General features: G+C 71.7%; 44 protein-coding genes and 2 pseudogenes (1 of these 46 running past the window's edge). 23 read left to right on the forward strand and 23 right to left on the reverse strand.

Annotated features, from left to right (window positions below):
- The 9 genes from ACGFT2_RS33475 to ACGFT2_RS33515 form a co-directional block, all read left to right on the forward strand.
- Nucleotides 1-591 (forward strand): phosphopantetheine-binding protein (locus tag ACGFT2_RS33475; protein ID WP_393285940.1); only part of this gene is annotated, 591 nt, incomplete at its 5' end.
- Complete coding sequence (locus tag ACGFT2_RS33480; RefSeq protein ID WP_393285942.1) at nucleotides 588-8,858, forward strand: amino acid adenylation domain-containing protein; 8,271 nt, start codon at nucleotides 588-590, stop codon at nucleotides 8,856-8,858. The genes ACGFT2_RS33475 and ACGFT2_RS33480, both read left to right, overlap by 4 nt.
- Nucleotides 8,855-16,168, forward strand: coding sequence for an amino acid adenylation domain-containing protein (locus ACGFT2_RS33485; protein ID WP_393285945.1), 7,314 nt, complete (start codon nucleotides 8,855-8,857; stop codon nucleotides 16,166-16,168). Before ACGFT2_RS33480 ends, ACGFT2_RS33485 begins: the two co-directional genes overlap by 4 nt.
- Complete coding sequence (locus ACGFT2_RS33490; RefSeq protein ID WP_393285948.1) at nucleotides 16,165-17,391, forward strand: cytochrome P450; 1,227 nt, start codon at nucleotides 16,165-16,167, stop codon at nucleotides 17,389-17,391. Before ACGFT2_RS33485 ends, ACGFT2_RS33490 begins: the two co-directional genes overlap by 4 nt.
- A gap of 118 nt (nucleotides 17,392-17,509) precedes the next feature.
- Entirely contained in the window at nucleotides 17,510-17,722 is a 213-nt protein-coding gene (locus ACGFT2_RS33495; protein WP_393285951.1) for an MbtH family protein, read from the forward strand.
- Between the two features lie 365 nt (nucleotides 17,723-18,087).
- Nucleotides 18,088-19,299 (forward strand): KamA family radical SAM protein, encoded by a 1,212-nt coding sequence (locus ACGFT2_RS33500; protein WP_393285954.1) that lies wholly within the window; start codon nucleotides 18,088-18,090, stop codon nucleotides 19,297-19,299.
- A gap of 268 nt (nucleotides 19,300-19,567) precedes the next feature.
- Nucleotides 19,568-20,821: an MFS transporter gene (locus tag ACGFT2_RS33505; protein ID WP_393285957.1), complete on the forward strand. Its 1,254-nt coding sequence runs from the start codon at nucleotides 19,568-19,570 to the stop codon at nucleotides 20,819-20,821.
- Nucleotides 20,822-20,873: 52 nt separating this feature from the next.
- A complete protein-coding gene (gene ddaH, locus ACGFT2_RS33510) occupies nucleotides 20,874-21,743 on the forward strand; it encodes a dimethylargininase (protein WP_393285960.1) in 870 nt (289 codons plus the stop codon).
- 173 nt (nucleotides 21,744-21,916) lie between these two features.
- Nucleotides 21,917-22,915, forward strand: coding sequence for a CinY protein (locus tag ACGFT2_RS33515; protein ID WP_393285963.1), 999 nt, complete (start codon nucleotides 21,917-21,919; stop codon nucleotides 22,913-22,915).
- Nucleotides 22,916-23,014: 99 nt separating this feature from the next.
- Here the strand turns inward: ACGFT2_RS33515 and ACGFT2_RS33520 are convergent.
- Both ACGFT2_RS33520 and ACGFT2_RS33525 read right to left on the reverse strand, forming a co-directional pair.
- Nucleotides 23,015-23,277, reverse strand: a pseudogene (locus tag ACGFT2_RS33520) (GNAT family N-acetyltransferase).
- A 230-nt stretch (nucleotides 23,278-23,507) separates the two neighbouring features.
- A complete protein-coding gene (locus ACGFT2_RS33525; RefSeq protein WP_393285966.1) occupies nucleotides 23,508-24,308 on the reverse strand; it encodes a GNAT family N-acetyltransferase in 801 nt (266 codons plus the stop codon).
- A 621-nt stretch (nucleotides 24,309-24,929) separates the two neighbouring features.
- On the opposite strand from ACGFT2_RS33525, the gene ACGFT2_RS33530 reads away from it, so the two are divergent.
- Complete coding sequence (locus tag ACGFT2_RS33530) at nucleotides 24,930-25,475, forward strand: EF-hand domain-containing protein (protein WP_393285969.1); 546 nt, start codon at nucleotides 24,930-24,932, stop codon at nucleotides 25,473-25,475.
- A gap of 237 nt (nucleotides 25,476-25,712) precedes the next feature.
- Here the strand turns inward: ACGFT2_RS33530 and ACGFT2_RS33535 are convergent, their stop codons facing one another.
- From ACGFT2_RS33535 to ACGFT2_RS33560, 6 genes are all read right to left on the reverse strand, one after another.
- Entirely contained in the window at nucleotides 25,713-26,408 is a 696-nt protein-coding gene (locus ACGFT2_RS33535) for a glycerophosphodiester phosphodiesterase (protein ID WP_393285972.1), read from the reverse strand.
- Nucleotides 26,409-26,855: 447 nt separating this feature from the next.
- Nucleotides 26,856-29,441, reverse strand: coding sequence for an acyl-CoA reductase (locus ACGFT2_RS33540; protein WP_393285975.1), 2,586 nt, complete (start codon nucleotides 29,439-29,441; stop codon nucleotides 26,856-26,858).
- A gap of 41 nt (nucleotides 29,442-29,482) precedes the next feature.
- Nucleotides 29,483-30,649 carry an acyl-protein synthase gene (locus ACGFT2_RS33545; RefSeq protein ID WP_393285977.1) on the reverse strand — a complete coding sequence of 389 codons (1,167 nt, stop codon included), beginning with the start codon at nucleotides 30,647-30,649 and terminating at the stop codon, nucleotides 29,483-29,485.
- Nucleotides 30,646-31,935: a GNAT family N-acetyltransferase gene (locus ACGFT2_RS33550; RefSeq protein ID WP_393285979.1), complete on the reverse strand. Its 1,290-nt coding sequence runs from the start codon at nucleotides 31,933-31,935 to the stop codon at nucleotides 30,646-30,648. The genes ACGFT2_RS33545 and ACGFT2_RS33550 overlap by 4 nt, the downstream gene beginning before the upstream one ends.
- Nucleotides 31,932-33,239: an MFS transporter gene (locus ACGFT2_RS33555; RefSeq protein ID WP_393285981.1), complete on the reverse strand. Its 1,308-nt coding sequence runs from the start codon at nucleotides 33,237-33,239 to the stop codon at nucleotides 31,932-31,934. Before ACGFT2_RS33555 ends, ACGFT2_RS33550 begins: the two co-directional genes overlap by 4 nt.
- The gene (locus ACGFT2_RS33560; protein ID WP_393285984.1) at nucleotides 33,236-34,498 is read right to left on the reverse strand and encodes a phenylacetate--CoA ligase family protein; all 1,263 of its coding nucleotides are present in this window, start codon (nucleotides 34,496-34,498) and stop codon (nucleotides 33,236-33,238) included. Before ACGFT2_RS33560 ends, ACGFT2_RS33555 begins: the two co-directional genes overlap by 4 nt.
- A gap of 464 nt (nucleotides 34,499-34,962) precedes the next feature.
- Between ACGFT2_RS33560 and ACGFT2_RS33565 the strand changes: the two genes are divergently transcribed.
- Complete coding sequence (locus tag ACGFT2_RS33565; RefSeq protein ID WP_393285986.1) at nucleotides 34,963-35,322, forward strand: hypothetical protein; 360 nt, start codon at nucleotides 34,963-34,965, stop codon at nucleotides 35,320-35,322.
- On the opposite strand, the gene ACGFT2_RS33570 is transcribed toward ACGFT2_RS33565, so the two are convergent.
- Nucleotides 35,281-35,997, reverse strand: coding sequence for a hypothetical protein (locus tag ACGFT2_RS33570; protein WP_393285989.1), 717 nt, complete (start codon nucleotides 35,995-35,997; stop codon nucleotides 35,281-35,283). The two genes, ACGFT2_RS33565 and ACGFT2_RS33570, sit on opposite strands and share 42 nt — an antisense overlap.
- A 128-nt stretch (nucleotides 35,998-36,125) precedes the next feature.
- On the opposite strand from ACGFT2_RS33570, the gene ACGFT2_RS33575 reads away from it, so the two are divergent.
- Entirely contained in the window at nucleotides 36,126-36,284 is a 159-nt protein-coding gene (locus ACGFT2_RS33575; RefSeq protein WP_393285992.1) for a hypothetical protein, read from the forward strand.
- A gap of 108 nt (nucleotides 36,285-36,392) precedes the next feature.
- Here the strand turns inward: ACGFT2_RS33575 and ACGFT2_RS33580 are convergent, their stop codons facing one another.
- Complete coding sequence (locus tag ACGFT2_RS33580; protein WP_393285995.1) at nucleotides 36,393-37,235, reverse strand: hypothetical protein; 843 nt, start codon at nucleotides 37,233-37,235, stop codon at nucleotides 36,393-36,395.
- A gap of 440 nt (nucleotides 37,236-37,675) precedes the next feature.
- On the opposite strand from ACGFT2_RS33580, the gene ACGFT2_RS33585 reads away from it, so the two are divergent.
- On the forward strand, nucleotides 37,676-38,752 hold the full coding sequence (locus ACGFT2_RS33585) for a hypothetical protein (RefSeq protein WP_393285998.1): 1,077 nt from the start codon (nucleotides 37,676-37,678) through the stop codon (nucleotides 38,750-38,752).
- A 251-nt stretch (nucleotides 38,753-39,003) separates the two neighbouring features.
- Here the strand turns inward: ACGFT2_RS33585 and ACGFT2_RS33590 are convergent, their stop codons facing one another.
- From ACGFT2_RS33590 to ACGFT2_RS33605, 4 genes are all read right to left on the reverse strand, one after another.
- A complete protein-coding gene (locus ACGFT2_RS33590) occupies nucleotides 39,004-40,053 on the reverse strand; it encodes a hypothetical protein (protein ID WP_393286001.1) in 1,050 nt (349 codons plus the stop codon).
- 228 nt (nucleotides 40,054-40,281) lie between these two features.
- On the reverse strand, nucleotides 40,282-40,764 hold the full coding sequence (locus ACGFT2_RS33595; RefSeq protein ID WP_393286004.1) for a GNAT family N-acetyltransferase: 483 nt from the start codon (nucleotides 40,762-40,764) through the stop codon (nucleotides 40,282-40,284).
- A gap of 107 nt (nucleotides 40,765-40,871) precedes the next feature.
- On the reverse strand, nucleotides 40,872-41,981 hold the full coding sequence (locus ACGFT2_RS33600) for a PP2C family protein-serine/threonine phosphatase (protein WP_393286007.1): 1,110 nt from the start codon (nucleotides 41,979-41,981) through the stop codon (nucleotides 40,872-40,874).
- A gap of 157 nt (nucleotides 41,982-42,138) precedes the next feature.
- Nucleotides 42,139-42,600: a MarR family winged helix-turn-helix transcriptional regulator gene (locus tag ACGFT2_RS33605; protein ID WP_393286009.1), complete on the reverse strand. Its 462-nt coding sequence runs from the start codon at nucleotides 42,598-42,600 to the stop codon at nucleotides 42,139-42,141.
- A gap of 103 nt (nucleotides 42,601-42,703) precedes the next feature.
- Between ACGFT2_RS33605 and ACGFT2_RS33610 the strand changes: the two genes are divergently transcribed.
- Complete coding sequence (locus ACGFT2_RS33610; protein ID WP_393286012.1) at nucleotides 42,704-43,117, forward strand: DUF1398 family protein; 414 nt, start codon at nucleotides 42,704-42,706, stop codon at nucleotides 43,115-43,117.
- A gap of 125 nt (nucleotides 43,118-43,242) precedes the next feature.
- Here the strand turns inward: ACGFT2_RS33610 and ACGFT2_RS33615 are convergent, their stop codons facing one another.
- Nucleotides 43,243-43,416 (reverse strand): CsbD family protein, encoded by a 174-nt coding sequence (locus ACGFT2_RS33615; protein ID WP_393286015.1) that lies wholly within the window; start codon nucleotides 43,414-43,416, stop codon nucleotides 43,243-43,245.
- 138 nt (nucleotides 43,417-43,554) lie between these two features.
- On the opposite strand from ACGFT2_RS33615, the gene ACGFT2_RS33620 reads away from it, so the two are divergent.
- Nucleotides 43,555-43,725 (forward strand): hydrophobic protein, encoded by a 171-nt coding sequence (locus ACGFT2_RS33620; protein WP_171154443.1) that lies wholly within the window; start codon nucleotides 43,555-43,557, stop codon nucleotides 43,723-43,725.
- Between the two features lie 94 nt (nucleotides 43,726-43,819).
- On the opposite strand, the gene ACGFT2_RS33625 is transcribed toward ACGFT2_RS33620, so the two are convergent.
- From ACGFT2_RS33625 to ACGFT2_RS33640, 4 genes are all read right to left on the reverse strand, one after another.
- A complete protein-coding gene (locus ACGFT2_RS33625) occupies nucleotides 43,820-44,230 on the reverse strand; it encodes a hypothetical protein (protein WP_393286016.1) in 411 nt (136 codons plus the stop codon).
- Nucleotides 44,231-44,460: 230 nt separating this feature from the next.
- Complete coding sequence (locus ACGFT2_RS33630) at nucleotides 44,461-45,426, reverse strand: redoxin family protein (RefSeq protein ID WP_393286019.1); 966 nt, start codon at nucleotides 45,424-45,426, stop codon at nucleotides 44,461-44,463.
- A gap of 292 nt (nucleotides 45,427-45,718) precedes the next feature.
- Nucleotides 45,719-46,912: a CapA family protein gene (locus ACGFT2_RS33635; protein ID WP_393286022.1), complete on the reverse strand. Its 1,194-nt coding sequence runs from the start codon at nucleotides 46,910-46,912 to the stop codon at nucleotides 45,719-45,721.
- A 285-nt stretch (nucleotides 46,913-47,197) separates the two neighbouring features.
- Nucleotides 47,198-48,112 (reverse strand): LysR family transcriptional regulator, encoded by a 915-nt coding sequence (locus ACGFT2_RS33640; protein ID WP_393286024.1) that lies wholly within the window; start codon nucleotides 48,110-48,112, stop codon nucleotides 47,198-47,200.
- Between the two features lie 130 nt (nucleotides 48,113-48,242).
- Between ACGFT2_RS33640 and ACGFT2_RS33645 the strand changes: the two genes are divergently transcribed.
- The 3 genes from ACGFT2_RS33645 to ACGFT2_RS33655 all read left to right on the forward strand — a co-directional run bounded on the left by ACGFT2_RS33645 (nucleotide 48,243) and on the right by ACGFT2_RS33655 (nucleotide 50,396).
- Nucleotides 48,243-49,076 (forward strand): inositol monophosphatase family protein, encoded by an 834-nt coding sequence (locus tag ACGFT2_RS33645; protein WP_393286027.1) that lies wholly within the window; start codon nucleotides 48,243-48,245, stop codon nucleotides 49,074-49,076.
- 40 nt (nucleotides 49,077-49,116) lie between these two features.
- Entirely contained in the window at nucleotides 49,117-49,713 is a 597-nt protein-coding gene (locus tag ACGFT2_RS33650; RefSeq protein WP_393286030.1) for an NADPH-dependent F420 reductase, read from the forward strand.
- 248 nt (nucleotides 49,714-49,961) lie between these two features.
- The gene (locus ACGFT2_RS33655; protein ID WP_393286032.1) at nucleotides 49,962-50,396 is read left to right on the forward strand and encodes a VOC family protein; all 435 of its coding nucleotides are present in this window, start codon (nucleotides 49,962-49,964) and stop codon (nucleotides 50,394-50,396) included.
- Between the two features lie 239 nt (nucleotides 50,397-50,635).
- Here ACGFT2_RS33655 and ACGFT2_RS33660 read toward each other — a convergent pair whose 3' ends face one another.
- Nucleotides 50,636-52,258: a hypothetical protein gene (locus tag ACGFT2_RS33660; protein WP_393286035.1), complete on the reverse strand. Its 1,623-nt coding sequence runs from the start codon at nucleotides 52,256-52,258 to the stop codon at nucleotides 50,636-50,638.
- A gap of 472 nt (nucleotides 52,259-52,730) precedes the next feature.
- On the opposite strand from ACGFT2_RS33660, the gene ACGFT2_RS33665 reads away from it, so the two are divergent.
- The 3 genes from ACGFT2_RS33665 (at nucleotide 52,731) to ACGFT2_RS33675 (ending at nucleotide 54,450) form a co-directional block, all read left to right on the forward strand.
- Entirely contained in the window at nucleotides 52,731-52,934 is a 204-nt protein-coding gene (locus tag ACGFT2_RS33665; RefSeq protein ID WP_393286038.1) for a cold-shock protein, read from the forward strand.
- A 387-nt stretch (nucleotides 52,935-53,321) separates the two neighbouring features.
- Nucleotides 53,322-53,618: a hypothetical protein gene (locus ACGFT2_RS33670; protein WP_393286041.1), complete on the forward strand. Its 297-nt coding sequence runs from the start codon at nucleotides 53,322-53,324 to the stop codon at nucleotides 53,616-53,618.
- A gap of 433 nt (nucleotides 53,619-54,051) precedes the next feature.
- The gene (locus ACGFT2_RS33675; RefSeq protein ID WP_393286044.1) at nucleotides 54,052-54,450 is read left to right on the forward strand and encodes a rodlin; all 399 of its coding nucleotides are present in this window, start codon (nucleotides 54,052-54,054) and stop codon (nucleotides 54,448-54,450) included.
- A gap of 389 nt (nucleotides 54,451-54,839) precedes the next feature.
- On the opposite strand, the pseudogene ACGFT2_RS33680 reads toward ACGFT2_RS33675, so the two are convergent.
- The 3 genes and pseudogenes from ACGFT2_RS33680 to ACGFT2_RS33690 all read right to left on the reverse strand — a co-directional run.
- Nucleotides 54,840-55,061: pseudogene (locus ACGFT2_RS33680) on the reverse strand (VOC family protein); the annotation flags it as partial.
- Between the two features lie 13 nt (nucleotides 55,062-55,074).
- Nucleotides 55,075-55,365 carry a hypothetical protein gene (locus ACGFT2_RS33685; protein ID WP_393286047.1) on the reverse strand — a complete coding sequence of 97 codons (291 nt, stop codon included), beginning with the start codon at nucleotides 55,363-55,365 and terminating at the stop codon, nucleotides 55,075-55,077.
- 107 nt (nucleotides 55,366-55,472) lie between these two features.
- Nucleotides 55,473-56,435: a LacI family DNA-binding transcriptional regulator gene (locus ACGFT2_RS33690; RefSeq protein WP_393286050.1), complete on the reverse strand. Its 963-nt coding sequence runs from the start codon at nucleotides 56,433-56,435 to the stop codon at nucleotides 55,473-55,475.
- Nucleotides 56,436-56,742: 307 nt separating this feature from the next.
- Here ACGFT2_RS33690 and ACGFT2_RS33695 point away from each other — a divergent pair, with 307 nt between their 5' ends.
- Nucleotides 56,743-57,234, forward strand: coding sequence for a hypothetical protein (locus ACGFT2_RS33695; protein WP_393286053.1), 492 nt, complete (start codon nucleotides 56,743-56,745; stop codon nucleotides 57,232-57,234).
- A protein-coding gene (locus ACGFT2_RS33700; protein ID WP_393286056.1) for a hypothetical protein crosses the window boundary here: on the forward strand, nucleotides 57,231-57,671 show its 5' portion. 234 nt of this gene lie beyond the right edge of the window; the window shows 441 of its 675 coding nt (coding positions 1-441); it begins with the start codon at nucleotides 57,231-57,233; its stop codon lies beyond the right edge, outside the window. The genes ACGFT2_RS33695 and ACGFT2_RS33700 overlap by 4 nt, the downstream gene beginning before the upstream one ends.

Genomic DNA, 57,671 nt, shown 5'->3' on the forward strand with positions numbered 1-57,671 from the left:
ACCGAGGAAGCGGTCGCGCAGGTGTGGCAGGAAGTCCTGCAACTCGACCGGATCGGCGTCCACGACAACTTCTTCGACCTCGGCGGCCACTCCCTGCTCGCCACCCGAGCAGCCATCCGGCTGCACGCGGCGTTCGGCGTGGACATCGGTGTACGCACCCTCTTCGAACGTCCCACCGTGGCGAGGCTCGCCGGGGCGGTGGAGGAGCGTCTCATGCTCGAGATCGCCGCGATGAGCACCGAGGACGTCGAGCAGGCACTGAAGGAACAGATGGTGGCCGAAGAGGCCGAACAGGTGCTCAGGGAGCAGGCCGTGGCCGACGGCGTCGAAAAGGCGCTGAGGGAGCAGGCCGTGGCGGAGGGCGTCGAACAGGTGCTCAGGGAGCAGGCCGTGGCCGACGGCGTCGAACAGGCGCTGAGGGAGCAGGCCGTGGCCGAGGACGTCGAACAGGCCCTGAGGGATCACGGCATGTCCGAGGACGTCGAACCGGCACTGGCGGAGCCGGCGACCACCGAGGGAACCGGGATCGCGCCGAACGCGCAAGGGGCCGGCGGCGACGCCGAGCCGGTGACGAAGGAGCCGCAGGCATGAGCACCATCCACGCACTGGTCGAGGCACAGGTGCGCCGCACCCCGGACGCCGTCGCGCTGGAGTTCGAGGGCGAGGAGCTGACCTACCGGGACATGGACCGAAGGGCCAACCGGCTCGCCCACGCCCTGCGCCGACGTGGCGCCGGACCGGAGACCGTGGTCGCGGTGGGCGCGCAGCGTTCCGTGGACCTGGTCGTCTCGCTGCTGGGCATCCTCAAGAGCGGGGCCGCGTACCTGCCGCTGGACCTGGAGCTGCCCGACGACCGTCTGTCGTACATGGTCCGGCAGACCGGCGCGGTGGCCCTGGTCCGGGGGCCGGGCATGGACCGCGACCTCGGTGTTCCGGACCTGCCGGAGGTGTCGCCCGCCGGCACCTCCGACGAACCGGACGAGTCCTGCGGGGCGGCCGTCGACGAACGCAACACCGCCTACATCATGTACACCTCCGGCTCCACCGGCCGGCCCAAGGGCGTCGTCGTCGAACACCGGGGAGTCTGCAACCGGCTGCGCTGGGGTCAGTACGAGTACGGCATGACCTCCGACGAGCGAGTGCTGCAGAAGACGCCGTACGCCTTCGACGTGTCGGTGCACGAACTCTTCTGGCCGCTCATCGTCGGGGCCCGGCTGGTCATCGCCCGGCCCGGTGGCCACCGTGACACCGGGTACCTCGTGGAGCTGATCCAGCGCCGTGAGATCACCTCCGTGCACTTCATCCCCACCATGCTCGCCCTGTTCATCGGTGAGCGCGGCGTCGGGGACTGCCGCAGCCTGCGCCGCGTGCTGGCGAGCGGTGAGGCGCTGCCGCCGGATGTGCAGAACCGGGCACTGCGGGTGCTGCCGCACATCGAGCTGCACAATCTCTACGGCCCCACCGAGGCCTCCATCGAGGTCAGCGCCTGGCAGTGCCGGCCGGACTGGACGGAGCCGGGCGTACCGATCGGTAGCGCGGTCACCGACACTCAACTGCACATCCTCGACGACGAGTTGGCCCCCATTCCCGGTGACGGCTCGGGCGAGCTGTATCTGGCGGGCGTGCAGCTCGCCCGCGGATACCACGGGCAGCCGGGGCTCACCGCGGAGCGGTTCCTGCCCGACCCGTTCGGCGCGCCGGGAAGCCGGATGTACCGCAGCGGCGACCTGGCGGCCTGGCACCGGCCGGGCGTCGTGGACTACCTCGGCCGGGCCGACGAACAGCTGAAGCTCGCCGGCAACCGGGTCGAACTCGGCGAGATCCAGACGGTGCTCAACGACCAGCCGGGCGTGCGCACCTGTGTCGTCGTGGCGGCCGGCTCCGGTGCCGACCAACGGCTCGTCGCCTACGTCGTCGCAGCGGGCGACGGCCTCGACCCGCAAGCCCTGCGGAGCGGACTCGCCGGCCTGCTGCCCGCCTACATGGTGCCCTCCACACTCGTCGAACTGCCGGAACTTCCCCTGACCAACAGCGGGAAACTGGACCGCAAGGCCCTCCCCCCGCCCGGCCGGCCGGACCTGCCGGTGCCGTACCGGGCACCGCAGGATGCCGTGCAGGAGCGCCTGGCGGGCGTCTGGGCTTCGGTCTTCGGGGTGGGCCACGTCGGTGTGGACGACCCGTTCATCGCGCTCGGTGGTCACTCCCTGCTCGCGGTCCGCCTCGTCGCACGCCTCCGGGACGAAGCCGGGGCCCACGTGTCGGTCCGCGACCTGTTCGAGGGCCTGACCATCGCCGAACTCGCCGCCCGGGCCACCGGCGCCGACGGCCGCGACGGCACCGACGGCCGCAACGGCACCGAGGGTGCCGACGGCCGCGACCGCACCGAGGGTGCCGACGGCCGCGACCGCACCGAGGGTGCCGACGGCCGCGACCGCACCGGCGTGGGCCCCGGCCCCGGCACCGCAGACGTCACCGGCACCGACGGCACCCCCGGCACCACCGGCCACCTCCACACCGGCCACGCCAGACCTGTCGGACACGCCAGACGCCCCAGAGACACGGACGGCGCCGCGGCTCGGCCGGCGGTCGCGCCGGCGGACGGCTCCGGCGAACCGGTCGTCCCCTCGTTCGCCCAGGAGCGGCTGCTGTTCCTGCAGCACCTCCACCCGGACAGCGCGACCTATGTCATCCCCGTCGCCTGGCGGCTGGAGGGGCGGCTCGACGAGACGGTGCTGCACCGCTCCCTGGAACGCCTGGCCGCCCGGCACGACGCCCTGCGCACCCGCTTCCCGGGAGTCGACAGCCCGCCGGTGATCGAGCCGGCCCCGGCCGTGGACCTGCGCCGGGTCGACGCCCAGGAGTGGAACGACGACCTCGTGGCGGCCGAGATCGGCCGGCCGTTCGACCTGGCCGCCGGGCCCGCATGGCGGACGGTGCTGATCCGGCTGCCGCAGCACGACGTGCTGCTCCTGATGCTCCACCACCTTGTCGCGGACGGCTGGTCCCTCGGTGTCATCGCCCGCGAACTGGGCGCGCTCTACGCCGGGGACACCTCGCCCCCGCCACCGGTGCGCTACGCCGACTTCGCGCGCCGGCAGCGCGCCGCTCTGACCGAGCGGCTGCTTGCCGACCAGTCGCAGTGGTGGTGCCGGACACTGGCCGGCGCTCCCGCACTGGAACTGCCCACCGACCGGCCACGGCCGGCGGTCCTCGGCACCGATGGCGCCACTCACCGCTTCCCGCTGCCGCAGGAGGCCCTGCGCAGGCTGACGCGCCGGGCCCAGGACGAGGGCGCCACCCTGCACACCGTCCTGCTGACGGCCTACCAGGTGCTGTTGGGCCGGTGGAGCGGGCAGACCGACTTCGTCGTGGGCATCCCGGCCGCCGGCCGCACGAGCAGCGACGTGGACGACGTCGTCGGGCTCTTCGTCAACACCCTCGCCGTCCGGGCCGACCTCAGCGGCGACCCGACGCTGGCGCAACTGCTGCGCCGGGTCCGGGAAGCCGGACTCGGCGGATACGAGCACCAGGACGTCCCGTTCGAGCGCGTCGTGGAGGACCTGCGTCCTGAGCGCGACCTCAGCCGGGCCCCCGTGTTCCAGACCATGTTCGCGGTGCGGGACAGCGCCGCCACGGCTCTGCGGCTGCCCGGCATGAGGGCCGAGGAGATCCAGCTGGGCTGGCGTACGTCCAAGTTCGACCTCACGCTCTTCGTCGAACAGGCCGCCGACGGCTCGTGCACCGGGCTGATCGAGTACGCCACCGCCCTGTTCGAGCCCGCCACGGCCCAGCGGATGGCCGACGGCTACCGGCGGCTGCTGGTCGCGCTCGCCGAACACGGCGACGGCCGGCTCAGCGACTGGGACGTCCTGGACACCGCGTCCCGGGACCGGCTCGTGCGGGCGGGCAGCGCTCCCCGTCCGGCGCTTCCGGAACGCTGCCTGCACCAGCTCGTCGCCGACCAGGCGGCCTCCCACAGGAGCCGGCCGGCCGTCGTGGACGGCACCACCGTGTGGACCTACGCCGAGCTGGACCGGCGCGCCAACCGGCTGGCGTGGTGCCTGCGCGCCCTCGGCGCCGGCCCGGAACGGGCGGTCGCGGTCGCGCTCCCGCGCAGCGCGGAACTGGTCATGGCCCAGCTGGCCGTGCTCAAGGCGGGCGGCGCGTATGTGCCGCTCGACCCCGAGCAGCCGGCCGAGCGCAGCAGATACGTGATCGAGGAGACCGGCGCCGACCTCCTGGTCACCACCACCGGCTATCTGAGCCTGGACGGCCTGGACGGCCTGGACTGCCGGGTGGTCGACGTGGCTCGGGTGCCGGAAGAGACGCGGGCGCTGCCGGACACCGCTCCCGAGGTCGGCGTGCACCCGGACAACCTCGGGTTCGTCGTCCACACCTCGGGTTCCACGGGCAGGCCCAAGGGCATCGGTCTCACCCACCGCGGTCTGGTCCGCACGGTGCGCGAGGGCGGCTATGCCGACCTCCGCCCGGACGACCGGGTGGCGTTCGCGGCCAACCCGGTCTTCGACGCGGCGACCTTCGAGGTGTGGGCGCCCCTGGTGGCCGGGGCCACGATCGTGGTCACACCGCCGGAGGTCGCGCTCTCTCCCACCGCCCTCGCCGGGCATCTCGCCCACCACCGCGTCACCACCCTCTTCCTGACCACCGCCCTGTTCAACCAGGTGGTGCGCGAACGCCCCGACGCCCTGCGCGGCCTGCGCCACGTGCTGTTCGGCGGTGAGGCCGCCGATCCGCAGGCCGTCGACGCGCTGCTCGCCGACCCGCCCGGGCAGCTGCTGCACATGTACGGGCCGGCCGAGTGCACCACGTTCGCCACCTGGCACCGGGTGACCGAACCCGCCGGCGACCGTCCGGTCCCGATCGGCCGCGCGCTGCACAACACCACCGCGTTCGTCGTCGACGAACTGCTGCGACCGGTCCCGGTCGGCGTGGTCGGGGAACTGGTGCTCGGCGGGGCCGGCCTGGCCCGCTGCTACCCCGGGAAACCAGGGCTGACCGCCGAGCGGTTCGTGCCCGACCCGTTCGGCCCGCCGGGCGGCCGGCTCTACCGCACGGGCGACCTGGTGCGCTGGACGGCACGGGACCGGCTCGAGTTCGTCGGACGCGCCGACGGTCAGGTGAAGGTCCGTGGTTTCCGTGTCGAGCCGGGCGAGATCGAGACCGTGGCGCACCGGCACCCGGCCGTGCGTGAGGCCGTGGTGGTGGCACGCCCCGACCGCAGCGGCGCCCTCGCGCTGATCCTGTACGTCGTCGGGGAGGACGTCGACCCCGCCGACCTGCGGGCCCACCTCGGCGCGTGCCTGCCCGCCTATCTGGTCCCCGCCGCGGTGGTGCCGCTCGGCGAGCTTCCGCTGACACGCAACGGCAAGGTGAACCGGGCCGTGCTGCCCGAACCGGTGTACCCGTCGGGCAGCGGTCGCGGTGAACCGGCGAACGAACTGGAGCACCTCCTCGCGGACGCCTTCGCCGAGGTCCTCGGCATCGACCGCCCGGGCATGGACGACGACTTCTTCGCGCTCGGCGGGCATTCGCTGCTGGCCATCAAGCTGGCCACGGCCGTGGCCGAACGCACCGGCCGCCAGATGACGTTCCGCGACCTGTTCCGGACACGTACCGTCGCGGCCCTGGCGGATCTGCTGGGCCACGCCGACGCCACCGGCGCGCCGATCGAGCGGAGCGAGGGGACCAGCCGGCTGCCGGTGTCGTTCGGACAGGAGCGGCTGGTCTTCATGGACTTCCTCGAAGGCGCCGGACCGGCGTACACGATCCCGCTGGCCTGGCGGCTCACCGGGCCGCTGGACCGGAACAGGCTCGCGGACGCGTTCGACACCCTGGTCGCCCGGCACGAGATGCTGCGTGCCCGGTTCACCCTCGTCGACGGCGTGGCGTTCCAGGACGTCGATCCGGGCTGGGCGGGCGTCGAATGGCGTGAGGCGCACTCGGTCGAGGAGGCCGGGCGAGCGGTGGGAGAGCTGGCCCGGGAGCCGTTCGACCTCGTGACGGGCCCGCTGTTCCGGGTCGTGGTCCACAGCGTCGACACGTCCGGGAACGAGCCGGGATCCGCACGGGACCGGCAGCGGAGACAGGATCAGGATGCGGACCCGTACCAGGACCACCCGCGCGAGCACGTGCTGACCGTGGTGATGCACCATGCGATCTCGGACGGCTGGTCCACAGCCGTGCTGATCCGCGAACTCGAAGCCTGCTACGCCGGCGAACCCCTGCCCGAACCGCCGCTCCGCTACGCCGACTTCGCGGCATGGCAGCGCCGGGAACTGACCGCCGGCCGACTGGCGGGCCGACTCGCACACTGGCGGCGGCGCCTGGCGGACCTGCCGACGCTGGAACTGCCCACCGACCGGCCCCGCCCGGCCGTCCGCCACCGTGGCGGCGGTGTCGTCGAGTTCACCGTGGAACCGGAACTCGTGGCGGAACTGGAGGCGTTGGGCCAGCGGCAGGGAGCCACCCTGTTCATGACCCTGCTGGCCGCCTACCAGACGCTGCTGGGACGGTGGAGCGGACAGACCGACTTCGCCGTCGGCACCCCGGTCGCCGGGCGCGACCGGCCCGAGGTCCGCGACGTCGTCGGATTCTTCCTCAACACCCTCGTGCTGCGGGCGGATCTGTCGGCCGACCCGACCTTCGACGAGCTGCTGGCACGAGTCCGTGACGACGCCCTCGACGCCTACGAGCACCAGGAGATGCCCTTCGGCCGCCTGGTGGAGGAACTCAGCCCGGAGCGGGACCTCAGCAGGTCCCCTCTGTTCCAGGCGATGTTCAGCTACAACGACTGGAACCTGGACACCCTGCGGCTCGGCACCGCCCACGGCACCGCCCTGCCCGTGGACCGGGGCGCGGCGAAGCTGGACCTCACCCTGGAGCTGGTGCGGGGCCCCGGCGGGCTGACCGGAACGATCGACTTCACCACCGACATCTTCGACCCGCCCACGATCGCCCGCATGGCACGGGCCTACACCACCCTGCTCGGAGCCGTCGCGGCCGGCCCCGGCACCCGGATCGGCGAGCTGCCCCTGGCCGCTGCGGTCCCGGCGCCCGCCGGCGCGGTGGTCCCGGCCCGGGCCACCGCCGCGATCGCCGCCCGAGAGACGCCGTCGCTGCTCGACCGTATCGCCGAGCAGGTGCGAGCGGCCCCGGAGAAGACGGCGGTGATCAGCGGAACCGACCGGGTCACCTACGCCCGGCTGGACCGGCTCGCCAACCGGCTCGCGCACCGCCTCGTCGCCCTCGGCGTGGGCCCGGAGACCCGGGTGGGCCTCGGCCTGCCGCGTGGCATCGATGCGGTGGTCGCCGTACTGGGCATCTGGAAGGCGGGGGGTGCCTTCGTCGGCCTGGACCCCGACCAGCCCGAGCGCCGGCGCAGACTGCTGGGCCTGGACGCCGGGATCCGGCTGGTCGTCGACCGGGACCTGCTCGCCGATCCGGCACTGGACCACTGCCCCGCGCACGCGCCGGACGCGCCCCGCGCGCCGGAACAACTGGCGTACACCGTCTACACCTCCGGCTCCACCGGCACCCCCAAGGGCGTGCTGGTCGAGCAGGCCGGCATCGCCGCCCACCTCGACGCCAGCCTCGCGCACTACCGGCTGGACCGCGACGACGTCGTCCTGCAGCGGGCGTCCACCTCGTTCGACGCGTTCCTGCGCGACTGCATCGGACCGCTCACCGTCGGGGCGACCGTGCTGATGGCCGGCCAGTCGGACCTGTCCGCTCTCGGCACCGACGCCCCGGACGCTCCCGCGCCGACCGCGATCCTGAGCATGGTGCCGTCCCTCCTGCACCAACTGCTCGACGGCGGTGACCTGACGGCGCGGCGCCTGCCCGGCCTGCGGCTGCTCGTGCTCAGCGGCGAACCGTGCACACCGGCCCTGCTGGCCCGGCTGCACACCGCGCTGCCGGGACTGCGCCGGGTGGTCAACCAGTACGGCCCCACCGAGTGCACCCTCACCACCACCTTCGCGGACCTCGATCCGGCGGTGCCGTGCGAGAAGGTGACCGTAGGCCGGCCGATGCCGGGCACGGCGGTGCACGTCCTCGACCCGGCGCTGCGTCCGCAACCGGTGGGCGTGTACGGGGAGTTGTACATCAGTGGCCGAGGTGTGACCCGCGGCTACCACGATCGCCCCGGCCTGACGGCACAGGCGTTCGTGCCCGACCCCAGCGGGCCGCCCGGCGCCCGCATGTACCGCACCGGCGACGCGGGCCGGCTGCTGGCCGACGGGACGCTGGAGCTGCGCGGACGTATGGACCGCCAGGTGAAGGTCCGCGGTGTGCGGATCGAACCGGCCGAGGTGGAGCAGGCTCTCGCCGCCCAGCCGGGGGTCGGCGCGGCGGCCGTGACCGCCCGGCCCGACGGCGCGAACGGTTCGGCGCTGACCGGCTACGTCCAGCGCGCGCCCGGGGCCGCCGTGTCGGTCGCCGAGCTGAGGGCCGGCCTGGAGGCCACCCTCCCGTACGCGATGATCCCGGCCGAGCTGATGGTCCTCGACGCCCTGCCGCTGCTGGGCAACGGCAAGGTCGACCGGTCGGCGCTGCCCGAGGCCACCGCCGGCGAGGGCGGCGGACACATCGCCCCGCGCACCACCACCGAGAAGACCATCGCCGAGATCTGGGCGGAGCTGCTGGGCCGGCCGGACATCGGCGTCGAGGACGACTTCTTCGCCCTCGGCGGCCACTCGCTGACCGCGATGCGGGTCATCTCGCGCCTGCGGTCCCAGCTCGACACGACGATCAGCCTCCGCGCCTTCTTCGAGGCCCGGACCGTCGCCGGACTCGCCCGGACGCTGCTCGCCCAGGAACCGAAGGGAACCACCTCGTGAACGGCCTTTCACCCGCACAGCGGGAGCTGCTGCGCCGACGGCTCGCCGGACGCGCCGAACACCGCTCCACCGCCGACCGGATCACCCCGGTCTCCGGTACCAGCGGGCTGCCCGCGTCCTTCGGGCAGGAGCGCCTGGTCTTCCTGGACCGGCTCGAAGGGCCCGGCCCGGCCTACACCGTCGCGGTGGCCTGGCGGCTGACCGGGCCGCTGGACCGCGACCGGCTGGCCGGCGCGTTCCACACCGTGGTGGCCCGCCACGAGCCCCTGCGCACCCGGTTCACGGTCAGCGACGGCCGGGTCCACCAGGACATCGACCCCGGCTGGGCCGGCGTGCGGTGGTGCGAGGCGGACTCGCCCGAGCACCTGGCGGCAGCGGTGCGCACGGCGGCCCGCGAACCCTTCGACCTGACCGGCGGCCCGGTGTTCCGGGTCACGGGATGGCGGCTCGGCGCCGACGACCACGTGCTGCTGCTGGCCTTCCACCACATCGCCACCGACGGCTGGTCGATGGGCGTACTCGTCCGCGAACTGGAGGCCCTCTACGCCGGCCGGGAACTCCCCCCACTCCCCGTGCGGTTCGCCGACTTCGCCGCCTGGCAGCGGCGCGAGCCCGCCGCGGACCGGCCGACCGCGGGACTCGACCACTGGCGCCGGCGGCTGGCCGGCCTGCCACCGCTGGAGCTGCCGCACGACACCGCCCGCCCGGCCGAGCGCGACGGCGCCGGCGCCGTCCACGAGTTCCGGGTGGAGGCGGAACTGGTCGCCGGACTCGAACGACTGGCCCGCGACCACCACGCCACGCTGTACATGACGCTGCTCGCCGCCTACGAGGTGCTGCTGGGCCGGTGGAGCGGCCAGGCCGACTTCGGCATCGGCAGCCCGGTGGCCGGTCGCGGCCGGCCCGAGGTCGAGCAGCTGATCGGGTTCTTCGCCAACACCGTGGTACTGCGGGCCGACCTCGCCGGCGACCCGTCGTTCACCGAGCTTCTCGCCCGGGTCCGGGACGACGCCCTGGGTGCCTACGAGCACCAGGACGTGCCGTTCGAACGGGTCGTCGACGAGGTGAGCCCCGACCGGAACCTCGACCGCAGCCCGCTGTTCCAGGCCATGTTCACCCTGGACGACGACGCCGACGACCGGCCCGTCCGGCTGCCCGGTCTTACCGCCACCCGGTTCCCGCTCGACCTGGACGCGGTCAAGTTCGACCTCATCCTGCAGACCGCCCGCCGGCCCGACGGGCTGGCCGGAGCCTTCTTCCACCGGGCCGGGCTGTGGCACCCCGAGACGGTCCGGCGCTGGAGCGAGCAGTACCTGCACCTGCTGCGGCTGGCCGTCGCCCACCCCGACACGCCGATGTCACAGCTGCCGCTGCTCCCCGAGGACGAACGGCGCCGGCTCGCCCGCTGGGCCGCCCCTACGGCGTCGTACGACAGTACCGACCTCCTGCACACCCGGTTCGAACGGTACGCCGCCGCCCGGCCCCACGCGCCCGCGCTGGTCGCGGGGGAGGACCGGCTCGACTACGCCGGCCTGAACCGGCGGGCCAACCGGCTCGCCCACCGGCTGCGCGCCGCCGGGGTCGGCCCGGAGACGGTGGTCGCCCTGTGCGTGGACCGTGGAGCGGACCTGGCCGTCGGCATCCTCGGCATTCTCAAGGCGGGCGGCGCCTATCTGCCGCTGGACCCGGAGTACCCCCGGGAGCGGCTGGAGTACGTCGTCGGCGACGCCGGTGTGCGCCTGGCCGTGGTCTCACCGGGCCTGAACGACCGGGTCCCGCTCGACCTGCAGCACCAAGTGGTCCTCGACGAGACGTCGTTGGCCGGCCAGCCGACCGGCGACCCCGTACCGGCGGGCGACGCCGACACCCTCGCCTACATCATCTACACCTCCGGCTCGACCGGCCGTCCCAAGGGCGTCTGCATACCGCACCGGCAGGTCGTCCGCCTCCTGGACTCCTGCGAAGACGCCCTCGCACTGCCGCCCGCCGGGGTGTGGAGCCTGTTCCACTCCTTCGCCTTCGACTTCTCCGTCTGGGAACTGTGGGGCGCGCTGGCCCGGGGCGGCAGCGTGGTGCTGGCCGACCGGGACACCGCACGCGACCCCGAACGCTTCGCCGCGCTGCTGGCCGCCGAACGGGTGTCGGTCCTCAGCCAGACCCCTGGCGCGTTCCGCAACCTGCGCACCGCCCTCGGCTCCCGCCCCCTGGCCGAACTGGGCGTGCACACCGTGGTGTTCGGCGGCGAGAAACTCGACCTTTCCGAGTTCGACGGCTGGCTCGACGGCCCCGGGGCCGGGGTCCGGCTGGTCAACATGTACGGCATCACCGAGACCACGGTGCACGTCACCCACCACACGGTGACCGCCGCCGACCTCGCCGGCCCCGCAGCCTCCCCGATCGGCCGGGCGCTGGGCGACCTCGGCATCCACCTCCTGGACACACACATGCGGCCCGTCCCCGCCGGCGTCACCGGCGAGATGTACGTCGGCGGCGCGGGCCTCGCCCGGGGCTATCTCGGCAGACCCGGGCTGACCGCCGACCGGTTCGTGCCCGATCCGTTCGGCGGCACACCGGGCGCCCGGCTCTACCGCACCGGGGACCGGGCCCGACGGCTGCCCGACGGCGGCCTGGAGTACCGCGGGCGCACCGACGACCAGGTGAAGATCCGCGGCCACCGCATCGAGCTGGGTGAGGTCGAGGCCGCGCTGCTGCGCCACCCCGCCGTGGAGCAGGCCGCCGTACTCGCCCGCGGCGCCCGATCCGGAGAACACCGCCTGCACGCCTATCTGGTGACCGGCGACGGCACCACGTCGAACGAGCTGCGCCGGTGGCTGCTGGCCCGGCTGCCGGAACCGCTGGTGCCGGCCACCTTCACCGTCGTGCCGGCGATGCCCCTCACCGCGAACGGCAAGATCGACCGCAAGGCTTTGCCGCAGGCCGACGGCACGGCCCTGGACACCGCCGAAGTCTTCGTCCCGCCGGTGAGCACCACCGAACGCCTGCTGGCCGACGTGTGGCGCGAAGCGCTCGGCGTGGAGCGGGTCGGCGCAACGGACCGCTTCTTCGAACTGGGCGGCGACTCCATCCTGGCGCTGCGGGTGGTGGGCCTCGCCGAACGGCGCGGCACGCCCGTCGCGCTGCGCGACGTGTTCGCCCACCAGATGCTCGGGGACCTGGCACGTGCCGTCGACGCGTCCGCCGACGCCGGCGGTGACCGGCGGCAGGAGGGACCCGTCGAGCGGTTCGCCCTGCTGGCGGCCGGCGACCGCGACCGGCTCCCACCGGGCGTCGAGGACGCCTACCCGCTGACCCGGATGCAGCAGGGCATGCTCTACGAACTGCTCGCCGACGCCGGCAAGGGCGCCTACCACAACGTCACCAGCTTCCGGATCCAGGAGCCCGCGGGCTTCGACGCGACGGCGATGCGGCGCGCCGCCGACGCGGTCGTGCGCCGCTACGAGATCCTGCGCACCGGCTTCGACTGGAGCAACTACGACGAACCCCTGCAACTGGTGCACGCCGACGTCGGCCTCCCGGTCGGCGTGGACGACCTGCGGGAATCGGACGACAGCGCGCAGGCCGAACGGGTACGCGCCCACCTCGACGCCGAGGCCAAGCGCTGGTTCGAGCTGTCGGTGCCCCCGCTGATCCGGCTGCACGTACACGTCCTGAACGACACCGAGTACCGGCTGACCATCACCGACTGCCACGCCGTCCTCGACGGCTGGAGCCTCACCTCACTCATCGCCGAGCTGGTGGACCGGCACCGGCGCGCCCGCAGCGCCGAGGACGAACCACCCACCGGGCCCCCCGTGCCCCGGTTCGCGGAATACGTGGCCCTGGAGCGTGCCGCGCTCGCCGACCCGGCCGCCCGGAGCTTCTGGGACGGCATGGTCGAGTCCTTCCCGCCGGTACGGCTGCCCCCGTCCGCGGGCGGCCAGAGCGGCAGCCCGACCCGCGAGGCCCTGCGCGAGTACGGCCATCTGCGTGCCCGCATCGACGCGCTCGCCGCCCGCGTCGGAGTCCCGCGCAAGACCGTGCTGTTCACCGCCTACTACGTCCTGCTCGGACAACTCGCCGACAGCGACACCTACTCGACGGGGCTGGCCACCAACGGCCGCCCGGAACGCGACGGTTCCGACGGCATGCGCGGCGTGTTCCTCAACGTGGTGCCCTTCGGAGTGCCCCGCGCGGCGGACAGCTGGACGGAACTGCTGCAGGAGGTGTTCGCCGCCGAGCGCGCGGTGATCCCGCACCGCCGCTTCCCGCTGGCCGAGCTGCAACGCGGCCGCTGGGCCGGTGAGGTGCTCGTCGACACCGCCTTCAACTACGTGCACTTCCACGCGCTGGGCAGCGAGCACAAGCAGGAGATCGAGGAGATCGCCCACACCAACTTCGGCCTGATGGTCACCACCGGCCCGACCGGTGTGTCGTTCGAGGCCGACGCGGCCCGGATGCCACAGGCCGAGGTGGAACGCCTCGGCGACGCCTACTGCGCCCTGCTGGCCGCGATGCTGGACGACCCCGAAGGCGTCCCCGGCCTGCCGGCCCGGACGGACACCGGCGCGACGAACCCGCCCGGCGAGGCGCTCCACGACGGCGGCGCCGCCCCCGCCGGCCTGACGGGCCGCACCGGCCGTGCGGCCCCGGCCGGCGAGACGGTCCACGCCCGCGACGCGGCTCCGGCCGGTGACACGGTCGCGGACGAGCACGGCGTCGTCGACGTCTTCGAGGCCCAGGTCGCGGTCCACCCGCACCGGACCGCCCTCGCCGCCGCCGAAGGCACGCTCACCTACGCCGAACTCGACGCGCGGGCCAACCGGGTGGCCCACCGGCTGCGACGGCACGGCGCCGGCCCCGAACGGATCGTCGGGCTGTGCGCCGAGCGCTCCCTCGACCTCGTCGTCGGCCTCCTCGGCATCCTCAAGGCGGGAGCGGCCTACCTGCCCCTCGACCCACGCGACCCGGCCCACCGGCTGGGCCGGCTGATCACGGACACGGGCGCCGACACGGTGCTCGTCCAGTCGGCCCACCTGCGGACACTGCCCCAGGTGACCGGCACCGTCGTACCGCTCGCCGAGGAGACCTTCGCCGCTGAACCCACCACACGGCCCGGACCCGCGCCCGACCCGGACAACCTGGCGTGCGTGCTCTACACCTCCGGCTCCAGCGGCCGGCCCAAGGGCATCGCCGTGCCCCACCGCGCGGTCGTCGACTCCCTGCTGGACCAGGACGCCGCCTTCCACCTCGGCACCGACGAGACGGTGCTGCACCTGAGCAGCTTCAACTGGGACGCGGCCGTCTTCGAGATCCTCGGCCCCCTGCTCCACGGCGGGACCTGCGCCCTGTACCCGGCACAGCCCCTCACCCCGGCCGGGATCGCCGAGGCCGTCCGACGGTACGGCGTCACCACCGCGTTCCTCACCACCACCCTGTTCAACCTGGTGGTCGAGGAGCGGCCCGAGGACCTCGGCGCGCTGCGGCAGATCCTCTTCGGCGGCGAGACGGCCTCCGCGACCCACGTCCGCGCCCTGCGCGAACGCCGGCCGGACCTGCGCCTCGTCAACGGCTACGGCCCGGTGGAAAGCCTCTTCATCGCCACCTCCCACCAGGTCGACAGCCTCGCCCCGGACGCGGTCGCGGTGCCCATCGGCCGGCCGCTCGCCCGCGCCGGCGCACTGATCCTGGACGGCGACCTGCGGCCGGTGCCCCTCGGCACGGCCGGCGAGATCCACCTCGCGGGTCCGGCACTCGCCCGCGGCTACACCGGGCAACCAGCGCTGACCGCAGAGAAGTTCGTCCCCGACCCCCGCGGCGGTGGCCGACGGCTCTACCGCACCGGTGACCGGGGACGGCAACGGGCCGACGGCGTCCTCGAACACAGCGGCCGGCTCGACGGCCAGGTGAAGATCCGCGGCCGCCGGATCGAGCTCAGCGAGATCGAGGTGACCCTGTCCCAGCACCCCGACGTGGCCGTGGCGGCCGTCCTCGCCCGCACCGACCAGCCCGGCGACGCCCGCCTCGTCGCCTACGTCGTGCCCACGGCGGGCAGCACCGTACCCGACGCCGCCGACCTGCGGCGCCGGCTCCGCGACCGGCTGCCGTCGTACATGGTGCCGACCGCGTTCGTGCCGCTGGCCGAGATGCCCATGACGGCCAACGGCAAACTCGACCGGACCGCGCTGCCCCGGCCCGACCTGTCAGCCGACCCGCGGCGCCCGTACACGGAGCCGCGCACCGAGACCGAGGCCAGACTGGCCAAGCTGTGGGCCGAGACGCTGCGGCTGGACCGGGTGGGCGTGCACGACGACTTCTTCGAGATCGGCGGCGACTCCCTGGCCGTCGTCCGCCTCGCCGCCCGCTCCTGCGACCTCGGGTTGCCGGTCGGCGTCGCCGACATGCTCGAACACCCGACGGTGGCCTCGCTGGCCGCCGCGGTCGCCGGCCGCGAGCAGGCGGTCCGCCCGGGCGCGGCCCTGCGCCGGGCGGGCGAGGTACTCGTGGTGCTGCGCGAGGGCACCGGACGGCCCCTGTACTGCGTCCACCCCAGCGGCGGCAGCGTCGCCTGGTACCTTCCCCTGGCCAAGGCCCTGCCGCCCGGCCGGCCCGTGATCGGGCTCCAGGCCCGTGGCCTGGACGGCGGGGTGGACGCCGATACCATGGCCGCCCTCGCCGCCGACTACGTCCGGCAGCTGCGCGCAGACCAGCCGGACGGCCCGTACGCCCTGCTCGGCTGGTCCATGGGCGGCAACATCGCCCAGGAGATGGCGATCCAGCTCACCGCCCAGGGCGAACGCGTCGACACACTCCTGCTGGCCGAACCAGCCGTTCCCGACGAAGCCGGGATGTTCGCCGTCACCGAGGCACTGGACCTCCTGGACCGGGCCGTCGCGCTGCGCGAGGCGACCCTCGCGCTCTCCCCCGGCACCCCCGCCCGACTCAGCCGGGAACGCGAGCTGGCCGCAACCCTGCTGGCAGCCGGCGTCGCCGAACAGGAAGCCGCCCTGGGCGCGGACTGGCCCGTGGCCATGTGGACGGCGCTGCTGCGCGCCGCCGCGACCTACCGCCCCGAACCGTACGCGGGACCGGTGCACCTCCTGGTCAGCGCCGAGGCGTCCGGCGCCGGCCCCGGTCGCCCGTCCGTCGTCGCGGGCGAGGACCCCGCGGCCTACGAGCGGCGCTGCCGGGAGCTGTTCCCCGGCGCCCTCACCCTGCACCACCTGCCCGGAACCCACCGGAGCATGGTCACCGAACCGGAGGTGGCGGCGATCGCCGCCCTCGCCACCGAGCTGATGGAGCACACGGCATGACCACCACCGGTCAGGTCACCGACCGCTACCTGCTGGACGACGACATCGTCGCCGACCCCTTCCCCTATCTCGCCGCGCTGCGCGAGCAGGCCCCGGTGCACTGGAGCCCGATCCAGCGGTCCTGGCTCGTCACCGGCTACGACCCCGTCACCACCTGTTTCACCGAACCGGCCGTCTCCGCCGACCGGATCACGCCCGTACTGGAACGCACCCCACGGCACCTGCTCGGCCCCGAGGCGGCTCGCGCGTTCGAGATCATGGCCGGCTGGATGGTCTTCGTCGACCCGCCCGAGCATCGCCGGCTACGCAGCGCCTTCCGTGGCGCCTTCGGCCCGAAACAGGTCCGGCGCAACCGGCCCATGGTCCAGGAAGCGGTGGCCGGGCTGGCCGCCCGGGTCCGCGACGGACACGACGTGATCGACCTCGTGGCCGAACTGGCCCGGCCACTGCCCGCGACCGTGGCGGCTGCCTGGATGGGAGTACCGGCCGAGGACACCCCCCGGTTCCAGCGCTGGGCACTCCAGGTAGGCGATCTGGCGCTGGGCGCCGTGCAGTCCGCGCAGGAGCACGAGGCCTCCGAGCGAGCTCTGCTCGACCTCTTCGACTACCTGCGCGGTCTGGTCCGCCTGCGCCGCCACGCACCACAAGAGGACCTGATCAGTGCCGCGTTGGCCGGGGGAGTGGTGGACGACACCGTCACCGAGGACGAGTTCGTCGCCATGCTCACCCACATCGCCTTCGCCGGCGGCGAGACCACCAGCAACCTCATCGCCGTCGGCACCTGGAACCTGCTGCGCCATCCCGAGCAGCTGCAACGGCTGCGCGAGGACCCCGAGTCGGCCTCCCTCGCGGTGGAGGAGCTGCTGCGCTTCGACGGGCCGTCGAAGATGTCGGTGCGGCAGCTGAGGGCCGACCTCGAACTGGGCGGCACGACCCTGCGCCGGGGCGACCGGCTCTACCTGGTCACCGCCGCCGCCAACCGCGACCCCTCCCGGTTCGAGCGCCCCGACGAACTGGACGTGCGCCGTCAGCCGAACCCCCACCTCGGATTCGGCCAGGGCGAACACTTCTGCCTCGGCGCCCCGCTGGCCCGCCTGGTGGCCGGCGCCGCACTCACGGACCTGCTCGCGGCGACCCCGCGACTGGCCCTCACGGACAGCGAGCCGCAGTGGCAGGCCTCCCTGCTCAACCGAGGCCTGCGGTCACTGCCCGTACGGCTGTAGAGGGACCGCCGGTCACCGGCCGGAGAACCGCACCGAACGATCCGACGGCACCGCGGTGTGACACCACCTCGGCCAGCACACCACCTTGTTTCGACACCATCACAGAAGGAGAACGCACATGTCCGCAGAAGAGGACGGCCGCACCTACCTCGTCGTCGTCAACCACGAGGAGCAGTACTCGATCTGGGCCGCCGGACGCGAGCTGCCGGACGGCTGGAAGGCCACCGGCTTCGAGGGCCCCAAGCAGGACTGTCTGGACCACATCGACGAGGTGTGGACCGACATGCGGCCCCTGAGCCTGCGCCGGCGGATGGCGGCGGCCGGGCAGTGATCCGGAGCCGGGGCGGGCCGGGACGGGGCAGGGCGGCGTACGCGGCTCCGCACCGCCCGTCCCCGCCCCGGCAGACCCGGCCGCCCACCGAACGATGAGTCCCTGCTGCCACCGATGAGTCCCACCCTCCCGCCCGTGAGGCCCCCGCTCCCGCCCATGAGGCCCCTCCTCCCACCACCTACGAGGCCCCCGCTCCCACCACCCATGAGGCCACCGCACCCACCCGTGAGGCCCCCGCGGCCCGCGCTTCGCGACCCCCGCGCCCCCACTCGCGCGGACCGCACGAACCAAGCCCACAGAGATAGGCGGCAGTGTTGAAAGTCTTCGCACACCAGCGTCTTGAACGACTCGCCCGTGACCGTGGCATGCCGCAGGAGTACCTGCACGACCTGCGGGTGGTGTCCTCCATCCTGCCGTTCAAGGTCAACGAGTACGTCGTCGACGAACTCATCGACTGGTCCGCCGCCCCGGACGACCCGATCTTCCGCCTCACTTTCCCGCACCGCGACATGCTCCCGCCCGACATCTACGACAGCATGTCCGCCCTGCACCGGACGGCTGCTTCGCCGGAGGTGATCCGCAAGGCCGCCCGGGAGATCCACGACCGCCTCAATCCGAACCCCGGCGCACAGTTGGAGGCGAACGTCCCCCTCCACGAGGAGCACCCGCTGGACGGCGTACAGCACAAGTACGCCGAAACGGTCCTGGTGTTCCCCGCCCAGGGACAGACCTGCCACTCCTACTGCGGCTACTGCTTCCGCTGGTCCCAGTTCGTCGGCAACGCCGACCTGCGGCAGTCCGCCCCGGACGTGTCCCGCATCGTGTCGTACCTCGCCGGGCAGTCCTCGGTCACCGATGTCCTGTTCACCGGCGGCGACCCCATGATCATGAGTGCCGCGGTGCTGGACCGGTGGGTCACCCCCCTGCTCACCCCGGCGCTGGAGCACATCCGGACGATCCGGTTCGGCACCAAGGCGCTGTCCTACTGGCCGTACCGCTTCACCACCGACCGGGACGCCGACGACGTGCTCAGACTGTTCGAGCGCATCGTGGCCGGCGGCCGGCACGCGGCCGTGATGGCCCACTTCTCCCACCCCCGGGAACTGGACAACCCGGCGGTGCGGGAGGCGATCCGGCGCATCCGCGACACCGGTGCCGTGATCCGGGCCCAGGCCCCGCTCATCGCGCACGTCAACGACCGGCCCGAGGACTGGGCCGTCATGTGGCAGCGGCTGGTGGAACTCGGCGTGGTGCCGTACTACATGTTCGTCGAACGGGACACGGGCGCCCGCAGCTACTTCGGCGTTCCGCTGAGCCGCGCCCTGCGGATCTACACCGACGCCGTCCGCAGCGTCTCCGGTCTCGCCCGGTCCGCCCGTGGCCCGGTGATGTCCGCCACCCCGGGCAAGGTGCTCGTCGACGGCGTCGTGGACATCGGCGGCACCGAGGTGTTCAGCCTGCGGATGCTGCAGGCCCGTGACGCCCGTCTGGTGGGCCGGCAGTTCTTCGCCCAGCACGATCCCGACGCCGTATGGCTCGACGACCTGCGCCCGGCAGCCGGCTCGTGGTGGCCGTGACGACTCACCCGCCACCCCGCCCCTGCGGCATCCCTCCCTCCCACCACCCCGCTCGGCCGGCACCGGCGCTCCCGGCACTCCGCTCTGCCCGCAGCGCGTCCCCACCGCCATGGCGACGGGCCGCGCGGCCCGCCGTCCGTCCGCTCGGCCAAGCGCCGAACACCCCGTACGCCGAACACCCCGTACGGCGGCCCGCCGTCCGTCCGCTCGGCCAAGCGCCGAACACCCCGTACACACCGCCCGAACCACCGCTCCTGGAGGACAACCGATGTCGTCGACCACCGAGGACGCCGACGCCGACGCCGGCCCTGAAGCCGAGGGGCGGCCGAGTCTGTGGCGCAACCGCGAGTTCAACCTGCTCTGGGTCAGTCAGTCCCTGTCCGACGTGGGCACCGCCATGGCCAATCTGGCCCTGCCCCTGCTCGTGCTGCAGCTGACCCGGTCACCGGCTCAGGCCGGCGCCGTCGGCACCGTCGGTCTGCTGGTCTCCCTCGCCTGCCGGCTGCCGGCCGGTGTACTTGCCGACCGGCTCGACCGGCGCCGCGTCATGATCGTATGTGACCTGCTCCGGCTCCTCGCCTATGGCGCACTGTGCGGCGCGGTCGCGGTCGGCGCCGCGGGCATCACGCTGGTGCTCGGCGTGGTCGTCGTCGGCGCCGCGGCCAACGCCCTGTTCAGCACCGCCGAACACGCCGCCGTGCGCGCCCTGGTCGCGCCGGCCCAGCTGTCCACCGCGGTCGCCCGCAACGAGGCGCGCGCGTACGGCACGTCACTGGCCGGACCGCCGCTGGGAGGCCTGCTCTTCGCACTGGGACGGTCGTGGCCGTTCCTCGGCAACGCGGTGAGCCACCTGCTGTCGCTGGCTGCCGTCGTGTGCATCCGCACCCCCCTGCAGCGGCCGCGCGCGGTGCCGACCGAATCCGGACGGGCCGCCGGAGCCGAGGGCGTGCGGTTCGTCCTGAACAACCCCTTCCTGCGCGCCCTGCTGCTGATCGCCGCCCCGCTCAACATGGCCTTCACCGGGATGCTGTTCGCCATCGTCGTCTCCCTGCAACGCGCCGGAACACCGTCGTTCGTCGTCGGCCTGGCCAGCATGATCTTCGGCCTCGGTGGCTTCCTCGGTGCCTTCGCCGCCCCGGCGCTGCAACGCCAACTGCCCCTGCCCCGGCTTCTTCTGGTGCTGTGCTGGGCCACCACCGGGCTGATGGCGGTGAGTGCCCTGTTCGCCACCAGCGTGCTGGCCGCGGTACCGCTGGCGCTGGCGGTCTTCCTCGGGCCCACCGCCAACGCCGCCCTGTTCGGCTACCAGGCGGCCATCACCCCGGACCACCTCCAGGGACGTGTGATCAGCGTCATCCTGCTCGTCGCCACGTCGGCGGCCGCCCTCGCACCCGGACTGGCCGGCCTGCTCCTGGCACACCTCTCCGGCACGACCACGATGCTTGTCTTCGCCCTGATCGTCGCGGTGTCCGCGTGCGCGGCCACCTTCAGCACCGGCATCAGGACGATGCCCGACCACTGACCTTCACCCGGCCGCCCGCCGGCCGGCAGGCCCCGCAACCGCGCCCCGAGCCGTGCCCGAGTGCGCCCGTGCCACCGAAGAGACACCAGCAGAGAGGCCCCCTCCCATGCCCGAACGCGTTGCCCGACGGCGCCGGTACGTGATGTGCCGGCCCGAACACTTCGACGTCACCTATGCCATCAACCCGTGGATGAACACGGGCAAACCCGTGGACACGCCCCTGGCCGTGGCACAGTGGGAACGCCTGCGTACGGTGCTCCGGGAGAGCGGCCACCACGTCACGCTGATCGATCCGGTGCCCGGACTGCCCGACATGGTCTACGCCGCCAACGGCGCCCTGGTCATCGACGGCAAGGTGCTGGGCGCGAGATTCCGGCACGCCGAGCGGGCCGCCGAAGGGGACGCCTATCTGCGCTGGTTCCGCAGGCAGGGCTTTCTCGCGGCGGAGAGCCGGAACATCAACGAGGGCGAGGGCGACTTCCTCCTCACCGGCACCTATGTGCTCGGGGCCCACGGCTTCCGCAGCGAGACCGGAAGTCTCCAGGAGGTCCAGGAGTACTTCGGCCGTCCGGTGATCGGCCTCGAACTGGTCGACCCGGACTACTACCACCTGGACACCGCCCTCGCGGTACTGGACCACGACGAAGTCATGTACTACCCGGAGGCGTTCAGCCCCGGCAGCCGAGAGGTGCTGCGCCGGCTGTTCCCCGGCGCCATCGAGGCGGACGCCGCCGACGCGCAGGTCTTCGGGCTCAACGCGGTCAGCGACGGCCACCGGGTCTTCCTCCCCGAGGCGGCCGCCGGACTCGCGGCGAGGCTGCGGACCCGCGGGTTCGAACCCGTGGGGGTGGACCTGTCGGAACTGCTCAAGGGCGGCGGCAGCGTGAAGTGCTGCACGCTGGAGGTCAGGACGGAGCGATGAAGTAGCGACTACCCGTCCGGTCCTCCGGACGTGTGTGATGCTCCACCCACCAACCCATCAACCCCCCACGTGACGAAGCCGGTTCGCGCGTGAATCAGAGACGGGACTCAGACATGCGACCCCATGCAAGGCACTGGAGCGTGCGTGCCGCCGTACTTGCGTCGACTCTCACCATGGTATCCGGGACACTGGCTCCCGGCCTGGCCGTCGCTTCCGGTGAGAAGGCCGAAAGCGTACAAGCCGGCACGCGACCCCCCAACGGATTCGGCACGATCAACGGATTCGGGCAGTCCGCCGAACACGAGAAGATCACCCGCGCCGCCCTCGCCTGCCACGGGGGAGAGCCCGCGAACGCGTGCTTCCAGCCGGTCTCCCTGAACCAACTGGCAGGTGGCTCCGGGACCTTCGGGGCAGTCGGCTCCCCCGACTCCGACCAGACACTCACCGGGGCGGCCCACTGCGACGGCGCCGACTTCCTCGACGTACCCGGTTACCCCCAGACCCGGGCGCAGGCCACGGCCGCCCTCCTCTCCTGCGTCTCCCATCTGAGATCGGAGTTCGCGACCGGAGTGGACAAGGCGCAGGGGGTGCTCTCGGCCGGAAAGGTGCTCCCCGGTGAGGTCGACCTCTCCTCGAGCTGTACCTTCACCCTCGGCGTGCCCGGCCGGGCGAAGTGCAACGCGATAGAGGGATTCGGCAGGGCCCTGCACGGCATCCAGGACTTCTACGCGCACAGCAACTGGACCGACGCAGCCGACCCCGCCCGACCGGTCGGCGTCGAGAACCCTCCCGGGCTGCGGCAGTCCGGCCCGGCACCCTTCCTGCGCCTGAACGCCCCCGCTCCCACGGCATCCGACATCCCCCGGCGACTGGGCACGGAGTGCTACACCCTCGCCCCCTTCGGCTGGGGCTGCGGCGGGCGGGTGACACACGACGTCGTCAACAAGGACACCGGAACCATCGACCCGACGACCGGCGCGACCTCGGCCCCCACCACCCCCCGGGGCAAGGTCGCCGGAAACTTCGACCACGCCGTCCAGGCGGCCATCCTCGACACCCGAACTCAGTGGAAGGGATTCCAGGACGCGCTCACCGCCACCTACGGCAGCGTCCAAGGCGGCCGCCTCGCCTGCGTCATCACGCACGACGACCCGGTACACGCCTGCGCGTGAGCACCGCCGGTTCCGGATGGCGAACACCAACCGGGTCAGGGTGCGTTCGCGGAACTGAACAAGGACGGCTACGCGGACCTGATCGGCCCGTGACGGCGGTCATCTCACCGATGGACGAGGATGGGTGGCCCAGTACTCGGCGGCGGTGAGACCCACGAGTACTACGTCGTGGTAGCTGCCGGCGAAGTATTCGTGCTGTCGAAGCCGCCCCTCCTCGACGAAGCCGAGCTTGCGGAAGAGGGCGAGGGATGCGTCGTTGAAGGCACATCGACAGTGTGCCGCGCAAGATCGCGGAAGCCTTGCCAGTCCGCCGGCTCGACGCCCCGCAGTCGCAGTCTCTCACCGGTCCACAGCTCACCCATGGCGCCCTCTCGTTCCGTCGGCTGCGGAGGCCGCAGGCCTCCGAACGGCAGACGATATCGCCGGCACGCGACGGTGCCTTGATGAGTAGACGGAGAACGTCCCGGCGAATCATCCGGTCATGGCATCGACTCAGTGCGAAGACGGGCCGACTGCTTGGCCGCCGCAACAAAGCCACCGCCGCGTGCGGGGCCGGCGTGGGGACGCGGCGAAGGCCCGTCCCACGGCTCGATCAGAGTCCCGGAACGTGTTCGGAGCCGGTGAGCCGCGGGTCCAGGATGCGATGGAGTCGGTAGGCGACAGGCCGGAACCCCCGGCGGGGCCAGAAGACGGACGAGAGGGGATTCGCCGCCCGCCAGTCGGTGACGCAGACGGTGAATCCCCGGTGCGCGGCGTCCGCCAGCGCCCACGCGGCCAGCCGGCTCCCGACCCCCGTGCCGCGAGCGTGCGGTGCCGTCGAGGCCAGAAGAAGTTCGACCGATCCCTCGGGCTTGAGGATCGAGGACTCGGCGTCGGGAACGGGGCGCATGACGACGAAACCGTCGATGCCCTCCGGCCCTTCGGACACCCAGTAGGCCACGGCCGGATCGTTCAACAGCTCCAGGTGGCCGGACCGCAGGATGTCCCACATCGGCCGGTCGGTGAAAGCGAACACCGGTGGAGCCGCATGTGCCTCGTTGATCAGACCGAGCAGCGGCTCCAGGGCGTCGATATCAGCGGGACCCGCCTGACGGACATCGTGCGGTACCTCCGCCGATGTCTTCGCGGGAATGTCCATGATCGCGTGGACCTGCTCGTGCGGGAACCCGAGCGCCAGCCACACCCCGAGATCGGCGGCGGGAGCCACCGTGTAGTGATGCAGGCGTCCGTCGGCAAGCCACTGACCCGACAGGTCGGCGTACAACCGGTGCAGGACCACCGGACCCGCGTCCAGCGCATACGCGGCGTCCTGCGGCTGCGTCCAGCAATGGCGGCCTCGCTGCCCGTCCCCGGTCCGGGTCAGCAGGTAGCCGACCACCGCGCCTCCCCGCATCGCGACCGCACCACGAGCCCCGTCCTTCCATCCCTGTTCCAGCAGGGCTCCGCACTCTTCCCGGATGCTGAAACGGCTGCCGAGCGCCGGATCGAGGGCGACATCACGCTGATGCCGAGCGGCGAGAAGTTCTGCCGCGGGCCCCACATGAGCCGACCCGAACGTTTCGATCACCACGGCAGCGCCGCCGGAATCAACAGAAGAATCGGACAAATCAATTCACCTTGCAGGAGAGTCGCGATGTGCCATGCATGCTTGCACGAATCGTCCAGCGTCACTGCAGTAGGCGCTACTCTCCCTTTCGCATCGAGACTGGAAACGGCGCAGTGCTCCCAGCACGTCGACGGGCGTTGTGCCGCAGGCAGGAGAAGGCGGCTACGCGGTCGACGGGGACGGCAGCGCGCCGCCGGCGTGCGGCGCCCGGGATGCCGGCGGTACGGCGAAGGCCCGGGACGAGGTCGCGCGTCGCCCTTGTGGCCGGACCGTGGCTGCCAAACGGGGCGTGCGATGCATCGGGGGGATGCGCGGGGGGCCTGGCCTGTTCTTCCGCGTCACCGAGCGCCGTTGGGATGCCGCCTCCCGCGGGCAGGATCACCGGGACCCCGACGGAAAGGGCCGGCCGTGGCAAGTGAGTTCCAGCGCGACAAGCTCCTCAACATGTTCCGCGCGTTCGATGCCGACGACAACGGCTACCTCGACCAGCGCGACTTCCAGGCCCTGGCGGAACGCTGGAAGGGCCTGCCCCGGGTGCGTCCGGGATCCGAACTGGCCGCACAGGTGGACACGGTCATGCTGGGCTGGTGGGACCACCTGGCGGCCCAGGCGGACACGAACAAGGACGGCAAGGTCGACCTGGACGAGGTCCTCGCCATGGTGGACCGGCTGCCCACGATGCTCGAGGTCGTCGCCGCGACCGCCCGGACCATCTTCGACGCCGTCGACGAGAACGGCGACGGCCGTATCTCCCCGGACGAGCACCAGCGGCTGATCGACACCTGGCATGGCGCGAGCGTCGACGTCACCGGCCTCTTCGACCACCTCGACCAGGACGGGGACGGTTACCTCAGCCGCTCCGAGTTCACCGAGCTGTGGATCCAGTTCTGGATCAGCGACGACCCGGCCGAACCGGGCAACCAACTGTGCGGCCCGGTGCCGACCCGCACCTGAGAACCAGGCCCGGCCTTCGCGGAGGGCGCTGCGGCCGGGGGAGCTGCGGCAGGGAAGCGGTCTCGTCTCGATGCGGGGGGCGTGGCACAGGTGTACCTGCGGGAGGCCGCAGGATTGACGGTCGAGATCCGCCGCGCCCGCCGTCGAAGGCCTGACGGGCGGATCCGGGCGGGATACGGCAGCACCAATCGCCGGGGCGACCGTACGGGAGGCCGTCTTGGCCCCGTCGCTCTGCGGTCAGGCCGTGGCCTCGACCAGGCGCTTCATGCCGGGCTGGTCGGTCACGCAACCCACCAGGCCGAGCGTCCGGGCCAGCGTCAGGTCACGCTCGTCGTTGACGGTCCAGGCCATCACGTCGATGCCGGCGTCGGCGCACTTCTCCACGATGGCCCGGTTCAGCTGGCGCAGCTCCACGCTGACCAGGGTGGAACCGGCCTTCTCGGCGCGGCCGACGAAGGTGTCGCGGTGCGCGCCGGCACCGGCCACCAGCACGGTGCGCGCCTCCGGCAGCAGATGGTGGATTTCGATCAGCGCCTCGTCGTGGAACGACAGCACCGAGACCCGTCCCAGCAGATCGCGGTCGGTGAGCACGCCGGCCAGGGACCGGGCGGCGGCCACGTCCTTGATCTCGGCCTGGATCGGCAGCGTCGGCCCGACGGCGTCCAGTACCTCCCCGAACGTGGGGATCCGCTCGCCGAGGCCGGCGTCGAGCTTCTTGAGCTGCCACAACTCCTGGGCGGCGATCGGACCCGAGCCGTCCGTCGTGCGGTCCAGGTTCTCGTCGTGCATGACGACCAACTCGCCGTCCTTGCTCAGGTGCAGGTCCAGCTCGATGCCGTCCAGTCCCTCCCGCTCCGCCCTCAGGAAGGAGCGCACGGTGTTCTCCGGCTCGGCGGCCATGACACCGCGGTGGCCGATGGTGAAGAAAGACACTGGCTTGCCATCCTTGAATGTAGTGGTCCGGGGCAGCCGCACGAGCGCAGTGCCCCCGCCGGAGCGCCCAAGCGTAATGGGCCCGTCCGGCCGCGGTAGGACCGCCCGGACCGGCCGCGGACGGTGAGCGAGTCTCCAGGCCCGTCGTCGACGAGGAACGCGGTGATCGGTGGAAGTGGTGCGGGGACGATACGGCGGGTACCGTCGCCACCGGATACCGCTTGCGGCCGCTCATGCCGGTTCGCGAACCCGGACGCCGACGTCCTGCTCACCGTCGCCGATGCGGTACGGCACCGGCGACCGGTCTCGATCGGATACACCGACCGTGGAACGGCACATCCAGGGGATCACCGTTCCGCAGCCGTTGCCGCAGCCCCCGATGGGTGCCGTTCTGCGGCACGAGCGGCCTCAGCCTGGGCGGTGTCGTGCGCTGCCGGGGCGTTCCGGTCAGCGCAGGTCGATGACGGTGCGCAGTTTGCCGCTGGTCGTGGTGCGTTCGAACGCCTCCCGGGCGATTGTCTGTACGGTGAGGTTCAGCAGGTCTTCGGCCTGTGCGTCCGCGAGCTCGGTGACCGCGGAGGTCAGTGCCGTCCGCGCGGCCTCCGGGTGGGGTGCGTATTCCTCGTCGAGACGGACGGTCAGTGACTCCCGGCCGGTGCCGGGGGCGACCACCATCTGCACCTCGCCGTGGTAGGCGAGCCGGTCCTGCAACGCCCGTGCCACACGCCGGTAGTTGATGAAGTAGGTGCCGACGCGTACGACGTCTCCGTAGCGACCCAGCAGTTCCAGGCGGGGGACGTGGCTGCCGCAGGCGCAGGGGCCCTCGACGGCCCGCCCGAGGTCGCCGATCTCGTAGCGTTCCAGTCGCTGGCCGGCTCGTGTCCGTGAGGAGAACACCAGCCGCCCCGTCTCGCCCGGGGCCACCGGGGTGTCCTCGAGCGGGTCGAGGATCTCCAGGGTGTGCAGGTCGGTCAGGACGTGGTGGACCGACCCGTCCGAGGAGTCGCACTGGTAGCCCAGCGGTCCCAGATCGGTGCTGCCGTAGGCCGCGGAACGAATGACCTCCACCCCGAACTCCTCGGTCAGGATCCGGCGTTGTTCCTGCGTGAAGTGTTCGCCGCCGTAGAAGATCTTGCGCAGGCCGCCGTAGGCACGCAGCCGGCCGGCTTCGGCGTGGAGCAGCTGCCACAGGTAGGACGGCATGCCGAACAGGGTGTCCGCGCCGTGGGTCACCAGTGCCTCGGCGACCGCGGCGTGGTCGGGACCGGCGGCGATGGGCAGCTGGGTGGCGTCCAGGCGTTCCAGGATGGAGAAGAAGCTGATGAAACTTCCGTACATCCCGCCGCAGTAGAACAGGTTGGCCGCCCGGTCGTGGGCGGGGTCGAAGCCGGCGGTGAGCAGCCCGTCCGCCGAAGCGCGCATCTGGTTGTCGTAGTCGTCGCAGGTGAACACCGACAGCGCGGGTGCGCCCGTGGTGCCTCCGCTGCGGAAGTACAGATGCGCGTGACGGGGGTCGAGCGTGGTGAGCGCGCGTTGCACACCTTCCTTGCCCAGCAGGGGCCCGTCCGGCGCGGGGGGCAGCACCGGGGGCGCCACCAGGTCGTCAAGACAGGCCGTCGTTCGGAAGGCCGGGTCCGTTGCGCGTACGCTCACGCGGCGGCTGTAGCGCTGCAACGCGTAGACGCCGTCGTGGGGTTCGCCCTCGTAGCTGTCCAGCATGGAGCCGATGGGGGTGACGCGGGTGACGCCCGCGGCGAACACGGCGCGGGACAGGGCGGCCACATCGGCGCGGTCGCCGCCGATGGCCGCGGTCTGCAGGTAGCGGCGCATGGGCCGCAGGGTCGCGGTGATCGCGTGCCGGGGCAGGGGCTTGACCCAGACGCTGCGGTGCAGCGGAGAGGCGTCGAGCGCGGGGCGGATGTCGGCCAGCACTCGCCAGGAGGCGTCCTCGGCGGTGAACACGCGGGTGAGGCCGAGGTGTTGTTCGAGCCGGGCGAGCTGCTGGACGGTGCTGATCTCCGCGCGCTCGGCCGAACCGGGCGGTGGGGCCGGGCGGGCGTCCGACACCTTCGCCAGGTGCTCGGCGAAGCGTCCGGCGAACGCGAACACTTCCTGGGGGTCCTCGGTGTCGAGATAGATCACCTGGGGGCTGGAGCATGCCTGCTGCTCCAGATGACACACGTCCTCGGCGAGCGCGTCGAGCAGCGTGGCGTCCGATGCGGCTCGCTCGGTCAGGTAGGCGAAGGAGATGCGGTGGCCCCACTCGACCACCCGGCAGCCGGGCGGGGCCAGCTCGCCCGCCGTGCGCACCGCGTCCTCGCCGCCCCACACGGCGATCGCGTCCGCCGCCTCGCACAGCGCCTCCAGCCACGCCCGGCGCGAGGAGGCGAAGGGCAGTACGATGACGCGTTCGGCGATCAGCCCGGAGGGGTCGGCCGCGCCGAGCGCGGCGAGCAGGTCGACGGCGAGGGCGGCGTCGGAGCCGGCGTTCGGCTGCGGGGTGTGCGCGCTGCTGGTCTTCAGCACGTTGAGGTTGCCGGCGAGCAGGCCCTCCACGACGCTCAAGGGTGCCACGGCGGCGGCGTTGCCCGGTGCGATGTGCACCAGCAGACCGACCGGTGCCCAGGCCTCGTACACCGTCTCGCGGGCATCCGGCCGGGTCAGCCGCTCCGGACGCGGGCCGCCCAGCTCCCGGCGCACTTTGCGTTCCAGCGCCTGGCGGGAGAGCGCGGCGGCCAGTTCGGCCAGCACGGGTGCGGCGTCCGCGGCGGGCAGATGCCCGGCCAGGCGGCCGTGGAGGGCGGAGGCGGGGTCGGACAGGTCGCGGCTGACGGCGGCGCAGGCGCCGAGGACCACGTCCGTGGGCAGCGGGCGGCCCAGCACCCGGCCGGCCAGTTCGGCCAGCCCGGTGAGCCGGCGGCCCGCCTCGGCGTCGTCGACGAACTCGCCCTGCCACAGGTGTGCCCCGGAGGTGGTCGGGTCGTTCGCCGGATGCGCCAGGGAGGTGGTCAGGTCGTCTCGCGAATGAGCCATGGAGGTGGCCGGGTCTTGTCCCGGGTGAGTTGCGGAGGTGGTCACGACATTCCCTTCATCAGTTCGGCGGCGGCGACCGCGCAGCTGCGGTTGCGGCTCACCCCGGCACGGCCGAGCACGGTGAACCAGTCGGTGGACAGCGGGCAGGGGCACTCCTCGCCCGGGTGCAGCGAGGCGAGGTCGCCCATCACGACGCTCTGCGCCGGAACGGACGTGATGTACGGGCTGACCAGGTGGAGGAACCCGGGCTCGCCGTACGGCAGAGGGCGCAGCGTCCCGGTGTCCCGGACGGCCGCGCGCGACCACACCGGGACGTGCAGCCGGTGGTGGGCGCACTCGACGTACGGGACGCAGTGCTCGACCGAGCCGAAGGTGTCGCGCACCCTGTCCCCCGGGACGCCCAGGCGGTCGGTGACCTCGGCGTAGAACGCGTCCTTGCCGATCTGCCGGTCGGCGTGCCCCTTCCAGCCGCCTCCCAGCACCACCAGTGATCCTTCGGGCAGTTGCAGCGGTGGCAGGCCCATCGCCCGCATCCGCTCCAGGGTGAAGAACAGGAAGGCCGGGAACCCGAGGATGCGTACGGGAACGTCGTCCTGCGCGTATCGCTGGAGCGCCGCGATGCAGCCGTGCACGTCGAACTCGTGGCCGGTGCCGGTGTGCCGCAGCGCGTGCGTGGTGTGCCGGGCCGGGGCGAAGTCGCACAGGTAGTTGTCGGTGAACGAGGTGCCAAGGCGCAGCGACGGGGCGGGTTCGTAGCTGTACAGCAGGTAGTTCACGGGGCCGTCGACGGTGATCCAGCCGTAGTGGTCGAAGATCCGGGCGACCATGCGCTGCGCCGAACGGATCGTCCACTCGTCGAAGAACATCTGCGACTTCTGGCCCGTGGTGCCCGAGGAGGTCAGATGCAGGAAGACGTCGTCGCGGGGGACCGAGAGCACCTCGTGGCGCTTGAAGAAGGCGGCGGGTATCAGCGGGGTGCGCACGCCGTCGCCGACGCTCGGCGCGGGGCACTCGGGCGGGTCCTGCAGCAGGGCGGCGAAGAACGGGGAGCGTGCCGCGTGCCAGGCGTTGCTCTCGGCCATCGCCGCGGCGAACAACGCGTCCGCCGCGGCGCCTTGGGCGTAGGGCGCGGCGAGGTCGCACAGCTGCTGCAGGTGGCCGAGCGCCGCCGGGTCCGGAACGGTGACGGGGGCGAGATGGGGTTTCATCGTGACACCTCGGAAAGGGGCAGGTAGGTGGCGGTCCAGGCGCTCAGGTAGGCACCGAGGTACGGCTGCAGCAGTGGGCTGACGGCTGCCGAGCGGAAGTCGATCTGACGGCTGGTGCGCGAGAGCACCACGTAGTCGTGAAAACGGTCCCGGTCGAGACGCCCTCCCCGGCCGAGGTCGGGGCCGGGGCCGGGCTCGAGACACCGGTCGCGGACCCGGCCCCCGTCGACACGCAGTGCCGGGACACGGTCATGGGCCCCGGCCGGCTCGCCGCCGGTTGCGGGCACGCGACGCATCGCCGGGTAGAGCGCGCTGGGCACGAAGCCCGAGTCGAGGAAGACCTGCAGGGCCTCGGCGTCGGCCAGCGGCAACAGCGCCTCCACGTAGTCCGCGCCGGCCCGGGTGACCGTGGCGATCAGTGTCTCCAGGGCGCCCGCGACCGCGGCCGGGCGCGGGTGGACGGCGACGAGCGCGCAGCTTCCCGCCACCGGGTCGAGGTCGGCGTACGCCTCGAAGCGTCCGTCGGCGGCGACCAGCACCGCGTTCGGCGTGTGCAGCGGGAAGAAGCGGGCGTCGGCCTGCGGGAACAGCTCCAGGAAGCGGCGGCGCACGAAGGCCGGGGCCGCGATCAGCTCGATGTGAGCGCCGCCGGCCCCTTCCTCCGCGCACCCCGAGCGGCGCGGGAGCGGGCCGGGCGTGTCGGTGCGGTCGACGTCGGAGTAGTCGATGCCTACGCCGCTGCCGGCGGCGGACAACAGCGCCGACAGCCGTTCGGGTACGTGCGCCACGGGCGCCCGGTGTTCCAGCACGCCGTCGGCGTAGCGGGCGAACAGGGCGAGGGTCTCGCAGCCGTCGACCTCGACGGCGTTCGGCAGCAGGCCGAGCGGCCGGAAGCCGTTGCGGACGACGACGTGCTGAGGGCCCTCGGTGACCACGCGCACGGTGGCGTACACCGAGTCGAGGCGGCCGGTGGCGAACGCCTCGTCGCAGACCGCGCCGGTCAGCCTCGAGGCCAGGCCGCCGCCGCGGTGGCCCGGGTGTACGGCGAGCCCGACGAGTTTGCCGATGCGGCTGCCCGGTTCGGTCAGGACGACGGCGGAACCGACCAGCACGCCGCCGTCGGTGCGCGCGGTGAGCCAGTGCGCGGTGCCGTCGGCGATCAGCCGGCGCATGACCACGGGGTCGCTGCCGAGCGGCACCGGGTAGCCGTGCCCGTACACCTCGAAGTACAACTGCCGCAGCTCCGCGATGTCCTGGACGCGCGCGGGATGCAGAACGGCGGTCACCGTGCCTCTCCCGCCGGCGTCAGGGGCCGCGTCGACGCCGTGGGCGGCGGTGGCACGGCGCCGTCGGACCGGCCGCCGAGCCACCACAGTGCCAGAGCGACCGGCACCAGGCCCGCACCCTGCGCCACGCACAGCGTGCGGGCCGTCAGGTGGTCGCCCAGCACGCCGAAGACGAGGGAGGACACGGGGAAGGTCGCTCCCAGCAGGGCCTGCATGACGGCGAAGAAGCCCGGCTTGTCGGCGGCGGGCACCAGCCGCTGGAACAGCGCGACGAACCGCACACCGATCACACCGACACACCAGCCGGCGACGGCCATCGAGCCGAGCGCCGGCACGTGTCCGGCGAACAGGCCGGGCCCGGCGAGTGCCGCGGCCATCACGGCGAGACAGGCACTGCCGACCGCGATCGGACGGCCCGGCAGCCGTCCGCCGGTGAACGAGCCGATGAGCGTGCCCGCGCCGAGCGCCGCCTCCAGCGAGGCGACGGTCGAACCGCCCGCGTGCAGCGCCTGCCGGGTGTACAGCGGCATCACGACGTAGACGGCGGTGGTGAAGACGTTGGCGGCGGCGAAGCAGACGAGCACGCGGCGGATGAACGGCAGACCGGTGAGCACCTGTCGCAGCGTCCGCCGGCCCGGTGCCGCCGCTTCCTCCTGTGCCGTGCCGTACGTCGGCCCGGATGAGGGGGCGGCGCCCGGGAAGCGGGCGGAGACGACCAGCAGGGCGGCGACGAGGTACGCGGCGGCGCTGACGGCGACGACGCCGCAGAGGGCGCCCGCGTCGACCACGAGCGGTCCGAGCAGGCCACCGCAGAGCCCGGCGACGGACTGGGTGGACAGCTCGAACCCGGTGGCCGACTCGATGTCGGCGTCGTCGACGAGTTCGGGCACCGACGTGGTCAGACACGGGTCGAAGACGGCCTGGCAGGCGGCCAGGACGAGCCCCACCGCGTAGGCGGCGGCGACGGGCAGCGTCCCGGTGTAGGCGGCGCCGGCCGCCGTGGCGGCGACCGCGCCCGCCAGGGCCGCCGCGCCCGCCAGCACGGAGCGGTGGGGGTACCGAGCGACGACGCGGGCGACCACGGGTGCGAGGGCCACCGCGGGCAGTGTGCTCACCATGAGGAACAGGCCGGATGCGAGCCCGCGATGTGCGCCGCCCGCGAAGCCGACGAGCCACCAGACGACGCCGACCTGGAACATCCGGCTCGCCGCCTGGGTGAGGAGCTGGCCGGCCCAGACCCGGCCGAAGGACGGATTGCGCAGGACGAGGGGGAGACGCCGGGTGGGGGCCGGTGCCGCGCTCACGAGTGCGGCCGTTCGTCGACGACCCGGACGAGCTTGCCCGAACGGGAGTTGACGGTGAGGTCCTGGTGCCGTACCCACTCGACGGTGAGGGGGTTCACATGCCCGGCGGCGGTCGCGTCGGCGTAGAACGGCCGCTGAGCCAGGACGCCTTGGACGACGGAGTCCTCCAGGGTGCGGTGTTCGTCGCCCGGTCGGGCGACGGCGAGCCGCAGCACGAGCCCGTCCCGGCCGTCGTGGCGCCGTACGACGAGCTGCACGCCGCTCACCGTGGCGGACACGTCGGCGGCCGCGACGACTTCGTGTACGTCCTCGGTGTACAGGGAGACCGGGCCGACCCGCACGCCTTCCTCGGCGCGGCCGAGGATGCGGAAGATCCCGGCGTCCCGGTCCACCCACTCGGCCCGGTCGCCCGCCGGATAGCGCAGTACCGGCATCAGCCGTCTGCGCAGGTCGGTGACGACCAGCCGGCCGGGCGCACCGGGATCGAGAAGGGGGTCGTCGCTCTCGTCGTCGAGGATCTCGACCACGGTGTACGGGGTGAACGCGCGGTGCACGCGCGGGTCGCCGCCGGGCACCGCCTCGCCGAGCAGTCCGGCGTCCACGCTGGCATACCCCAGGGAACGCGGCTCGGCGTTCGGGAAAGCCGCCCGCAGCAAAGGGACCTGATCGCCGAACAGGCACTCGCCGCCGAAGAACAGCAGCTCCACGTCGGGCAGGGTGCGGCCGGCCCGGGTGAGGCGCTCGGCGAGGGAGCACAGTGTGGTCGGTGTCCCGGCGACGGCCTGGACGCCGAACTCCTCCAGGGTGGCGGCGGTGGATTCCCAGGGGGTGGCGCCACCGATGGGCAGGCGGACGTTGGCCACGGGGGAGCGGTGCAGGGAGTCGAGGACGAAGCTGAAGCTGGCGTACAGGTCACCGGCGTAGAACAGGTCCGCCACCCGGTGACCGGGCCGTAGCCCGGCACCGACGAGCCCCGCGCCGAACGCGGTGGTGAACTCCCGCCATTCCGTGCGGGTGTAGTAGGAGAACTTCGGCGCCCCCGTCGTGCCGCCGCTGCGGAAGACGACCGCTTCTTCCAAAGGGGCGGTCAACAGCCGGTTGCCGCGCGGTGAATTGGCCCGCCAGAAGTCGGCCTGAGGCACGACCGGAAGATCTGTGAGGTGAGCCACGTGTTCGGGAAGACCGGCGTACAACTCACGGTAGAAAGGCGAGTGGTGGCGAACGAAGCGTATGAGCTCCGTGAATGATTGAACGGGCATCAATTCCTGCTCGGAGGCGTGAACCGTCGGCGACGCAATCGGCCGACGGGGGGCGACGGAACCGGTCCGACGTGCGTGAACCGGGTCGCCGGGGATGTGATGAAGTGCCGCGCCCACGGTGAACGAGGCGTGCAGGGCATCAGCGTATCTCACTATTCAGGACGGGGCTTGCGCCAACTTCATTTATAGGCAAAGGGCTTGACGTCGCCCCGTCCTGCGGATGCGTGCAGACGCCATTCGGTTCCGCCGGACTCCGAGACGGTGATCACAGTGAACCGGTCGCCCATAAAGAGGTGTTGAGCGCGACGAAAGGTCGCCTTATGGAACTCGGCCGAGACCCGAATTCGGTTGCCAGTTCAACCGCCGACGCCCATCGGGCGGATCTGCTCCCTGATCGCGCACGCTCGTGACCGGCGGCGCCGTCGCAACCCATCCCGGTGTCCCGACGTCCCACTCGACGACGGATGGTTGCCGATCACCTGGGAGGGTGCGTGGCGAAGAAGGAGCGGTCGGCGGAGGAGGCGGCGGAGAAGGACCGCGAGAAGTGGATGGCGCGTTTCCAGGTGCGGCTGGCCATGCAGCCGGGGGTGGACCGTACGGTCGTGCTCCAGGCGGTCAAGGAGGTCACGGCGCACTGCGCGGACACGGGACGGCATCCGCGCACGGCCTACGGGGACCCGGACGCGCACGCCGCACAGGCCGCCGCGCGGCTGGTGCCCGCGGACCGGGCGGCGCGAGGCGGAACACCGCCTCCTGCATGGAGGATCCTGGGAGGAAGACGGTCAGTGGAGGATGCTGACCGCGCGGGCGATCACGAGCAGTGAGGTGAGCAGGGCCGAGATGCTCTGGACGCTCATCATCAGCTTCGCCCGGGTCGTGAGCGGCATCGTGTCGGTCGGGCTGAAGGCCGTGGAGTTCGTGACGGACACGTACAGGTAGTCGATCAGTGTCGGCACCCAGTCGGATGTGCCGCTGGCGCCGTCGGCGACCTCTTCGACGGCGTCGTCGTTCTCGTCCTGGGAGAACCGGAAGTCCGCCAGGGGGAAATCCGAGCGGGGCGTCTGGGTGCGGCTGACGGGGCCCCCGCGGTCCAACTCCCAGTAGGCCAGCCCGAAGACGATGATGTTGGTCAACCAGACCTGGAGCGCGGCCACCAGCAGCGCGTGACCGTCCTTCACGCCGGCGTACAGCAGCTCGTGGATCAGGATGCCCAGGGCGATCAGATTGCTCGCGGCGATGACACCCACCAGCGTCAGCGACAGGACGCGGAACGCCCTCGTCTGACGGGTGAGCCGCCGGGGGTTGATGGCGATGAGCGGTACGAGCAGGAGCAGTTCCAGGGCCGGCAGCACGTACCGGGGGGCGATGAGCAGTCGCTGAGGCAGCGCCAGGTAGAGAACGACGGCGCACACCGTGGCGACGACGGCCGGCAGCCGCGCCTCGCCCCGGCGTTCGTGCCGGGGGTGCCGGGTGCGAGCCACCGTCCGACTGACCGTCATGCCTGCCCCTCACGCCGGTGATCCACGTCGGTGCAGTCTAACGGCGCCACCGCCGCGGCCTGCGCGAACGAATCGCGCACGGGCGTCCGCCGGTGCAACGCCTTCGGAGTCCGGCTGTGCAGGCTCCGGTGCGCCCGAGCAGAGGACGGGAACGGTCGCGTACCACGTCGGCCACGCTGGTGCGCGCCCACCGCGAGGACGTGCCCGAGCTGCTCGCCGCCGCCGAGTTCGCCGACTCGTCCTTCTCCGACCACCACGGCGCGAGCGAGAGCGTGAGCGTGGCCTGAGCGGCACACTCGCGGGCGGATGGCCGGACGGCCGCACCCGCGCGGCGTGGCCCGACGGCCGCACACCCACGAGTGTGCGCTCCGATCGCGGCCACCTTCGACGCTCTGCTAGCCGAGCTTCCGCAGTACCTCGGTGAGGTTGGTCCGGTACCTCAGCAGTGCCTGCAGTCCCGCGGCGTAGCGGTCGCGGTGGCGGGTGATGTCCGCGGCCTGCTTCTGTGCGCGCACCGCGTGCCAGATCTCGGCCGTGCGGTGGCGGCGCTTGCACGTGACATCCGCGGCGGCGGTGGCCCGTTCGCGCTGCGTGTGCTCGGTGTTGCCACTGGAGTCCCGGTGCCAGGCAGCGGCCGAGTACGCCGCAACGGGGTCGGGGTATCGGGTCACTCCCTGTTCCGCCAGGCAGCGCGACCACACGTCCCAGGCCGCTCGCAGACGCGGATCGCGCTCGACCGCCTTGTCGACCTCGACCGTCCGTCTGCCGGCATAGAGCCAGTCCCGCCTGACGTCGATGCCGCGCATCAGCCGCCGACTCGCCTCGGCGCTGCAGGCGGGCAGGTCCGCATACTCGGCGTAGGTCATCCGTCTCCCCTTCGGCCGCTGGGCCAGGGACTTCGCCGGGTCCCAGCCGTAGCCCCAGCGGCGGGCGGCGGCGAGGTCCAGTGCGCCGTAGTCGGTGCTGACCGCGGTGGCGACGATCGGATCGCTCGGGTAGCGCGGGTCCAGCGGGAAGTCCGGGTGGCCGTGCTCCGCCATGCACCGACGGACGAGCAATGCCGATGCCCGCTGTGATCGCTCGTGGTCCCGCGGCGTGTAGTCGTACCGGTCGGCGGGGAGAGGGCCGAGGCCCGAGGCCGTGCGGCCGGCTTCCGCGCGCTCCGGACCGGAGGCGCAGACCGCCGCCAGTACCGCCACCCCTGCCACGGCTCCCAGCCGCCACCCCCGCGTCGTCATACGACGGATGCTAGCGGGCGGAGTCCCAGCCGTCGGCCGGGGGCCTAACGGCTCGTCCACGGCAAGGCGGGCGGCACCGCGGGTGGACCGCGTCCGACTATCGGGGGCGACCGTGTGCAGCGACTTTAGGCCGGACACTCATACCGTCGACTCCGCCGCTACCCGGCGCGAGACGGCCGGAGTTCGGCCACCGAGCCCACGAAGTCCCGCCCCCTGAGGATCGGTTGCCGACGGGCACCGGCACAGGAACGGCCGAGCACCGACCGGTGGCCTTGGGGGGCGTATCCGCTCCCGATCCGGAAAGTTACGGTCCGGTTCCGGAGTGAGGTGGGAGTCGCCCGGCGGGTGGACGGGGTCGGTAGCGTGGGCCGGTGATCGTCTCGCGCGCGCAGCGCAGGACGGCCGTCGACAGTAGACGAGACAACGGGGAATTTTCTGCCATGGGTCATTCCGCACGCTCCGCTCACCCCACCCGTGCCACGCGCATGGGCGTGCCCGTCGCTGCCGCCGCACTGGTGGCCGCGGCCTCCCTGACCGGCTGTTCCGGCACCGATGCGGCCTCCGGGCACGCGGGCGATGCGCCGGCCGGGAAGCCGTTGCTCACCAAGGCCGAGGCGAACAAGGCGGTGGACGCCTATCAGCAGGACAACAACCGGGCCAACGCCGGGCGTTCCGCTTCCCTCTTGGCAAAGGCCGAAGGCGGTGCGGTCCTCGCCATGGACCAGGCCTACTTCACGCAGATCCCAGCGCTCGACAAGAAGGAGGTCAAGGACAACCTCGCTCCGTTCGTCTACGTCAACCGCACCTTCTACATCCCGCCCGCCTCCTCGCACGCCGACTGGTTCCTGGTGCGCGCCCAGGGCGCACAACTCGCGCATGGCGAACCGGGCAAAACGTGGTCGAAGGACGTCAGGTTCCTCGTCTTCAAGCGCTCCACCGGCGGCTGGCGGATGGTCGTCGCCCGTGATTTCGCGGGGGCCGATGTGTCCAAGGTGCCGCACGTGGCCCTCGACAAGGCCGGGTTGATGAAGGTCGCAGTCCCCGAAAGCAAGATCGGCAAGATCGCGCCCTCGCGGTTTCCGGAGCTGGTCACCGATCTGTGGGTGACAGGCGGCCACGACACCCCCCTCGCCGACACCCCGGCCCGACGCGTCGGCAGGTCCTGGTACACCGAGCGGGCCGACAACCTGGACGACCATGCCTGGGTCGACTTCAAGAGGGCCACGCCCCACGCCGGGGACGTGTTCGCCGCGAAGACAGCCGGCGGTGGCGCGCTCGTGCTGTCCGACAGCGCCGTCGACGAGACCTTCCTCGCCAAGGACCTGCAGTCGTACATCAACCTCGGTGACTCGGACAAGCCGCTGGTCAAGGGCAACCCGGACGCGCACATGTACAAGGTGGTCCGCCATTACGTGCAGACGGAGATCGGGCTCATCTCCGCGGACGGCACACCTGCCGTCTACTCCGTGGGCACCCAGGTGACGAAGGTGGACGCCACACCGACGTCCCGAATCTGACGAGGCGGCGGCTTCGCCCGGCTGGACCAGATCGTCATGACCCGGGGTGCTTCCAGACGTCTTCCCTGCCCGGGATGCGCTGGTCCCCTCGTTCAGGAGCCGCCGCCGGCCGGTGACCTGGCCCCTGCCGTCACGGTCGGTCGGGAGGGATCGAGGCGACCGCCCCCCTGCCCGGGCACGCGGAACGGCCGGGGCAGGGGGTGGGGGGTGGGACGGGACGTCGGGCCGCCTGGTGGGTCACCCGCGAGTGATCACGACTCGTCCTTCGGAAAGTCCTGATCGAGGCCGCTGAGGTCGCTCTGGCCGAGCTCCGCGTCGCCCATCGCCGGGCCGCCGAGGAAGCCCTGCGCGAGTTCCTTCAAGTCCAGCTTGGTGGCGCCGGCCGGGACGGTGGGCCTGGTGCCGTGGCCCATCCGCAGTGTCAGCCCCAGCTTTTTGACCTTGGCGTTGTCGGCCAGCTTGGCGAGGTCCACGTCCATGCGGGCCAGCTCACCGTTCTTGAGCGTGAAGTCCGCCTTCACCTTGGCGTCGGGGACGTCCTTGAGGTCCTTGCCGGTCGGCAGCTCCACACCCGGCGGCAGGTCCTTCGCCAGGGGGCGGATCTCACCCAGCAGGTCGGTGAGCAGCGTGCGGAAGGGCGCCGTCGCGGTGATGTGCTCGGTGCCGTCCCCGCCACCGGCCGTCTTGAAGCGCACCTCGTGGATGATCACCCCACGCAGGGCCTTCACGAGCTTCTTCTGCGTCGAGGAGTCGAGGGACGGAGCCGGTGCGGGACCGTCCTGGCCGTCGGCGGCGGCCTTCTCCATCTCCTTGGTGCTGAACTTCACCCACTTGCCTTCGAGGACGTCCTTGAGCGCCCCGGCCTGTGGAGGCAGGTCCTCGGCGGCCGGCATGGGGCTGCCCGTCATCTTGGCGATGGCGTCGGGGTCCGTGCGCAGGTACATGTAGTCGCCGATGGCCCGGTACTCGGTGAGGTCACCGTCCGGACCGCTGATCTTGAGTGCCGTGCCGACGAGGTCCTTTTCGCCGGACTCGGCGATCGGCTTCCTCGACTGCACGGTGACCTTGATCTTCGCCCCGCTGAGCATCTCGGCGGCCTCGTCCGGCATCTCCTCGCCGGGCTCGGGATCGGACTCGGCGTCCAGCGCCTTCAGGGACGCGGCGTCGGTGTCCAGGTCGATCTCGAAGGAGATCGTGTTCTTCTCGCCGAGCTTCTCGAAGGCTCTGTCGAGCTTCTTGCCGGCGGAGAGCTGCTCCACCGTTCCGCAGGCGACGCAGCCCGCGAAGACGGCACCGGTCACGGCGACGGTGGTCAGGGTCTTGTGTATGGCGCTGATGATGGTCTCCTCGTAAGCCGATCACAACGTGATCGCTGAGGAGACTCACAGCCTGCCCACAAGGTTGCCCCCGCCTCGCGAAGTCACGACGGCGGGGCACAGCCGCGGCACCACGTGCTCCGCCCGTCCGAGGAACAACCGCCGCAGGGCCTGCCACCAGCGGTGTCCTGCGGCAGCCCGCGACCGGCCGGGTCAGCGGTCCGCCGCCGCGAGTTCCCGCAGCGGCGCGTCCGTGAGCCGGTACACCGTCCACTCGTTCTGCGGGCGGGCGCCCAGCGCCTCGTAGAAGCCGATCGCGGGCTGGTTCCAGTTCAGTACCGACCACTCCAGCCGTTCGTACCCGCGCTCCACGCAGGTCCGCGCCAACTCGGTCAGCAGCGCCCGCCCGTGCCCGCCACCGCGCACGCCGGGGCGGACGTACAGGTCCTCCAGATAGATGCCGTGCACTCCGCGCCAGGTGGAGAAGTTCAGGAACCACAACGCGAAGCCGACCGGCTCACCGCTGTCCTCGTCCACCGCCAGGTGCGCGAAGGCGGCCGGCCGCTCCCCGAACAGAGCCTGGGACAACTGCTCCTCGGTCGCCCGCGCCTCCTGCGGCACCTTCTCGTACTCGGCCAGCTCGCGGATCAGCATGTGGATGACGGGCACGTCGGCGGGGGTCGCGGTACGGATCATGAGGGGGAGGCTAGTCACCTGGAGCCCTCCTCGTCATCCGGTACACCGCCTGGTCGGCCTGTGCCCGGATCGAGACAGCCCCCCGGCCCGGCCGCACGGTGGCGAGGTCATGGATCCCCGCCTTCGGGCGACTCGGCGACACCCCGGGCACGTGGCGCGTACGGAGACACCGCCGGGCCCTGGTCCGAGGGTGCGCGTAGGCGTACGGCCAGGGCGGCGATGTCGTCGTCCAGCTGCCCTCTGCTGTGGTGGAGGAGTTCGTGGTGGAGAGCCGTGAGCAGCTCGCCGGGCGCCGTCGGGGGCTGCCGGCGCATCCAGGCCGCCAGCGGGAAGAACTCGCCGTCGCGGGCGCGGGCCTCCGCGACCCCGTCGGTGTAGAGGAGCAGCACGTCGCCGGGGGCGACGTCGAAGCTGTCGATGTGGTAGCGATCGCCCATCAGCTCCGCGAGGTTGAGCAGGGGCGAGGGCGCGCTGGGCTCGAGGGCGCGCAGGGTCTCGCGGTTCAGCAGCAGCGGTGGGGGATGGCCGCAGTTGAGGATCTCGATCCGCCCGCCGTCGTGCGGGATCTCGACGAGGAGTGCGGTGGCGAAGCGCTCCATCGACCCCTCCGGGGGGAATGCGGCGTTGTAACGGGTGCTGCTGGCGTCCATCCGGCGCGCGACACCGGCCATGTCGGCCTCGCCGTAGGCCGCCTCCCGGAAAGCGTTGACGATCGCCGCGGCCGCCCCCACCGCCGGCAGCCCCTTGCCCCGTACGTCGCCGATGAGCAACCGGATCCCGTACCGCGTGTCCACCACCTCGTAGAAATCCCCGCCGATGCGGGCCTCCGCCGCGGCCGCGAGGTACATCGACTCGATCTCCACGCCCCCGAAGTGGTGCGGCAGCGGACTCAGCACCACCTGCTGCGCCGCGTCGGCGACCAGTCGCACCTGGAAGAGAGTCCGCTCCCGCTGAAGGCGCACGTGGCTCCCGTACGCCGCCGCCACGGTGACCGCGATGATTCCCCCAGCCGTCCACCACGTGCCCAGACCGGGGAACACGATGCTGAGCCCGATCATCAGGAAGAGGCAGACGGTCCCCAGCAGGACGGTGGGGAGCACCGGCCACATGGCGGCGGCGAGCGCCGGCGCCGCGGGCAGGAGCCGGCTGAAGGCCACGTCCGGGGGAGTGGCGTACGCCAGGCTGGCGATGACGACGGTCAGGATGACCGGCGACATCCGCACGAAACTCCTCCGGCCGTGACGACGACGCAGCCGTGGCCGTCCAGACTCGATCACACATCACAGAATATCTACGCAATCAGCGCATAGCGCTTCGGCAGATCGAAGCGGGCGCCCGGCCCGCACGAGCTGCCGGGCAGCGCGTGAACGGTGATCAGGCCGGGCCCGGCTCGGACCTGCTCCCGGCCCCGTCCGGCTGCCGGACGGCCGCCGTGAGGCCCTGCAGGACGGCGCGGACGACCGCGATGTCGGCATCCGGGATCCTGGCGGTGATGTGCTGGTGCGAGGCGTGTGCCCGTGCGGTGATGGCCGCCAGGACCCGGTGGCCCTCGGGGGTGAGGGCGAGCAGGGGAGACGTGCGGTGATCGGGGTTGGCGGTGAACTCGGTCAGGCCCTCCTTGGTGAGTTCGTTGGCGATGCGCTGGACGTTCTGCCGGGCCACGCCGAGCCGGCGGGCGGCGCTGGGGACACTTCTGGGCTGGTCGGAGACCACACTGAGGACCTGCCACCGTGCCTGGGTCTGGCCTTCGGCCGCCGCTGTGGCCTCGCCGGACCGGCGCAGGGCACCGGCCGCCTCGAAGATGTCGGCGACCAGCAGGGCGATCTCATCGGGCATGGCATCTCCAGATTGACATCATGATGTCTAGATGGGACTTTGGTTACATCTTAGCGAACCTGTCCCGAGCCGGACGGCTGAGCCCGTCCATGAGGAGCATGTGATGAACACTGCGATCGACAATCTGAAGGCGGCACGTGAGCGGGCGGCGGCGGTCCGTCCCAAGGTCGGGGGTTTCCCGTACCTCGCCGAAGCCCTGCGGCAAGCCGGCGTGGCCGCGTACCACTACACGGTGCCGGGCGGCACGAGCGTCTACCTCTCCGACGCCGGCCCCGTGGTCAGCCAGGCCGCGCCGCTCGTGGACGGCATGGCGGAGATCGCCCCCTGGGACGAGGGCGCCCTCATCGCGGCGATCCGCGCGGACCAGGAGGGCCTGACCGCTTACCCGGAGTTCGTCAGCGGCTGCTGGCGCGCGGGCGTTCTGCGCTACGAAGTCGACCTGACCGCCCGTACGTGCAGCTACCACGGGGCGCTGGGCGACTCGTACACCGAGTCCTACCCGCACGTCGACCTGTGAGCCGGTGGTGACGAGGGGCGGCGGAACCGGATGGGCGCGGCGCTCAGCCGCGCGACGAGAAGAAGGGGCCTTTCCGGCTTGCGCTCAGAAAGGCCCCTTCCTCGAATCCGAGAGAACAGGCGATGTCAGTGCTTGAAGGCGTCCTTGGTCTTTTCCTTGGCTTCGCGGGCATCGCCGGTGCTCTTTTCCGCCTGCCCCTCAGCGGCCAAGCGGTCGTTGCCGACGGCGCGTCCCGCAGCCTCCTTGGCCGCGCCCTTGGCCTGCTCTGTCTTCGCCTTGCCCTTTTCGCTGGCAGTCATGGACTTGCGCCTCCTCGTAGCTGGGTGCCGCTTTCGCGGTAGCCACCTCGTGCCCCGGCCCGACCCGAACAAACAACGCGCCTTTCGAGAATGAGGGCGCAAGGGCAGGGCACACGGCGGCTCAGGAGGTTGATGAATATGGTTCCCCTGCTTCTCGTTCTTCTACTGGCACTCATACTCTTCGGCGCCGGCTTCGCCATCAAGATTCTCTGGTGGGTCGCGGTCGCCGTCCTGGTGCTGTGGCTGCTCGGCTTCGTCATGCGCTCCACCAACGCCGGTGGAGGTCGCGGCCGTTGGTATCGATGGTGACCTGACCCGCACCTGCAGAAGCGTTCGCAGGGCCCGGCCGTCACGACGGCCGGGCCCTACGTCGTGTTCCGGACGCGCTCGGAACCGCGGTGCCCTAGCTGTCGTTGACCGGGCCGTCGCCCGCGACGTTCTGGTGGTGCGGCTGGAACTTGTGCCGCTTCTTGGTGGTCGTCTCGGTTGTCGTGGTCGTGGTGGTCTTGGTGCCGTGTCGCGACTTGGTGGTGGTGGTCGTCTCGGTGGTCTTGGTGGTCGTGGTGCGGTGACGGTTCTTGGTGGTGGTCTCCGTCGTCGTGGTGGTCTTCGTACTGGAGGAGCCGTGGCTGTGCGGACTGTGGAACGCTGCCGCGGATGCGACCTGCGTGGCGGGGGAGGCGGCGAAGGCGCTGGCCGGGATCATGGCGCCGCCCACCGCCAGGCCTGTCGTGGCGACCAACAGGGCCAGGCGCCGCTTGCGGGAGGTGCCGAAGGCGCGGGAGGTGCTGGAGGTGGGGAGGGCGGCAGACATGAGCGGTACTCCTTCTGGTGAGGGGGCCCCGGCCGGCGGCCGGTGCGAGGGCCGCTCGGTCCGGCGGCCCGGTACATCCAGTAGGCCCGCTGCTCGCCCGCCCGTCATGACACTCCATGTCGGGACTTGACGGATTCATGCGCTCCGGTTAAGGCCGTACGCCGAGGAGCCCGATGGGGCGGCCCGGGTGACACCGTGATCGGAAAACCCCGGCCACCGGACTCCGGCCTCTACCACTTCTGCAAGGGGTTGTCCCGGAGCCACGTCAGTACGTGGTCGGCGTGTTCGTTCGGGGGGAAGATCGGATAGAAGACGTGCTCGATCACGCCGTCGCGGATGATCAGAGTCAGCCGCTTGTAGAGCGTCAGCCCGCCGGCCTCGAACGTGGGCAGATCGAGTTCCCGGGCCAGGCTCCGTGCGGGATCGGAGAGCATCTGGAACGGCAGACGGAGCCGCTCGACGACCTCGCGCTGGTAGTCGGTGTCCTGGCTCGAGAGGCCGAACACGCCGTCCGCGCCGGCGGCGAGCAGGTCCTGGTGGTGATCGCGGAAGCCGCATGTCTCCGGAGTGCAGCCACGCGCGCCGGGGATCGAGTCCCAGCCGTCGGGCAGATCGGTGCCCGGCCGTCCGGTGAGCGGGTAGACGTAGATCACCGTGCGGCCCGCGCCGAACGTGTCCAGGCGGACGGCCGTGCCGCCGGTGCCCTGGAGCTTCAGACGCGGCACCTTCGTGCCGGGCAGGTGAGCGCTCGCGCCGTCGTCCTCGGGGGCGGGAAGATCGGCGGGCAGGCTCGTGTAGTCCGTCATGAGGTCCTCTCCTTCGTCGGCCGCTGAGATGCGGCTGCCACGGTGGGCGGCCTGGTGCAGGTGTGCGACGAGCATCGCCCGGCGGGCGGCGAGCCCCTGGATGCGCTGCGTGAGCTCGTCGATCGCGTCCCGGTACCCGACCAGCGAGGCGGGGCAGTCGTCGGCGTGCCGGTGTCCGGCCGTCAGGCACTCCAGGAACGGCCGGGTACGCTCGACGGGAATGCCGAGACCGCCGAGCGCTCGGATCTCCTGCGTGAGTCGTACGTCGTGCTCCGTGTAGTCCCGGTAGCCATTGGCCAGCCGCTCGGGCGCGAGCAGGCCGAGTGATTCGTAGTACCGCACCGCTTTCGTCGTCACGCCCGCCCGCCGGGCCAGCTCACTGATCCGCATGCCTCTCACCTCGAAGAAAGCTAAACCTTGCCCCCGAGGGTAAGGTCAAGCCGCCGCGGGAACCCCGCCGCCCGTGCTCTCCCGCCGGAGCCCCGATCCGGCGGACCACTAGGCGGGTGCTCTGGAGCAGGATCGGTGTGCGGAGTGGTCCTGCATCCGCCCGCCGAACCGTCCGACCGCCTGTTCGCGACGTCCGGACCAGGCCGTGTCACACGCTGCACCACCGAACGTCCCGCGCGGATGCCCGACGGCGCGCCCGTCCCGATACCGCACTCGTCCGCCGGCGGGCCGATCAGGGGCGGTGGATCGTCCCGTCCGGGGAGATGCGGGCGGCGTGCGGGCCGAAGTCCTCCTCCGACAGCTCGGCGACGAGGTCGATCCCGTCGCCGCCCGGCTCCGGCGTGCCGGGTGCCACGATCTGGGTGGGGTGCAGGCGGCCGGAGGCGTAGGTGCCGTCGGCGTTGAGGGTGACGTGAAGGACGCCGCTGGTGGAGAGGACGCCGCCGAGGCCGAAGACCTCGTAGCCGGCGAAGTTGCCCAGACTGTAGGCGATCAGGCGGCCCTTGTAGAACTCCATGCCCCGCATGACGTGCGGGCCGCTGCCCACCACGAGGTCGGCGCCCGCGTCGATCACCGCGCGGCTGAAGCGGTGGGCGTCGCCGCGGTCCTCGCCGAGGAAGTACTCCGTGCCGGGCTCCACGTGGGTGTGGTCAGCGCCTTCCGCGCCGGCGTGCATGGTGACGATGACGATGTCGGCCATCGCCGCGGCGCGGGCCGTCAGCCGCTTCGCGGCCGGGATGTCCGTGAGGTCGGCGGACCCCTCGTCGGGGGCGAACCCGATCACCGCGACCCGGATGCCGTGCACCCGCTGGAGGGTGATCTGGCCCGCGCGGCCGGTGTACGGCAGGTCCGCAGCGCGCAGGGCGGCGAACGTCTGGCGCCGTCCCTCCGCCCCGAAGTCGTCGATGTGGTTGTTGGCCAGGTTCATCACCGTGAAGCCGGCCTTCTTGAACCAGAGGCCGTAGGACGGCGGGGTGCGGAACGCGAAGCAGTTCGGGCTGTCGTCGTCGCACTTGCTGGGCCCGCCTGTGGTGAGTGTGCCCTCCAGGTTCCCGAGGACCACGTCACCGGCGATCAGGTCGTCGACCGGGTCGAAGAACGAGGCGCCGTCATCGGGCGGCAGGCCGTCCGGCAGCGTGCCCATCACCACGTCCCCCACGGCGGCGATCCGCACGCCGGCGGCGGGGCGCGGAGCCGGGGGCGCCGCCGCCGGCCTCGGGGAGGCGATGGCCCGGGCCGTCCGCGCAGGAGTGTCGACGGAACCGCCGGGTCCCGGTCCCGCGAGGCCGTCGCGGAAGGTGAACCCGGCGGCGATCATGCCGATGCCGGCCAGGCTCCCGGCCAGGCCGAGGATGGGCAGGTGGCGACGCACATCCGCCTTCCGCGCCCCGTGCCGCCGGTGGCCCTGCTCATCGGACGTGATCATCGGCTCATGCTACGGAGAGGGCCTTCGTCCGTTTCGCAGCGACGGCGAGCGGCGTGTCGCCGGCGCCGTCCCCCCTTCCTGCTCGCCACGGCCTCCGTGACATCGCCATGGCCGCCAAGCCGCCGAAGGACGGCGGCCGTACCCGGGCGCTCGCCGACGTCAGCCGGCACGAGGCGGAAGGCCGGCTGTTCGCGACACCGGAGGGCACCGCGCACCGCCCATCGCGCACCGCGCACCGCCCATCGCGCACCACGTCCACAACCGCGCCCCCCTCGTCCGCGCCCGCTACGAACCCCCGGACGCCGCTGCCTCGGTCAGCGCGGTCCGCGCAAGGTTGCGCAGCCACGCGTGTGCGGGGTCGGTGTCATAGCGCTGATGCCACGACAAGTACACCGGAGCGGCAGGCAGTTCGAACGGCAGGGGGAGGAGCACCAGACCGAGGTCCGCGGCCGTCGAGCGTGTCGTCGATTCGGGAACGGTGACCAGGAGGCCGGACGCACGCACGAACTCCAGGCCGGCCGCTTCCGTCGGCGCGGTCGCCACCACACGTCGCGTGAGCCCGAGCTGCGCCAGCGCGCCGTCGAGTGCGTTGTCGAACCTTCCGCGCCTTGAGATGGCGATGTGCTCGGCCTCGGCGTACTGCGCGGGGGTGACGGCCCGGGCGCGGGCGAGCGGATGGCCCTGCCGTACGACGATGACGTGCCCGGTCTCGGCCAGGAACTCGCCGTGAACGTCGGACCGGGCCGGGCGATTCGCGTTCGCCTCGAGGTCGACTTCGCCACGGTGCAACTCAGGCGTGTCGATGCTGGATTCCGCGATGAAGCGCAACCGCACGCCCGGCGCCTGCTCACGTACCTCCGCGAGCAGCGCGGGGCCCCCGAGCGCGACGAGGGAATCGTGCCAGCGGAGGGTGAACGTCCGCTCGAGTGTCGTGAGATCGAGTTCACGGCTCGGCGCCAGCACGCCCCGGACCTGCTGGAGCAGCTCGTGAACCTGCTCCCGAACGGCGATGGCGTACGGGGTGGGGGTCATGGTGCGCCCGGTGCGCACCAGGATCTGATCGCCCGTCGTCCTCCGGATCCGGCCGAGACTCCGGCTCATCGCCGGGGCCGTCACGTGCAGGCGCTCGGCCGCGCCGGCCACGCTTCCTTCGTCGAGGAGCGCGTCGAGGGCGGCGAGCAGGTTCAAATCCAGTTGCATGTGAGTCACTCTAGCCGTGCTTTACATGCACTTGAGGTTAATGCAGCGCGGCCATACCGTCGACGTGCGGGGCGCGCGGATCGCCGGTTTCGCCCTCGCCCTCACCCCCTGCCGAGATGGGAGTACCGCCATGTCCGACTCGATCCTGAGCACCTGGAACGCCGCACCTGCTGACACCGCGTCCGACGCCGGCCTGCTGGCGCAGACCGCGATCGCGGTGGAGGCGGCGGGCTCGGCGCTGCGAGAGCGGTTCGGCGGCGTGGTCCGCCACCGGACGCGCGAGGAGCTGATGCGCGCGCTCGCCGCCAACGACGAAGTGGCGCTCGATGTTCTGCGTCCACGCCTCACACCGCTGCGCCCCGGCGCCCGCTGGGTGGAGAAGGAGCTCGAGGGCGGGGCTCTGCCGCCCGGCGAATGGTGGGTCGTCGATCCGGCCGAGGGCAACGTCAACCACCTGCACGGTCTACCGGAGTGGGCGGTCACCGCCACACTCGTGCGTGAGAACCGGCCGGTGCTCAGCGCGGTCCATCTGCCGCTGACCGGCGAGACCTACACCGCGCTCGCGGACGGGGGCGCCTCCCTGGACGGCCGTCCGTTGCACGTCTCCGGGACCACGGACCTCGGACTCGGCCTGGTGGCCACGAGCCAGGCCAGGCCGGACGAGGACGAAGCCGTCACGCGGCGCATCGGCTCCTCGATCACCGCAATGCTCCACGACGCGCTCGTGGTACGGACGTCGGTGCCCGCAACCCTGCACCTGCTGAACGTGGCCGCCGGCCGGATCGACGCCTTCTGGCAGTTCGCAGGAGCCCGGGCGGACCTGCTTCCCGGCGCGTTGCTCGTCTCCGAGGCCGGCGGGCGTATCTCCGACGCCGAGGGCCGCCCGTGGACGACGGAGAGCGAAAGCCTACTGGCCGCCGCACCCGGAGTGCACACCGACGCCCTCGCCACACTCTCGCGCTGACCGCTTCGGCATCCAGCGGCAACGGAAGGACCAGATCGGTATGACCATGATCGCCGTACTCGGAAACGGCCGCGTCGGCGGCAGCCTGTCCGCAGCCCTCACCCGGGCCGGGCATCGGGTGACCGTCGCGGACCGCTCGCCGGGCGCCGCCGCGGACGCTGCCCGGGCCGGGCGGATCGTCATCAACGCGACGCCGGGAGCCGGCTCGCTGGAACGGCTCCTCGCTCTGCGGGAGCAGCTCGAGGGCAAGATCCTCGTGGACGTCTCCAACGCCACCCTCGACGGACCGGACGGACTGCCCGCCGGCCTGCTCCACCCCGGCTCGAGCCTCGGGGAGCGACTCCAGGAAGCGCTGCCCGGCACTCGCGTGGTCAAGACGCTCAACACCATGCTCCACACGGTGATGACCGCGCCTGCGGCACTCACCCAAGCGCCCACCGCCTTCCTCTCCGGTGAGGACGAGGGGGCGAAGCAGGTCGTCCGCGGGCTCCTCGAAGACCTCGGCTGGCAGCGGGACTGGATCACGGACCTCGGCGGGATCGAGACCGCGCGGGCAGTCGAGGCCGCAGTCCTGTTCGTACCTCACGTGATCCGGTCCAGCGGATTCGCGCCCTTCGCCATCTCGATCGCTCGCTGACCGAACGACAGGGAAGGCCGCGCACCACCCGGATGACGAGTCGTAGTCAGCTGGTGGGGCGGAGACGGAGCCCGCAGCGACGGCGATCCCGCAAGGGCACCACCGTGCTCAGGGAAGGGGCGGCGGCGACCGCCGGCCGGCAGGTGCTCCACCGCCGAGCGGGCACCACCGTACGCCCGCCGCCCGCCGCCCGCCGCCCACCGATATTTTCCGTAGATCATTCGCGGATCAGCCTCTAGGGTGGCCCGATGTCATCGATCAGACAGTTCCAGGTCACCTTCGACTGCGCGCAACCCGAGCGCGTCGCCCGTTTCTGGTGCGAGGTGTTGGGATACGTCGCGGTGTCGCCCCCGGAAGGGTTCGCGACCTGGGACGACTACAACCTCTCGCTGTTGCCTGCGGAGCGGGACTCATGGTTCGCATGCACCGATCCCTCAGGTGCGGGCCCGCGACTGTACTTCCAGCGCGTTCCGGAAGGGAAGGTCGCGAAGAACAGGGTGCACCTCGACGTTCGGGTCGGCACCGGCCTGGTGGGGGACGAGCGGTTGGCCACGCTGCAGGCCGAATGCGCGCGACTGACCGAGCTGGGCGCGGCACACGTGCGTACCCTGCTCGCCGATGACGAGAACGAGTCCTGCATCACGATGCAGGACATCGAGGGCAACGAGTTCTGTCTCGACTGAGCGTCCCCGGAGCGGCACCCACACCGCAGGGCCGGCACCATCACGGTGCCGGCCCTGCGCCGCTGCGACGGCCGTCGCAGCCAGCCGGCGTCCGAGCCGTGAACCGACGTGAAGGCGCCGGCGGCCGGATCCCCGGAGCGATCGGGTGGAGCACAGCCCACTGCGCGGCGAAGTGCCCTTCGAGTAACGGTCCGCACAGGCGGTACGACGGTCTGCGCGGACCGAGCCGCGAGGTCGTGCTAGCCGCGCACCCGGCGGCGTGACACGGCGACGCCCGCCGCGCCGGCCCCCACAGCCGCGACCGCCGCGGCCACGATCCACGGCAGCGCGCCGACCCCGGTGGCAGCCATCGAGCCGCTCAGTGGACTCGTCCCGCCGTCCGTGCCCGCGCCGCCTGATGCCGACCCGGTGCCGCCGGCGGTGGAGCCGCCGATGCCCGAGCCGTCGGCACTCGGGGACGCCGGGACCGACGGAGACGTGGAGGGGGACGAGGGCGACGGGGATGCGGACGATCCTTCGCCGCTGATCTTCAGGGTGATGGCGGCGGAATCGTTGTCCCGGCGGTCGTCGTGGTTCGGGAAGTCAACGCGATCCGTGACCTCGACGGAGCCGGCCGCCGGATGGGCGACGGCCTGCTGGATGCGGACGTAGAAGGTGAGTTCGCTGGTGTCGCCGGCCGCGAAAGTGTCCGGGATCTCGCACTCGTATGTGTGGGTGCCCTTCAGGGGAGCGCCACAGGCGTGGTCGTCGTCCTCACCGGGGAAGGGGATCTTGGTGATGACGGTGCCCTCGGGCGGCGTGACGCGATAGGTTCCGGAGCCGTGGCCCGGTCGGCCGTACAGGTTCATCGAGCCGGGGCCCTCGTTCTTCACACCGAGGGTCACCGGTACCGTCTGGCCCACTCTGCCGGCGACCTGGCCGCCGATCGCCCGGTAGTCGGCGCGCTGGGCGGTGGACACCTCGACGAAGCCGCCGAAGTCGGGGAAGCCGGACGCGGGCACGGACTTGAGGCCGAGCGCCGGGCCGCTGCCGGTGACGGTGTACTCCGCGGGGTCGTCGTCCTGCCACGGGTTGCCGCTGCCGAGCGGCCAGGCGAGGTAGCTGACGGTGGCGTACATCAGGTCGTCCGAGGCGGTGAAGTGCCACGGCTTGTCGAACGCGTACGCCGTCCCCGGCTCGATCGGGGTGTCGAAGGTGCAGTAGGCGGTGGGCCGCGGCATCGGCCGGTAGTGGCAGTTGCTGTACTGCTCGGCGACCTTCAGGCCCTCCTCGCCGAACAACTTCACGCCCATGCCCCTGGGCGCGGCCAGTGATCCGGTGTTGGCGATGGCCGGCGTGATGTCGAAGGTGCCTCCGGGTGCGACGCCGGTGACCTTCTTCTCCCGCTGGGTGAGCAGCTTGGGGCCGCCGATGACCGCGTGCGTCGTGGCGGTGGCCGTGCCCGCGTTGCTGGAGGTGGCGGTGTAGTGGATGTCACCGGAGGCACCGGGCTGTACGCCCTCGGCACCCTTGATGGAGAAGGGCTGGACGCTGGTCCGGCCGTCGATCGAGGTGTACGTGCAGGTGTAGACGTACCCCTGGTGCGAGCAGGCCCCGCCCCCGCCCGTGATGAGGGCCTTGCCTTCGAGTCGGGTGGCGTCGATGGTCAGCTTGACGTTTTTGGCCAGCGGCTCGGTGTCCTTCGGGCCGCTCAGGCCGAGTTCGAGCTGGAACAGGTCGCCGTCGCCGGGTGGGCCTTCACCGTACTGATAGGCGTAGTAGGTGTCCTGGACGTCCAGCGTCAGGCTCGTCCCCGCGGCGTTCGCCGTACCCGGCAGCGCCGCAAGACCGATCCCGGCCGTCCCGGCCAGCAAGGCCGCCATGCGGCTCCATCGCCTCATCCGTTCCATAGCACTCACCCCGTTGCTCCCACGTCATCAGGAACGCCGCCCTCACGCGTCGTTCGGATGTCTGGACTCCCAGGCACAGAGGATGGTTGCTCTCTGAACGGTGGCGATTTCACCGGCCGGTGCACCAGCCGTTCGGAGATCAACCGACTTGTCGCGAGCCACCCGGTGGCGATGCTGCAGGAGGCCGGCAGCGGGCCAGCTCAGGCGGTGCACGACCACCAGACAGACCAGCTACCGGGCGACACCGGGGCGCGGCTGGTCACGAGTGGCATGCAATCCCCGTTGCGCTCTGGTGATGACCGGTTCCGCCGTGTAGCGTCGTCGTCAGATGTCGTGGTTCGCAGACCTCGCCCGCGCTCCGGTGCGGGCGCTTTGCTGTGCGGTGTGGGACCAGGGCATCCCGGGCCCGCGCGGTGCGGGTCCGATATCGACCGGAAGGCTCAGCATGGCCAGCGGAACCGTCAAGTGGTTCAACGCCGAAAAGGGATTCGGCTTCATCTCTCAGGACGGCGGCGGGCCGGACGTCTTCGCGCACTACTCCAACATCAACGCCTCCGGCTTCCGTGAGCTTCTGGAAGGCCAGAAGGTGACCTTCGACGTCACCCAGGGGCAGAAGGGCCCGCAGGCGGAGAACATCACTCCCGCCTGAGTCCCGCAGCCAGGTCCCGGAGCAGCTCCGGGACCTGACCCGGGCCCGCTCCGGCGCCGGGCCCACGGTCCTCCCGGCGGGCCGGGTACGACGACCGGGCGGCGCGCCCGAGGCGGGCCGGCGCGAGCCCTTGCTCCCTGGCCCCCCGGCGTCGCGACGACTTCACCGGCCACCGCCGCGAGCCCTTGCTCCCTGGCCCCCCGGCGTCGCGACGACTTCACCGGCCACCGCATCGACATCGCCTCCGACGAGGGCACCCGGGATGCTCCGGCATCCTGCAGCCGGATCGCTTGGCCGGGTGCCTCGACGATCGTTCACCTGATGTGACGAACCGCCGGTTAGTCGCTGTCGGGCGGGGCACAGGGCCTAGTGAAAGGCGGTGATGTTGTGGACGAGAGGATTCGCAGGTACTTCATCTGGGCCTCGCTGGCGGGGTTGCTGACCGGAGCGGTGCTGGGCTTTGCCTCGGGTGGTGTGTTCGGTGCTCTGGTCGGCGCGGGAATCGGCGCTGCCCTGGCCGCCGGCACCGTTCTGTACTGGGGCGAACACGGTGGCGCGCGCCGTCGCCGGCCGGCATATGAGGCGCGGCCGGGACGTGTGGACGGCGGACGTCCCATGAGCTCGCGCCGCGTGCCCAGCCAGAGGTCAGGCGTCTCGACCGGCTGGCCGTACCCGCACTACTGATCCCGCGCGACTCGGTGGGTTCCGCGTCGTCATCCCGTTCGGTGGGCCCCACGGCCCGGCGAGGACCGACACCCCTCGAACCGTAACCATCCGGGTGGCCTTGTCGTTGCGCCGTGCAAGGTCTCGCTTCTGGCGACGCTGTCCTACATCGCGAGGCCTACGGCTGCTGCATCACCATCATGCATGGGGATGCAGCAGCCTTTCTCATGCCCCACACCCTTGTTCTCCCGGGAGAACGAAGGGTGAGAGCTGGTCAGGGCCAACGTGCCGACATGACCGGGCAGATCATCCGACATTGGTTCTTCGAGGTTGAACGGGTTGAATGCCTGGGCGGGCTGTTCATGCGCCGACCGAGTGAATGCGGCGAACTCATCTCAGCTTCGTGAGTTAGGAAGGGCATAAGGTACGTCGCCGTAACAGAGAGGACCCGGAAGTGTTCAAGAAGGCCATGGTTGCCGCTGCCACCGCTGCTTCTGTCGTGGGGATGGCGGTGGCGGCCGCGCCGCAGGCGCTTGCCATCGGCAACGACGACGGGCCGACCGTCGCGAACGGCAACGGCGCCCTGTCGTCGTTCGGTAACTCGGCGACCGCGGGGAAGTTGAGCCCGCAGCTGTCGCTGGTGCAGGGCACGCTGAACAAGCCGTGTGTCGGCGTCGAGGACGTCGATGTCGCGGTCGACGCCCTCATCGGCGTGACGGCCCAGGACATTCCGGTCCTGTCCGACCACCTGCAGCAGCAGTGCGACGACCTTTCCACGAACGCCAAGCGGGACGGTGCCATCTCGCACGTCGCGGAAGACCTGTCGGTTCTCTCGCTCAACGGTGAGAGCTGATCATCGACTCCCACCGGTCGGCCGCGGCCTGATGCACCAGAAGGCGGGTCGGCCCGCAGCCTGGCCCGGACTGCAGCCACATCGGGCACCTGAACAGGCTGAGGCACAACCGCCGCACGCCTGTTCCGGCCGCCCATCGGCCGGCGGATGTAAGCACCGCTACCGCCAGCCCCCCCTGCAGCGGTGGCGGTGCTCGAGGCGTTCTGCCGCCGCGTGACCCTCGTAGTGAGCGAGTCGGGCGGAGCGGTCCGGGAAAGGTGGGCCGCGCGGGGCGGATGGCGCTCCTTCAGGTGCGACCGACCCTGGATGCGGACGTTGCCCGGCTGGTCGTGCTCCAAGCGGTCAAGGAGGGCGCCGGGCGGCTCCCCACCGCTGCGGCTCGGTGATGCTCAGTCGATACAGAATTCGTTGCCCTCGATGTCCAGCATCGGGATGCACGCATCAGTGCCGTCGTACAGCGTTCGCACGTGTACCGCGCCGAGTGGGATCAGCCGCGCGCATTCGGCCTCGAGTGCCGCGAGGCGCTCTGCACCCGTGAGCCCGGTGCCGACCCGAACATCTAGATGCAACCGGTTCTTGGCGGCCTTCCCTTCGGGCACACGCTGGAAGTACTCGTCGTGTGCCCTACTCGTCGGGGTTCAGCTCCGCGTGCAGCATGTCCGTCAACTCGTGTGCCTCTGGCGTGTGCCGGTCGCGGGGCACCTCGTAGTAGCCGCCCAAGGTGGTGATCACGTCGCGGCGTGAGTCGTCGTACTCATGCCGGAGATCTCGCTGTTGTCTGGTGGTCTGCGGATGAGGGGTCTGCCACCACCACACCCTGTCCCGGATCTCGTCTTTCGACAGGGGTCCGTCCAGGAGGATGTCCCTGCCCTGGATCTTCCCCGTGATTCTGGCAGAGTTCGCTTCGGCAGCCATGCGCCAGGTCTCCTTTCACCGGTCGGAGCACGGCTACCCGCAGACCGCGATCCCAGCCCACCCTCGTCCGTTTCCGGTCGGGGCGGGGAACGCGGCTGTGCTCAGTGTCAGTACGTGGTGTCGGCGCACCCGCAGCTGCGCCGTGTCACCAAGGTCGCCCGCACGGGTTCGCCGGGGGCGGCGGCGTCGAGGAGTGAGTCGACGGCCTGTTGCGCCATGGCCTGCAGAGGCTGCTGGGTGACGGTCAGGGAGGGAGCCGTGTGGGCGCTGTCGGGAGTGCCGTCGAGACTGATGACCGCCAGCTGCTCGGGAATGGACAGCCCCGTGCCCCAGGCGCCGGCCAGCACGCCTACAGCCTGTTCGTCGGTCGCGGTGATCAGCGCTGCGGGCATCGCGCCGCCGGCGATGAGGTCCCGTGTCATACGTGCAGCTGCCGCACGGGTGTATTCGCACCGCAGAAGCCGTGATTCCGTCGAGCCGACGATGCCTTGCCAGGCCTCCGTGCGCTGCCTGACGGGGCCACGGTCGTCGGGGCCGGCGAGGAAGGCGATGTGATCGTGTCCGTGCTGGCGCAGGTGTGCGATCGCGACTTCGACGGAGGCCCGATTGTCCGCGGCTACGAAGGGTGTGTTCGCGGCGGCGGGCTGATGATGCACGTAGACGGCCGGCACGCCCGCTGCTTCGGCCGCAGCCGCGACGTCCGTACCGCCGTCGGCGGAAACGATCACCAGTCCGTCGACCTGGGCGGCGAGGAACCGGTCGACGAGGCTCTCCTGGCGGTCCGCGGAAAACCCGGCATTGCCGATCAGGGTGAGCTTCTCGCGCCTGCTGAGTGCCTGCTCGATGTGGCGGCCCAGAGCCGAGAAGTAGGGGTTGGGCGCCTCGGCGAGTATCAGGCCGACGACCCCGGTGGTGCGGGCACGCAGCGCCCGGGCGATGCGATTGGGCTGGTAGCCGAGCGCGGCCGCCGCTGCCAGAACGCGCTCGCGGGTGGCCGGCGCTACGGGGCGTGGGCCGTCGTTCATGACGTAGCTGACGACTGCGGTGGAAACGCGGGCTTCGCGGGCCACGTCCGCCAGTGTCGCCGCCTTGCTCCTCTGCTGCTTCATGACGCTTGCATTATGTCACCCAGAGGACCAGACGAAGAGGGCACGCAGAACAGGACGCGAAGGGCCTGCGGGCGCCGCTACGGCACCTCCGCTGTGCTGCCTGCCCCGGGGGCACACGTGTCTGCACGTGGATGCACCGCCGCGGTGCCCCTGGAGGGCAGACCCGCGCCGGGCGCCGATGCGCTTGCTCCACCGGGTGCCGGGCACTCCTCGTCACCGTCTACGATCCTCTCGCCTCTCCTGACGACCCGACACCCGAACGGCGACGATGCTCCCCAACGGTCCTGCCCAAGTCCGCACCAGTGCCACGCACTTCCCCGCCGGAGCCGGCGTACCCGCTTCCCTGGAGCTGCAGATCACGCCACAGGTCCTGGCACGTGCCCTGTTCATCACGGGCAGAGCCCCGAAGGACCAGATGAAGCACGCGAGGTCGTCGACGTACGAGTGGTGTCACAGGGTGTCGGCCATACCCGCCTATCTCAGCTGGACCGACGGGCAGATCCGTCGCATCACCCGCACCGACCTGGCCCGCGAGCTGGATCCGTCCGAGAAGGGCATGCTGTCGTACACCCTGGGGCAGGCCATGTGCCAGATCTTCGCGGAGACGCAGCTGTCCGTCCGCTTCTTCATGCACGTCGCCCGCTACGCCGGTTCCTACGGGCTCACCTTCGCCCGGGCCAGAGCCGTGCCGACTTCTTCGGCGAGCGGATCTCGGGGGGTTACGTCGTTGCAGAGGCCAAGGGGCGCTCCGGCCGCATGACGAGCGATCTGCGCAAAGCCATGGAAGTGCAGAAGAGGACGATCAAGACCATCGGGGGAGAACCGCCGGAGATCGCGTACGCGAGCGCCGTTGACTTCCCCTCCGCCCGCGGAGCCATGCGCCTGACGGCGATCGACCCCGACGAAGCCGCTCTCGACGCCGTCGACCTCCCCGTCGACCCGGATCGGCACGTCCTGGCCTACTACGCGCCCTTCCTGGACGCCTTCGCTCACCAGCAGCCCCAACTCCTGGGCGACTACGTCGTAGCCGGTTTCGTCACGATCGGCGCGACTCTGGGTGTACTGGCCCCTGTCCTGCAGCGTGTCGAGCGGGCTCACAGGCGCGAGGCGGAAGTACGTGGTCTCCGCAACGACATCCTGCGCCTGCTCGCTCGGCACGCCCCCCGCCGGGACGCGACGCTCCATTCCGACGGCACG

It is taken from the genome of Streptomyces sp. NPDC048514 (assembly GCF_043199955.1).
Classification (GTDB): domain Bacteria; phylum Actinomycetota; class Actinomycetes; order Streptomycetales; family Streptomycetaceae; genus Streptomyces.

What these genes read in the sequence shown, in the direction of transcription:
- ACGFT2_RS33480 (WP_393285942.1), top strand. Translation starts at nt 588, where the DNA reads ATGAGCACCATCCACGCACTGGTCGAGGCACAGGTGCGCCGCACCCCG.
- ACGFT2_RS33490 (WP_393285948.1), top strand. Translation starts at nt 16,165, where the DNA reads ATGACCACCACCGGTCAGGTCACCGACCGCTACCTGCTGGACGACGAC.
- ACGFT2_RS33495 (WP_393285951.1), top strand. Translation starts at nt 17,510, where the DNA reads ATGTCCGCAGAAGAGGACGGCCGCACCTACCTCGTCGTCGTCAACCAC.
- ACGFT2_RS33500 (WP_393285954.1), top strand. Translation starts at nt 18,088, where the DNA reads ATGCCGCAGGAGTACCTGCACGACCTGCGGGTGGTGTCCTCCATCCTG.
- ACGFT2_RS33505 (WP_393285957.1), top strand. Translation starts at nt 19,568, where the DNA reads ATGTCGTCGACCACCGAGGACGCCGACGCCGACGCCGGCCCTGAAGCC.
- ACGFT2_RS33515 (WP_393285963.1), top strand. Translation starts at nt 21,917, where the DNA reads ATGGTATCCGGGACACTGGCTCCCGGCCTGGCCGTCGCTTCCGGTGAG.
- ACGFT2_RS33525 (WP_393285966.1), bottom strand. Translation starts at nt 24,308, where the DNA reads ATGCGGGGAGGCGCGGTGGTCGGCTACCTGCTGACCCGGACCGGGGAC.
- ACGFT2_RS33540 (WP_393285975.1), bottom strand. Translation starts at nt 29,441, where the DNA reads ATGGCTCATTCGCGAGACGACCTGACCACCTCCCTGGCGCATCCGGCG.
- ACGFT2_RS33545 (WP_393285977.1), bottom strand. Translation starts at nt 30,649, where the DNA reads ATGAAACCCCATCTCGCCCCCGTCACCGTTCCGGACCCGGCGGCGCTC.
- ACGFT2_RS33560 (WP_393285984.1), bottom strand. Translation starts at nt 34,498, where the DNA reads ATGCCCGTTCAATCATTCACGGAGCTCATACGCTTCGTTCGCCACCAC.
- ACGFT2_RS33565 (WP_393285986.1), top strand. Translation starts at nt 34,963, where the DNA reads ATGGTTGCCGATCACCTGGGAGGGTGCGTGGCGAAGAAGGAGCGGTCG.
- ACGFT2_RS33570 (WP_393285989.1), bottom strand. Translation starts at nt 35,997, where the DNA reads ATGACGGTCAGTCGGACGGTGGCTCGCACCCGGCACCCCCGGCACGAA.
- ACGFT2_RS33580 (WP_393285995.1), bottom strand. Translation starts at nt 37,235, where the DNA reads ATGACGACGCGGGGGTGGCGGCTGGGAGCCGTGGCAGGGGTGGCGGTA.
- ACGFT2_RS33585 (WP_393285998.1), top strand. Translation starts at nt 37,676, where the DNA reads ATGGGTCATTCCGCACGCTCCGCTCACCCCACCCGTGCCACGCGCATG.
- ACGFT2_RS33595 (WP_393286004.1), bottom strand. Translation starts at nt 40,764, where the DNA reads ATGATCCGTACCGCGACCCCCGCCGACGTGCCCGTCATCCACATGCTG.
- ACGFT2_RS33600 (WP_393286007.1), bottom strand. Translation starts at nt 41,981, where the DNA reads ATGTCGCCGGTCATCCTGACCGTCGTCATCGCCAGCCTGGCGTACGCC.
- ACGFT2_RS33605 (WP_393286009.1), bottom strand. Translation starts at nt 42,600, where the DNA reads ATGCCCGATGAGATCGCCCTGCTGGTCGCCGACATCTTCGAGGCGGCC.
- ACGFT2_RS33610 (WP_393286012.1), top strand. Translation starts at nt 42,704, where the DNA reads ATGAACACTGCGATCGACAATCTGAAGGCGGCACGTGAGCGGGCGGCG.
- ACGFT2_RS33615 (WP_393286015.1), bottom strand. Translation starts at nt 43,416, where the DNA reads ATGACTGCCAGCGAAAAGGGCAAGGCGAAGACAGAGCAGGCCAAGGGC.
- ACGFT2_RS33620 (WP_171154443.1), top strand. Translation starts at nt 43,555, where the DNA reads ATGGTTCCCCTGCTTCTCGTTCTTCTACTGGCACTCATACTCTTCGGC.
- ACGFT2_RS33625 (WP_393286016.1), bottom strand. Translation starts at nt 44,230, where the DNA reads ATGTCTGCCGCCCTCCCCACCTCCAGCACCTCCCGCGCCTTCGGCACC.
- ACGFT2_RS33630 (WP_393286019.1), bottom strand. Translation starts at nt 45,426, where the DNA reads ATGCGGATCAGTGAGCTGGCCCGGCGGGCGGGCGTGACGACGAAAGCG.
- ACGFT2_RS33635 (WP_393286022.1), bottom strand. Translation starts at nt 46,912, where the DNA reads ATGATCACGTCCGATGAGCAGGGCCACCGGCGGCACGGGGCGCGGAAG.
- ACGFT2_RS33640 (WP_393286024.1), bottom strand. Translation starts at nt 48,112, where the DNA reads ATGCAACTGGATTTGAACCTGCTCGCCGCCCTCGACGCGCTCCTCGAC.
- ACGFT2_RS33645 (WP_393286027.1), top strand. Translation starts at nt 48,243, where the DNA reads ATGTCCGACTCGATCCTGAGCACCTGGAACGCCGCACCTGCTGACACC.
- ACGFT2_RS33650 (WP_393286030.1), top strand. Translation starts at nt 49,117, where the DNA reads ATGACCATGATCGCCGTACTCGGAAACGGCCGCGTCGGCGGCAGCCTG.
- ACGFT2_RS33655 (WP_393286032.1), top strand. Translation starts at nt 49,962, where the DNA reads ATGTCATCGATCAGACAGTTCCAGGTCACCTTCGACTGCGCGCAACCC.
- ACGFT2_RS33660 (WP_393286035.1), bottom strand. Translation starts at nt 52,258, where the DNA reads ATGGCGGCCTTGCTGGCCGGGACGGCCGGGATCGGTCTTGCGGCGCTG.
- ACGFT2_RS33665 (WP_393286038.1), top strand. Translation starts at nt 52,731, where the DNA reads ATGGCCAGCGGAACCGTCAAGTGGTTCAACGCCGAAAAGGGATTCGGC.
- ACGFT2_RS33685 (WP_393286047.1), bottom strand. Translation starts at nt 55,365, where the DNA reads ATGGCTGCCGAAGCGAACTCTGCCAGAATCACGGGGAAGATCCAGGGC.
- ACGFT2_RS33695 (WP_393286053.1), top strand. Translation starts at nt 56,743, where the DNA reads ATGCTCCCCAACGGTCCTGCCCAAGTCCGCACCAGTGCCACGCACTTC.